Consider the following 57671-nt stretch of genomic DNA (forward strand, 5'->3'; position numbering starts at 1 on the left):
GTAGGATGAAGGAAAAGTCTTCGATATACAGAAAAACCTGTTGTCCTGCTAACTTAGCCAAACGATCTTGAGAGGGCGTGTCTTGTTTCAAGGCAAGGTTGATAGCACTTTCAATGGCGCTGATGGCTGATAAGCTAAGTGAACCCATGAGGCTTTCCTGATAATGGTTGAGATCAGCGGTTAAAGCTGATGAATTTGGATAACGGAAGTTTCTCGCTTCTGACCTTCTTTTTCAAGGCGATCTAGATACATTTGCCAGAGTTCATCATGGTTTTTACCTAGGTTGTAAAGGTATTCCCATGTATAAAGTCCAGTGTCGTGCCCATCATCAAAGGAGATTTTTAGAGCATAATTGCCGGCACCTTCGATGTTGTTCACTCTCACATCTTTTTTGCCGAATTGTAGAATGGGCATTTGCAAACCGTGTCCACGTACTTCTGCGGATGGTGAATGCACACGAAGGTATTCGGCGCTGAGGCGAAAACTTTGACCGTCAGAAAAGGTCAACGCCAACTCACGAGACTGTTTGTGATAATGAATGTGTGTTGGCGTTGGTGTGGCCATCATAGCGTCCTATAGGATGTATTGGCTTAGGTCTTCGTTTTCAGCAATTTCACCGAGTTGCTCATCTACATAAGCCGCGGTGATATCAACTGTTTGATCATCTGGCATGTCGCTGGCGGAGTAAGATACTTCTTCTAACAAGCGCTCTAGCACTGTATGCAAACGACGTGCACCGATGTTTTCTGTTTTCTCATTCACTTGGAACGCGATTTCTGCGATACGGTGAATGCCTTCTTCGGTGAAGTTTAGGTTGATGTTTTCAGTCTTTGCCAAGGCAACATATTGCTTAGTCAAAGAAGCGTTTGGCTCAACCAAGATGCGTTTGAAGTCTTCAACGGTTAACGCGTCTAACTCAACACGAATAGGTAAGCGGCCTTGCAATTCAGGAATCAAATCCGATGGTTTAGACAGGTGGAAAGCACCAGAAGCAATAAACAAAATGTGGTCTGTTTTCACCATGCCGTATTTAGTGCTAACCGTGCAGCCTTCAACCAAAGGCAATAGGTCGCGCTGAACACCTTCACGGGAAACTTCACCGCTTGAACGCTCAGAGCTTTTCGCTACTTTGTCGATTTCGTCTAAGAAAACAATGCCGTTTTGCTCAACTGCTTCAACTGCGCGGGCTTTCAATTCTTCTTCATTAACTAGCTTAGCGGCTTCTTCGTCACGAACTTGGCGCAAAGCGTCTTTGACTTTCATCTTACGCTTTTTCTTTTTGTCCGAACCAAAGCTAGAGAACATGTTTTGCAACTGGCTTGTCATTTCTTCCATGCCAGGCGGTGTCATGATTTCTACGCCAATTGGTGCATCTGATACATCGATATCGATTTCTTTGTCGTCTAATTGGCCTTCGCGTAATTTTTTACGGAAAGTTTGACGAGTGCTGTTGTTCTCTAATTCTGGATCACCGCCGCGAGCTGGTGGCAGTAGCACATCGAGAATACGATCTTCCGCCGCGTCTTCTGCTTTGTGGCGTAGTTTCGCTGTTTCTTGCTCACGAAGCATTTTTATCGCCATTTCCACTAGATCGCGAATGATGGATTCAACATCACGGCCAACGTAACCCACTTCGGTAAATTTTGTCGCTTCGATCTTGATGAAAGGTGCGTTTGACAGCTTCGCCAAACGGCGAGCGATTTCTGTTTTACCTACGCCAGTTGGCCCAATCATTAGAATGTTTTTTGGGGTTACTTCTGCACGCATGTCTTCAGGTAATTGCATGCGTCGCCAGCGGTTACGTAAAGCAACGGCTACGGCGCGTTTGGCTTTTTGTTGGCCAATAATATGGTTGTCTAGGGCGTTAACCGTCTCTCTTGGGGTCATACTGCTCATGATTCAGTCTCTTCTATATTCTTGAGTGATGTAATCTGCAAGGTTATCAGCAATGTTAAGCTGATTTATCTTCAAGCTGCGGATCGATCGTAATTTCTTCAACTGTTAGGTTGTGGTTTGTGAAAACACAAATATCAGCTGCAATGGCTAGGCTTTTTTCGACAATGTCTTTGGCGGTTAAGTCAGTGTTGTCAATCAAAGCTCGTGCTGCGGCTTCTGCGTAATTACCACCAGAACCAATAGCTAACGCGCCGTGCTGAGGTTCTACAACATCGCCTGTGCCTGTTATAATTAAGGTGCTTTCTTTGTTTGCAACAATCAACATGGCTTCGAGTTTGCGTAATGCTCTGTCTGAACGCCAGTCTTTCGCAAGATCAACCGCTGCACGAACAAGATGGCCTTGGTGCTTTTCAAGCTGGCCTTCAAATCGTTCGAAAAGAGTGAAAGCATCGGCTGTGCCGCCTGCGAATCCGGCAATGACTTCACCGCGGTATAAACGACGAACTTTACGTGCGTTGCCTTTCATCACAGTGTTGCCTAAAGATACTTGTCCATCGCCGCCTACGACGACTTGGTTGCCTTTACGTACAGTAAGAATTGTTGTCATGGTCTACTCCAGTTTCGATACTAACAAAGTGGGGGCGAGCCAAAGAATTTCAAGGAAAGGCTTGCACACAGTTATGGTTTTCATTTTCTGTGTGCAATCTAGAGACAGATATTACTCTCTGTTGATGCGATAAGAGTAAGGGGAGATTTCCATCGACGCGAGTTTGTCTTCTGCTCGGTTCATTTTTGAGCGAGACAAATACGGCCCAAGGACGACTCGATACCAAGGTTGCTGATTCTCACCTATGGTTTTACGAATGTCGGTTTCAACCAATCCCGCTAAGATTAATCGTGCGCGCATTCGATCTGCATCCTCTGGATTACGGAAGGAAGCGGCTTGTAGCATGTAATAGAAATCTTGCTCGCCACGAGGTGTAGATTGGTACGCGTCTACGTGACTGGTATCGACTTCGCTGTTTTGCAGTATTTGATAAAACTCAAAGGTGTCTTTTTTAGGTGCTGCTGCCGTTTCTTCTTTCTTCACTGGTGCTTTTGTTACCGGTGCTGGCTTTGGCGCAACTTTTACTTTCTCAACAGCTTTAGGCTGAGGTTTGACTTGGTTGAGTTGCGTCAATCCGTAGATGAAAAGAGCAAGAATCGCTGGAACCAGAAGCCATAACCACCAAGGTGTGTTGCGCTTTGGTGGCGGTGTAGAACGGCGTGTTGCGCCTTTTTTAGGGCGACTGCCTTTTGCTGCAATTTGAATGGGGTTAAACATAGTTTAGGCTTTTGATTTTTTCATAAGTTGGGACACTGAGTGTAATGCGCACATTATGCTTGCTCGATCAGTAAGTTTCCAGTGGATCTACGTCGATTGCGAAACGAATTTTATGCTGACGAGTGGATTGTTCTAGCCAGTTACTCATTAATTGTACAGCATGGTGCAAAGGGGCTCGATGGGACGCTTTAAGAGAGATAAGCGCTCTATGTTGTCCTGCTTTGCGGACAATGATGGCAGCATACGGGCCAACAAGATACACATCTTTCGATAAGTAAGGCTCTAGGTCGTTTCTCATGGCGGCGAGAAGCTGCATCGCCTCTTGCTCGTTAGCGGATTCGGCTCGAATGATGACTTGATGATAGAAGGGCGGTAAAGACAAAGATTTGCGTTCGGCTAATCCATCAATGGCGAAATGCTCGTAGCCAAGGTTGCACAAACATTCTATCGCTGCATGATCTGGGTGGTAGGTTTGCAGTAAAACATGCCCAGGTTTTTTCGCTCGTCCTGCTCGACCTGCAACTTGAGTAATAAGCTGTGCCGTTCGCTCCATGCCACGAAAGTCTGAAGAGAAAAGACCGGCATCTGCGTCCATGATGATCACTAAAGTAACATTTGGAAAATGATGACCTTTGGCGAGCATTTGTGTGCCAATCAAAATGGCTTGGTCATGTTCGTGGATTTTTTGCGTCAATTTTGCCATTGCTGATTTGCGCTGAGTACTGTCTCTGTCTATGCGCAAAATAGGCGTGTCTTTAAACAAGGTATGCAGCTGAGTTTCTATCTGTTCTGTGCCTTCACCGACAGTAAAAGCTCTTCTGACTGACACTCAGGACAAGTGTGCAGTAATGCTTTTTGCGTATCACAATGATGGCAATGAAGTTTGTTGGCTCGTTTGTGAACCGTTAGGTTTACATCGCAATGATCGCAGGCGGCGATCCAACCACATTGGTGACACATAAGGGTCGGGGCATAACCTCGGCGGTTCAGGAAGATAAGAACTTGCTCTTTGCGCTCTAAGCAGAGCTTCATGCTGGCAAGGGCTTGTTCACTAAAACCATGAATAAGGCTTTTGCCTCGCAGATCCACTCTTTCCATTTCGGGAATGTGAGCGTTTCCGGCACGCTGACGTAATTTGATCCAAGAGAACTTTTTCTGCAGACCATTGGTTAAGCTTTCGTAAGATGGTGTAGCCGATGCCAACAAAACTGGAATGTCCAGAGACTGAGCCCGCTTGATCGCCAGATCACGAGCATGATAACGAAAGCCTTCGTGTTGTTTGTAGGAAGAATCGTGTTCTTCGTCTATCACGATTAGGCCAAGGTTTGGAGCCGGAATAAAAGCGGCGGATCGTGTGCCGATAATGATTTTCGCATGACCATTGGCGGCTAATAGCCAAGCATCTAAGCGCTCTCTATCACTCATGTTGGAGTGCATTAAAACGATGTCAGTATTGAAGCGAACTTCAAAGCGTTTGAGCGTCTGAGGTGTGAGGCCGATCTCCGGAACCATTACGAGAATTTGTTTGTCTTCTTCTATCAGGCGTTCCATAAGGCGCAGAAATACCTCGGTTTTACCGCTTCCTGTTACGCCATCCAATAATGAAACATGGAAGTGATGGCGAGAGTCTAATAATTCTTCTGTTGCGAGTGCTTGTTCTGGATTGAGTGTTGGTGGCACTTGCGTCTGGTGTGAATGCTTTTCACCGCTTTTATTAAAGGAGCGAGGTTCTCGGCGTAATAAGCCTTTTTCTTCCAGACTTTTTCCTGCCGCAGGCGCAAGGTCAAGAACAGAAACCGCATGCTGACTGAGACCATTTGGATGTTGTTGTACAGCGTGCAGAAAGTCTTGCTGGCGAGGTGCTCGGCTTAATTGTTCTAGCGGAAAGTTTTGTCCTTCCGGTGTGGTTAGCCACCAATTTTCTGTACGAAATTCGGCGTTTTCACCTTTGCGCAAAAGCACTGGTAAAGCATGAAAAATGACATCACCAATCGGGTGATGATAGTAACGGGCGGCCCACTCACACAACGCCATTAATTCTGTGGTGATAACAGGGCTTTCATCATGTAAAGAGGTAAGAGGTTTGATCTGTTCTGGGTCCCAATCACTGGTTTCACTCAGGGCGACAATAACGCCAAGACGGCTGCTTTTCCCGAACGGCACCTTGATGCGCATCCCGGGTTTTAGCTCATGTCGAAGAGCGATGGCTTTTGGTACCTTATAATCAAATAAAGTGCGCATTGGGACAGGTAAAGCCACTTTAATGAAAGGATAAGGAGTTAGGAGCGCCTCTTGCATGCGTTAGGTTAAGCCTTGTTTAGTCAGGTGTTTCAGTGAAGAATCAAGTGTACGCTAGAGTGGTGGTTGGGTGCGAGAGGCAATTTTATTAATAAAGCGCAATAAAAAGGTTGCTGATTATGTCATTGCCCCCTAAAATACGCCGCTTGGTACCACTGTACAATGTCTGTACAACGAATCGTGCGGTGCTTGACGAGGCGAAAGCCCAGTAACATTTCGATCAAGTGGCGGCACACCAACTATAAGGTAAATACTATGAAACAAGATATCCATCCGAATTACTCTGCACTTACTGCAACTTGTACTTGCGGTAACACGTTGAACCTAAACTCAACTGCAGGCAAAGACATGCATATCGACGTATGCAGCAAATGTCATCCATTCTACACAGGCCAACAAAAAATGTTGGACACTGGTGGTCGTGTTGATCGCTTTAACAAGCGTTTCGGAGCACGTCGTACTACTAAGTAATTGGTGGCATGAAAGTGATCTTATTAAAAAAGCGTCAAGTTTTCTTGGCGCTTTTTTTGTTTTTGTCCTTTGCTGTATTGGCAGAAGAAAGCTGTACCGCAGTCGGACCGCTTGAAAAAGCAAAAATCAAAAGAATTGTAGATGGCGATACACTGCATTTAGAAGATGGCCGAAAAGTCCGCTTTGTTGGTCTTAATACGCCAGAGCTTGATCACAAAAATGGTCGTCATGATCCGTACGCTGAAGAAGCGACGGATTTCCTTCGTTCTCTTCTTGATCAATTCGTGTATATTCAAACGTCAAAAAGTGGTCGAGACCGTTACGGTCGTTACCTGTATTATCTTTTTGATGAAAATGGCGAGTCATTGACGAGCCAACTCTTGGTGGAAGGATTGGGTTATCGTATTGCCGTTCCGCCAGATTTAGAATATCAATCGTGCTTTCAGCAAGCAGAAGAGCTTGCGCGACAGTCTGGAAAGAGACTGTGGAAGCACTCCTTGCAGTGGCAGCCAAAAGCTGGCTTTGCAATCTCTCGTGTTATCATCACTTCTGTTACTCGAAACCGCGGCGGCTGGTGGTTAGAAACCGGTCAAGACTTGGTGATTAACCTACTGCCTAATGCTATGGACTATTGGCTTGCCCAGAAAGTGTTTTATCTTGAAGGGAAAGAAGTAGAAGTTCGAGGCTGGCAACATCAACGTAAGAACCGCAATACTGAATTTAAATCTTGGGTACTTTCCGTTAGGCACCCTAACGATTTGCAGTTGATTGAACAGCGCTAGCAATTAAATTCGCCTAATCGAGGCCTTTGTCGCTTTAAACTATTAATCAGATAGATTATGCTCGACATTCACAAATATAATGTACCACCTTTTAATCTTATGACTTCTGTAGTATCGGATTATCAGCAAGGTACTATGTGGCCAACACAATACTAATAACACCAAACAGACGGAAACATCATAATGGCAGAAGATATTATGCAAGCAGCACTGGATTACCATGAAAATCCAGTTCCAGGTAAATTGAGCGTTACTATTACTAAACCAACGGCTACCGCTCGTGACCTTTCTTTAGCTTATAGCCCAGGTGTTGCTGAACCTTGTCGTGAAATCGCAAAAGACCCAGAAAATGCTTACCGATACACAGGTAAAGGCAATCTGGTTGCTGTTATTTCTGATGGTTCTGCGATTCTTGGTTTAGGCAACTTAGGCCCATTGGCCAGTAAGCCTGTTATGGAAGGTAAAGGCCTGTTGTTTAAGCGCTTTGCTGGCATTAACTCTGTTGATGTGGAAGTAGAATCTGAAAGCCCACAAGCCTTTATCGATACAGTCGCTCGTATTGCGAATACTTACGGTGGCATTAATTTAGAAGACATTAAAGCACCAGAATGTTTTGAAATTGAACGACAGTTGATTGAACGTTGTTCTATTCCTGTCTTCCATGATGATCAACATGGTACAGCGATTGTAACGGCTGCAGGCCTTCTTAATGCGCTTGAATTACAAGGCAAAGACATTACGACGGCGAAGATCGTTTGTTTAGGTGCAGGTGCAGCGGCAACGGCTTGTATGAAGCTGATTATCGCTTGTGGCGCTCAGCGTGAGAATATTTTTGTTCTTGACCGTAAAGGCGTGATTCATTCTGGTCGTGATGATTTAAATCAGTTTAAAGCCATGTTTGCGATCGATACAGACAAGCGTACTTTGGATGATGCCATTGATGGCGCTGATGTGTTCATCGGTGTATCTGGTCCAGATTTATTCTCTGCTGAGCAGCTTAGTAAAATGGCGGCGAACCCAATTGTATTTGCTTGTTCAAACCCAGACCCAGAAATTAATCCGGAATTGGCTCGTGCAACTCGCGATGACTTAATCATGGCGACAGGCCGTTCTGATTACCCTAACCAAGTAAACAACGTACTTGGCTTCCCTTTCATCTTCCGTGGTGCATTAGACGTTCGTGCGACTAAGATTAACGAAGAAATGAAAGTGGCTGCGGTTCATGCATTGAAAGATCTTGCGAAAGAAGCGGCACCTGCAGATGTTGTTGAAGCCTATGGCGGTGCAGCATTAAGCTTTGGTAAAGAATACATCTTGCCAAAACCAATGGATGCTCGCTTGCTGACAGCTGTGTCTGCAGCGGTTGCAAAAGCGGCAGTCGACTCTGGTGTAGCAATGCTTCCATACCCAGATTTTTACCCTCTGGAAAATCTTGATTACTTCGGTGCTTAAGTAAAATACGTCTGACTAGTCCTGATATAGGTTGACACTTATTCTGGTTCTAAAACGCTCGATGAACCTCATCGGGCGTTTTGTATTTTAAGGCCATATGTGGCCGACTCTTATTATAACTTTCTACCGACTCCGATACTATCAGCCTAGCTTCATGCAGATCCCTCGGCTTAACGATTAAGTACTCATTCTTAATGATGCCATTGACTCTCTCAGCTAGAGCATTCTGATAGCAATCGTAACCATCTGTCATCGAGCACTGAACTCCATGCTTTTCATGGAGCTGTTGATATTGTTTAGAGCAATATTGAAGCCCTCGATCTGAGTGATGCACGAGCAATTGAGCCTTTCTCGTTCGTTCTTTTAAAGCATTTTTGTAGGCTTTAATGACTGCATCCGTTCGTAAGGTATCGTCTACGTGATATCCCACTATTTTTCGCGACCAAGCATCTGTAATCAAACTGAGATACGCATCGCCATTTTGGGTAGGAACATAAGTAATGTCAGCCACCCATAGCTGTTCAGGTCCACTTGCCTTTATCTGACGCTCACCATCTTTAATCAGGTTTGGATGGCAATAAAAACGGTGATGACTCTGTGTGGTTTTATGGTATGAGCGCCTTACTTTAACCAATAAACGCGCCTCCCTAAGCACTCTAAATAAGCGGTCTCGACCAATATAACACTGGTGCTCCAAGCCGAGCTTATGTTGAAGCTTTCTTGTACCCATTCGAGGATGCTTTAAACGAATGAGCTGTACTTGATTTACCACATCATTGTTTAAGTCGTCTTCTTGTTTAGTTAGCAAGCAGCGTTTGTAATAAGCTTGTCTTGTGATACCAAGATAGCGACAACATTCAATAACGCTAAAACCATCTACTTTCTTTTCTTGGATCGTTTGGCAAGCGGCTTTTTTGACACGCTTACTCCGTAATCACGCTTTAAAACCATGATCATGTGCTCAAAGAACTCAGCCTTTCTCTTAGCCTCAACCAGCTCAGTTTCAAGCGCTTTAATTCGTTGCTCTGGGGTAAGCTCATTTGTCTCATTCATAAGATCTCCTTTTGGATGCAAAGGTGAAGCACCTTGCTCCCAATTTAGTCGACCATGCTTTCGAAGCCAAATCAAAACAGTTGACCGGCCCTGAATGCCATATTTACTTTGAGCTTGTTTATAGGTCAACTCGCCTTTTTCTACTTGATCAACAACGGCTAATTTAAAGGCGAAGGAATAGTCACGCTGTGTACGCTTAGGTGTTGTAGTCATTGCACTCTCCAATTGAAGTATTGAAAAGTGACAACCTTATTTAGGACGGGTCAGTCGTATAAAAAAAGCGATATCTGATTCAGATATCGCTTTTTTTGGACGGTGTTCCGTCCTGAAATACGAGAGAGCTTTTTAGAATAGGTTTTCTAAGGCGTTGTCTTCTTGCTGCTCTTCCTCAGATTCATTGCTCGCATTGTTGTTAAAGGCTGGCAGATTGATGTCTCGTTCAGGTGGCACATTGCCTTGTCTGAAGATTTCAAAAATGGCATCTGATTGACCTGGCAAAGCGCGTTCACCTGTTTTTGGATCAATGCGAACGGTGACCAAAGACGAAGGCTTGGTGACAAACGACGATTGCGTGCCGTTCAACGCATAACGCATATAGTCTATCCAGGGTGGTAGAGAAACTGATCCACCCCATTCGCCTCGCCCCAATGGTGAAGAGTTGTCAAAGCCGCTCCATACCGAAGTAACTATGTCGCCATTGAAGCCAGAAAACCAAGCATCACGGCCATCATTGGTGGTACCTGTTTTGCCTGCAATATCATCACGTTTTAGCACCAATGCACGACGTCCAGTACCGTACTTAATGACATCGCGCATCATGTCGTAAATGATGTAGTTCACTTCAGGGTCAAGAACTTGCGGTGCAATCGGCAAACTGCGAATGCCGTTAGGCGTATCGAATAATCCCATTTGAGGTTCGTCATCATTCGTTTTTTCGAGCGCAGTACAAGTGGTACAAACAGTAACAGGGTTGGCTTGGAATAAGGTCTGGTTGTTTCGATCAATGACTTTATCAATCAAGTAAGGCTGCACTTGATAACCGCCATTCGAGAACACCGCATAGCCAGTCGCAATTTGTAAAGGTGATAAGTTGGCGCTACCTAATGATAACGATAAGTTATGTGGCAGCTCATTAGGGTCAAATCCAAAGCGGCGTAAGAAGTTAAGAGTAGGGCGAATACCTAGCTCATCAAGCAAGCGAACCGAAACAATGTTCTGTGAACGATAAAGCGCCTGACGTAATCGCGTTGGTCCATAGAATCGACCGCCATCATTGGTTGGCCGCCATGCAGAAGCCAAGTTTGAATCATTAAATACCACAGGAGCATCGTTAATAATGCTGGCTGCTGTGTAGCCGCTGTTCAGTGCGCTTGCATAAACAAAGGGTTTAAAGTTCGATCCAGGTTGGCGTTTGGATTGAGTGATGCGATTGAATTTATTCTCATAGAAATTGAATCCACCGACTAATGCTTGGATCGCGCCATCTTTGCTGTTTAATGAAATCAGAGCGGTTTGAACATTTGGTTTCTGAGCCAACATCCAACCAAGCTTATTGTCTGGACGTAAGCGAATGATGTCTCCAGGGACAAGTACATCGCCGACAACTTCTGGTTGAGCGCCTTGAGAGTTTTCGTCAATGTAAGGTTTTGCCCATTTTAGAGCGTCCCAAGGAAGTGTTGTTCGCTCACCGTTAGATAAACGAACGTCAGCTGTTGTGTCTGTTGTTTCTAGAACCAATGCCGTCTGCCAGTCTTCAAATCGGCCTATGTCTTGAAGGGCTTGCTCTTGTTCTTCTAATGGCGCTTCAACAAGGTCCACGCGAGTTTCAATAGAGCCTCGGTAGCCGTGGCGCATGTCATAATTCAAAACGCCATTGAAAACAGCGGAATTGGCGGCTTTCTGACGTCCTGAATCTATTGTGGTGTAAACCGACATCCCCGTGCTGTATAGATCATCGCCAAAGGTGTTATAAAGTTCAGCTCGAACCATTTCAGCAATATAGCCAGCTTCGATATCCGGTGTGACACCATGATTCTTAGATGTGATTGGGGCTTCGACTGCGGTTTGATACTCGGTTTTATCTATCATGCCAAGGGAAAGCATGCGTTGCAGAATCCAGTTTCGACGAATTAAAGCACGCGATGGATTGACGACAGGATTGTAGCGAGAAGGGGCTTTCGGCAAGCCTGCAATCATGGCTAGTTGAGCTAAATCTAGCTCAGCAAGGCTTTTTCCATAATAGACTTGAGCAGCGGCTTCAAAGCCGTAAGCACGGTTACCAAGATAAATTTTGTTGACGTAAAGCTCGAGTATTTCGTGTTTCGTCAGCTCTTTTTCCATTTTCAAAGAGATGAAGATCTCAGTGAATTTACGAGTGAAGGTTTGCTCAAAAGATAAGAAGTAGTTTCTGGCAACCTGCATGGTGATGGTACTACCACCGCCTTGTTTTTCCCCTGTTGTGACCAGTTGGAAAACAGCTCGTCCCAAGCCCATGATGTCAACGCCTGGGTGGTTGTAAAAATTGGTGTCTTCAGCAGCTAAAATGGCATGTTCTAAGCCTTGTGGGATGTCGGCATATTTTATTGGTGTACGGCGTTGGTCACCAAATTCACCAATAAGTTGATTGTCTGCGGTATAAATACGTAAAGGGATTTTTAACTCTATGTCTTTCAGTTCCTCTACGGTGGGAATGCGGTCCTTCACACTGTGATAAATTCCATAGGTAATTGCTGCAGCGCTAATGGCACCGAAGAGACCTAGAAAAAACAATATTTTGAATGCCTTGCCCATATGAATCCAATGAATGCAGATAAAAATTTAGTATACCTAAAATTCGGGTAAAATTGGCGCTTAACTTTGCACGAATTCGTGTTATCTTGTTAAAAAATTGGCATGGAAGTCAATTAGTAAAACTTGTATCTCTGCTTACTATTTCAAGGATGAATGATGAAGCTAATTAAGCCCTATTCGGTCGCTTTGTATAGCGCTGAACAATGTACTCTCTATAACAGAAATGAGATAGATAAATGGATTGATTCTTCGCTGCAATCATCCGATTTCATTCCTGATTCTTCCCAACTTATCTTGCTTCAAAAGGCTCTTTCCCTTAGTGAGTGCAAGGTAACATCTCGTGTCGTGATTCTGATTCCAGATCATTGGTTATCTGTTTCTAATCATGTTTTAGATCCTTTGACGCCATCGTCGTTACTGCCTTTAGCAGCTTTATCGTACGCAGTGGAAAGCACGTTTTCGGCACCAGAAACAGTCTTGTTTAGTTTCCGAAAAGCCTTGTTAGAAGATAAGCGAATTCAGCTGACAGTGTTTGCTTGTTCTGAGGAATGGAGGAAGCAGCTCAGCTCTCCTTTTCAGTCGAAGAATGTGTCCTGCCTGATTGTGCCGATGAGTCTCTGGCAAAGCACAACGCCGAGTTTACGGTCATGGATGGCTTTGTCGAAATATGCGCTTTCTTCTTATCAACCTGACTATAAAAAACGTCAAAATATGAAACGGCTTTGGCTCTGTTTGTTGCTTTTCAGTATCTCGATTCACAGCATCGCTTATGGATACTTTTTATCACTAGAGCAGCGTATTCATCAGTCTTTAACAGACCGGCAAGCCCTATTAGAAAGGCAGTCAGCTTGGTCGTCACATCAAGAACCAAATGACTTTGTATTATCGACTTTACGCTTGATGCAAGCGCTGCCGACGTCAGTGCGTTTGGTCTCTTTTGATGGGCAAAACCAACAAGCCGATTTTCAATTAACCTTAACGCAGGAGGAATTTGAACCCTTGCTTATGCGCTGGCAACAGCGATTCCCTAATTGGCGTTGGCAAGTCTCTGAATTGCATCAAACATCTAGCGATCTGTTGGCTCCTTTCGAATCGAGCAAGGAGGTGTTGGATGTTTTTATCTCAGCTTTTGAAAGCGAATAGAGCTTCTTTGCTTGCCATTAGCGGTTCTAGAGTGTGCTTACTGATTTTTGTGCAGGCATTGGCTTGGTATCCCGTTTTGTCTGAAAAATACCTAGATGTGGATCGTCAGATAAAACGTAAAGCGCAGCTTAGTGCCTCTTGGCAAAAAATACAGGTGCAATCTCGAATGATGGAAGAAAAGGATTTTCTCCAAGTGGATTGGGCCACTTATTCCGTGGGAGATAAAGTTCAAGGTGCTGTCACGACTTGGCAAATAGAAGGCCGTGCCTTGATAAAAGAGTGGCAAGTCTTGCTTGAAAAAGTTCAGGAAAAAAGCGCGTTAAAGCTTGTCTCTGCTTCTTGGGAAAGTGAGCAAAACGGCGCTTGGCATGGGCGGTTGTTGTTTGATATCCAAGAACCGAAAAGAAACCGGGCTTATGAGAGTTGGCTACCGACAAATTTAAAAGCAGGGCGATTTGTCGAGGGAGATTGGACTCTGGTTTCGACCATGCGCGCTGGTGCGAGTGCTTCGGCATTATTGAAGCATAAGGACAATCAGCACTGGGTTCGTCAAGGGAGTTGGTTGCCAACGGCAGGGCTGACTGTCGATCTCGTCGCCTTTGATCGAGTGACTTTGATTGGTAAAGACGGTGACCAAGTTGCGCTGCAATTCATGGAAAGGAGGGAGAGCAATGATAACGCCAATAACGAATAAGTTTTTGATACCGGTTTGTGTTCTTGTGGGGTGCCTGTTGTCTCGTCCTTCTTCGGCAATGGATGTGTATTTTGAGTCCCGCCCTTTGAAAGAGGTGTTGCCGTGGCTTGCATCGCAGATGAATGAGAGTGTGGTCATTAGTCCTGATATAGAAGGTTTGCTGACGTTATCGATTAAAGATGCTAATTGGACGGATGTTATGGAAGCCGTTGCTCAGCAGCCAGGGATTCGTCTTGAATGGCAAGGTCGAGTAGCCGTGTTAATGCCTGAGGTTTCGGTGGATGTCACTGAGCACGAAAAGGGTAGAGTGCAATGCCAAAGGTTCTATTGGCTAATTAAGCATGCCAAGGCTGATTCGGTTGGTAGGCACTTACAAACTTTATATCCTTCTATTTCTATGGTGGTTGATGAGCGAACTAACTCAATTGTGGCGCATATTTGTGAGTGGCCAGAAGACTTACAAGAGACTCTCGCTTGGTTAGATGCGCCATTAAGGCAAATCGAAATCAGTGCTCAAATTGCACAAGTTAGCCGGACGGCGCAATCGCAATTCGGTGTGAATTGGCAAACTAAATTGTCTGACAATGTTCGATCATCTGTTGGTGGTGCGGTCGATTTAGGCGCATTAGTGCCCACCACAAGCTTAAATATTGCCAGCTCAGGGAGCGTTGGGTTATTGGATTTTACATTGGATTTGATGGAGAGCGAAGGCGTTGCAGAAGTGATCTCTAAGCCGAAAATAGTAACTTCAGAAGGCTTGGTAGCAAAAATAGAATCGGGCACAGAAGTGCCTTATCAAACCATCAGCGATGAAACGGTAACGGTGGAATTTCGTCAAGCATCATTAATGTTAGAAGTAACGCCTTTTGTGAAAGACGGCAATCGTATTTTATTGCAATTAACGATACATCAAGACTCGGTTGGTGATTTGGTTAATGGTGTTCCGAGCCTTGAAACAAATCGCTTGAAAACTCAGGTGGTAGTGAAAAATGAAGAAACGCTTATTTTAGGTGGGATTTTCAGAGAAGAAAGCTTTGAAACTGAAAGTCGAGTGCCTTTCTTTAGTGACATCCCTTTGCTGGGTGCATTGTTTAAAAGACGCTCAGAACAGCAAGAAAAGGTTGAATTACTTGTATTTATTACTCCAAAGCTGCTACAAATGTCAGGTAACTAGGCCGCAGTTTGATTCTGCTTAATTCCGATGTAACTGAATACAATGACAAAAGCCCCCAATATTATTTTAGTAGGCCCAATGGGCGCAGGAAAAACCACGATAGGTCGTTTGATTTCACAATCAATGGGCAAAGAGTTTTATGATCTTGATAAAGTCATAGAAGATAATGCTGGTGCTGATATTCCTTGGATTTTTGAAAAGGAAGGTGAAGACGGTTTTCGTAAGCGAGAAACACAGGCGCTTACGTCGATTGTTCAATCAGACACAAGTGACTCTGTTGTCGCGACAGGTGGTGGTATTGTAATGCGAGAGGAAAATCGTGACATTCTTCGCGATGATGCTTTAGTGGTATATCTATACGCTTCTGTTGCTCAGCAACTTTACAGAACGTCTAAAAGCACCCATCGTCCTCTTTTGCAAACCGGCGATCCAAGGGCAACCTTAAGAAAACTTTTTGAAGTGCGTGACCCTCTTTATAGAGAAGTGGCGACACTTGTAATAGAAACTGATTCGCGTCATCCAAAATCTGTCGCCAACAAGGTGCTGGATGCGATCAAGCGACATCTCGACATGGAGACCTCTGTATCTTAATGCGTACGTTAACCGTTGATCTTGGCGATCGTAGTTACCCTATTTATATTGGCCATGGTATTCGCCAGCAAAAAGCGCTGTTTGATGAGGCGATTCATGGCAAACAAGTCATGATAGTAACGAATGAGACCATTGCTCCTTTGTATCTGGAGTCTATGGTGTCTATGTTGTCCGCAGACTACAAAGTGGATACCTGTATCTTACCGGATGGCGAAGTTTACAAAACACTAGAAACATACGGTCAGATTATGACCGCGTTACTAGAGGCGAAGCACAATAGAACAACGACTGTGATCGCATTAGGCGGTGGTGTTGTGGGTGACATGGCTGGCTTTGCAGCGGCAACCTATCAACGCGGTGTGCCTTTCATTCAGGTGCCTACAACCTTATTGTCGCAGGTAGATTCTTCTGTGGGTGGTAAAACCGGTGTAAACCATCCTCTAGGCAAGAATATGATAGGGGCGTTTTATCAGCCACAGGCCGTTATTATTGATACGGAAACTCTAGAAAGCTTGCCTCAACGAGAGTTGTCAGCAGGCATGGCGGAAGTCATTAAATACGGTTTGATTTGCGATGCGCCTTTCTTTGATTGGTTAGAGCAAGAGATGACGCCATTAATGGCGCTAGACAATGATAAAATAAGCGAAGCGATTTATCGTTCTTGCTTGGCAAAAGCTAACGTTGTTGCTCAAGATGAAAGAGAAGGCGGGATTCGTGCGATTCTCAATCTTGGACATACTTTTGGCCACGCTATAGAAACCGAAATGGGATATGGAAATTGGTTACACGGTGAAGCGGTGGCAGCGGGTAGTATTCTTGCGTTGGATCTTTCATGGCGTATGGGCAAAGTAACGGATGACGATTTGAGTCGTTCCATTGCTTTGTTTGAAGCGGCTAATTTGCCAATTTTACCCCCTAAAAATATGACGCTAGAAAGCTTTATAGAGCGAATGGCCTTAGATAAAAAAGTGTTAGATGGCAGTTTACGTCTAGTACTTTTGAATGCTTTGGGTGACGCTATGGTGACATCGGATTTCCCGATGGACGATTTTAATGCATGTATTTTGGATGCACTTGAAGCAAGTAAGTAAGTAGGCGATTTTTACTTAATTATTCTTAGTGACTATTGTGGAAGGATGACTATGCCTAAGCCTGATTTTCAGTTTGACCTAGAGGATGCGCTCGATCAGCCCTCAAAATCGACACTGAGGGATCCTTTTGGCTCGAAGGATGCGTCCGTTTACTTTGCTTCTGAAGAAGGCAATCAACAGCTTGCTCTGCTAGAGCATTTAAGCCGATACAGTAGTTTGCTTTCTGTTGTGCAAGGCCCACAAGGTAGCGGCAAAAGTCGATTTTTAATGGAGTTTGCTCGCCATCAAGACGAATCCACAATCGTCAGTCACGTAAAAGCTTCTATGTTGATGACGGCTGGCCAACTATTGCAAGCCATATACGCTGGCTTTGCTGGTCATTTTTCTCAGCCACCTAATGAAACAACCTTTGGCCCTTTGCTTAAGTTTTCCCATGACTTGGAAGAAAAAGGCCAAGCGGCATTAGTTCTGGTCGATAATGCACAAGAGTTAAACACCGATGCTGTGACCATGTTGTTGGACATGATGTCTTTGGCGACGGAGAATCAAACCGTTCCTCATATTGTGTTGTTTAGTGAGCATTCACTGGCGCGAAATTTAGACTCTTTCCAAAGCTCTCGATATGAGCAGTTGAGCCATTCATTCACCTTGGCTCCCTATTCATTAGAGCAAACCCGCGCCTATTTATTGCATCGAGTGCGTGCGGTAGGCGGCGGAATCAACCTACCTTTTAATGAAAAACAAATTACCCAAATTTATCTTGAGTCTGGTGGTTATCCTGGGCGGATTAATTCGATTGCCCAAACCATGATGGGAAAAGGCAAGTCAGGTAAAGCAAAGATGCGCTTTAACTTGGCGATGGGATTTCCTCTTGCGCACATGGCGCTGCTTTCGCTCGTTATGTTGGGGATTTTGATGGCGGTTCTTTTCTCTGATCAGCCAGAGGAAAATACGGTAGCGGATAGAACCAGCAATGTGATTCCTTTGAGTCCTAGACAAGGGCAGTCTTCCGAAGAAACCATTGCTCGTATTGATGCCATGCAGCGTAAAATTGGCCAAGAAGGTGAACTCGTTTTGCCTGCGTTGACAACAGAAACCTCTTTGCCAGCGATTAGTATGTCTAGTCCATTAGGTAACACAGAAACATCGCCAGAAGCAGAACCTAGTTCACAAACACTTCAGCCAGTTGTGCCAACGGCGCCGATACGAACACAGGTGCCAGCCGCTGAGCCTGCTCCCGTTGCCCCTGAAGTTGTTCAGCCAAAAACAGAGCCAGTGACTGTGGCGCCAGATCCGTTCGATAAGACTAAGTGGTGGCAATCACAAAATCCGAATCGTTACACCTTGCAGCTTTTGGGTACGCACAATATCAATACAGTCAAAAGCTTCATTCGAGATCAAGGCAGCGTTGATGCGTTTGGTTACTTTAAATCGACGCACAATGGTCGAGATTGGTATGTTGTCGTATACGGCTTATATCAAAACCGCAGTGAAGCCATTGCGGCATCGGAGACCTTGCCTCGAGACATAAGAGACCTTAATCCATGGGCGAGAAGTGCTCGTGGTATCCAAGATGATATAAAGAAAGCGCAATAACCTCCGTTGCCGATTACTTTTAGATCAATCTACTGTGGATAATGCTTTATTAGACTGTGAGAGCCTCCTTTTGTGAGGCTTTCGTATAAAAAAAGATACAATTTAGTAAAATTAACTGTAATCCACTGAAAAACATGAATGAACAGTGGAATTTTCTGTTTCAAAAAACTCCAGCCATAGATAATTCTCTAACTCCCGATTATTCACCGCTAAATACCCTATAAAAACCGCCAAAATAACAGAAAGTGGGCTTGCGTAAATTTGAGTAGTCCCCATCTGCGAGGTAGTATGTCTTTCCATTTAGATGGTCTTTTGGATAAATGATAGTCATTCTCGAAGCGCATTTAACAATATGTACAGCTTCTTAATTCCGCCATCAAAATTTTGATTTTATCTTTACTTATTTTATTTAGGTTACAACTTTGGGAGTTGGTGTATGAATGCAGGCCTTTATCGTCCTGGCGAGTTCAAAGACAACTGTGGCTTTGGTCTAATTGCTCATATGGAAGGCAATACAAGCCACGAATTGTTGAAAACAGCGATTCAATCTTTGACATGTATGACGCACCGCGGTGGTATCGCGGCCGATGGAAAAACCGGAGACGGTTGTGGTCTTTTGATACAGAAGCCAGATGCTTTTTTACGCGCAGAGGCAGAATCACTGTTTAAACATACCTTATCGGATTTATACGGTATTGGTATGGTCTTCTTGGATCAAGACGAAGCGTTGGCAAGCGAACAGCGTGACGAATTAACAAAGCAGTTAGAAAGCCAAGGCGTAAACGTTGTAGGTTGGCGCGATGTGCCAACAGACTCTTCTTGCCTAGGTCGAATTGCTGAAGAATGCTTACCTCGCATCGAACAAATTTTCATCGACAGCAACCGAATGGATGCTCGTACTTTTGCGACTCGCTTATTCGTTGCTCGTCGTAAAACTGAAATGGCATTGGCTCATTACGAAAACTTCTACATTTGTTCTTTGTCTGACAAGGTGTTGTCTTATAAAGGCTTAATGATGCCAGTGGATTTGCCTTCTTTTTATAAAGACTTGGGCAATGAGAAACTAGAAACGGCTATTTGTGTATTCCACCAACGTTTCTCTACCAATACATTGCCAAGATGGCCATTAGCTCAGCCATTCCGCATGTTGGCACATAACGGTGAGATCAACACCATCGAAGGTAACCGTAACTGGGCTCTTGCTCGTGCTAACAAATTGCGTTCACCTTTGATCCCTGAATTACAAGATCTGCAACCGCTGGTTAACTTAACCGGTTCAGATTCTTCTTCTATGGATAACATGCTGGAAATCCTTGTAACGGGTGGTATGGATATTTTCCGTGCTGCGCGTTTGATCATTCCACCGGCATGGCAAAACGTAGAAAACATGGACCCAGAGTTGCGTGCATTTTATGAGTACAACTCAATGCACATGGAACCATGGGATGGCCCAGCAGGCTTGGTAATGACAGATGGTCGTCATGCGATTTGTATGTTGGACCGTAACGGCTTGCGTCCTTCTCGTTGGGTTGTAACAAAAAATGGTTTCATCACGCTGGCGTCTGAAATCGGTACTTACGATTACAAACCTGAAGATGTTGTGGCTAAAGGCCGTGTTGGTCCTGGTCAAATGTTGGTTGTTGATACTCAAACAGGTGAAGTTCTTCACACGGATGATATCGACAAGCGTTTGAAATCCATGCACCCATACAAAAAATGGTTGAAGCAAGAAGCGATTCGTATTGAAACAATCCTTGTTGAATCTAGCCAAGAGTTTGTTGCCTTCACACCAGAAGAAATGTCCACATACCAGAAGATGTTCCAAGTGTCTTTTGAAGAGCGTGAGCAAATCTTCCGTCCGCTTGCAGAAAGTGGTCATGAAGCCGTGGGTTCTATGGGTGATGATACGCCGATGGCGGTTATGTCTAGCCAAACTCGCCCGGTAAGTGATTACTTCCGCCAGAAGTTTGCGCAAGTGACAAACCCACCAATCGATCCACTGCGTGAATCTGTTGTCATGTCTTTAGAGACGTGTATTGGTTCAGAACGCAACTTGTTTGAAGAAACACCGAAACACGCGAATCGTATTATCTTATCTTCGCCTATTTTCTCAGCGCGTAAATTCACTCGTCTATTGGCGATGAATGACCATAGATTCCGCTTGGTTCGTTTGGATACAAACTACAATCCAGCCGAAATGTCTTTAGAAGAATCGATTAAAGCATTGCAAGTTAAGGCTGAAGACGAAGTACGCAATGGCGCCGTGATCTTGGTTCTTACTGACCGTGACTTGCAGAAAGGGCACTTGCCAATTCCTGCGCCTATGGCGGTTGGTGCTGTTCACCATCATTTAACTAGAGCTGGTTTGCGTTGTGACTCTAACATCATTGCGGACACAGGCTTTGCCCGTGACCCTCACCAATTTGCTGTTCTATTAGGCTTTGGTGCAACGGCGGTTTACCCTTATCTTTCTTATCGCCTAATTAACGATATGGTCGATAAAGGCGAAGTGATGGGCGACCCTATTTCTTGTCATGCGAAATATCGTAAAGGTATCAACAAAGGCTTGATGAAGATCTTGTCTAAAATGGGGATCTCTACAATGGCTTCGTACCGTGGCGCTCAATTGTTTGAAGCCATTGGTTTGGATACTGCTGTTATTGACCTTTGTTTCCGCGGTGTTTCTAGCCGTATCAAGGGCGCTAGATTTGAAGACTTCCAACGCGAGCAAGCATCTATTGCAAACAATGCTTGGAAATTGCGTAAACCGATTCAACACGGTGGTTACTTAAAATACGTGCATGACGCTGAATACCATGCGTTTAACCCAGATGTGGTTCGCAACCTTCAAACTGCAGTGGGTTCTGGTAAGTTCGAAGACTTCACAAAATATGCTGAGTTGGTAAACACTCGTCCGGCTTCTATGATTCGTGACTTGTTCACTTTGTCTGACAAAGCTAAGCCAATTTCGATTGATGAAGTGGAATCTGTTGAACACATTCTTCCTCGCTTTGACTCTGCAGGTATGTCTTTAGGGGCTTTGTCTCCTGAAGCCCATGAAGCACTTGCTCAAGCGATGAACGAATTAGGTTGTCGTTCAAACTCAGGTGAAGGTGGTGAAGACCCAGCTCGCCATGGCACAGAACGTCGTTCTAAGATCAAACAGATCGCTTCTGGTCGATTTGGTGTAACGCCTGAGTACTTGGTTAACGCAGAAGTGTTGCAGATCAAGGTTGCTCAGGGTGCGAAACCAGGTGAAGGTGGTCAGCTTCCAGGTGGTAAGGTAAACGGCCTGATTGCTCGTCTACGTTACGCAGTTCCTGGTGTGACTTTGATTTCACCACCACCGCATCATGATATTTATTCGATTGAAGATTTGGCTCAGCTCATCTTCGACTTGAAACAAGTAAACCCAGAAGCTTTGGTTTCTGTGAAGCTGGTTTCTGAACCTGGTGTAGGTACGATCGCGGCAGGTGTTGCGAAAGCCTATGCAGACTTAATTACTATTTCTGGTTATGACGGTGGTACAGCGGCGTCGCCTATTACTTCTATTCGTCACGCTGGTTCTCCTTGGGAACTTGGCTTGGCAGAAGCGCAACAAGCACTTCGTTCAAACGATTTGCGTGGCAAGATTCGCCTGCAAACGGACGGTGGTTTAAAAACTGGTCTGGACGTTGTGAAAGCAGCCATTCTAGGCGCTGAAAGTTTTGGTTTCGGTACGACACCAATGGTTGCGATGGGTTGTAAGTTCTTACGTATCTGTCACTTAAACAACTGTGCGACAGGTGTTGCAACTCAGGACCAAGGTCTACGTGACGATCACTTTATCGGCACAGTCGAGATGATCAAAAACTTCTTCCTATTCATGGCCGAAGATACTCGCCTATGGTTAGCGAAATTGGGTGTGTCTCGCCTACAAGACCTGATTGGCCGTACGGATTTGTTGAAGACACTACCGGGTGAAACAGACAAGCAGCGTAACTTGGACTTGTCTCCGATTTTGAATAATGACGCGATTCCTGCTGATAAGCCGCAATATTGTGACTTACCTTTCAACCCTCCTCACGATAAAGGTGAGCATGCTATCCGCATGTGGGACGCTGTGAAAAATGCAGTAGAAGAGAAAGAAGGCGGAGAGTTCGAATTCAATGTCACTAACTGTGACCGTTCTATCGGTGCTCGCCTATCAGGCGAAATCGCTAAACGCTACGGCAACCAAGGTATGTCTGATGTGCCTTTAACTTTGAAACTGAAAGGAACGGCAGGTCAAAGTTTTGGTGTTTGGAACGCGGGCGGTTTGAACATGTACCTAGAAGGTGACGCGAACGATTACGTCGGTAAAGGTATGACAGGTGGTAAGTTGGTTGTTCGTCCACCGAAAAATTCATCCTTCAAGTCTCAAGACTCCGCCATTATTGGTAACACCTGTTTGTATGGTGCGACTGGCGGTAAGTTGTTTGCAGCAGGTACGGCAGGTGAGCGTTTTGCGGTACGTAACTCCGGCACGCATACAGTTATCGAAGGCGCAGGCGATCACTGCTGTGAATATATGACTGGCGGAATGGTAACGGTACTGGGTAATACGGGTTATAACTTCGGTGCTGGTATGACGGGTGGCTTTGCTTACGTTCTCGATTTGGACCGCACCTTTGTTGATAAATACAACCATGAGTTGGTGGAAATTCACCGTATCGGTACAGAGTTAACAGAAGAATATCGTTCACACCTTCGCTCTGTACTGGAAGAGTACGTACGAGAAACTGACAGCGAATGGGGCCATGAACTCTTAGAAAACTTCTATGACTATATTGGCAAGTTCTGGCTAGTAAAACCAAAAGCAGCAAGCCTAGGCGCGCTATTGGCTAATACTCGTCAACGTCCGGAATAAAACACGCTGTTATGGCGCTTTGCTATGGTTAGCAAAGCGCCATAAACAAATCAGTTTGACCCATTTGAGAGAAGTGCCTTTTATTATAATTGGCCGAGGAGATAGCAGCTTATGTCTGAGCGCTTGAACAACGTATTTCAATTTGTTGAAGTGGATCGTAAAGATCCTAAGAAAAAACCTTTAATTACACGTAAAGGTCAATTTGTCGAAATATACCGACCTTTTGAAGAAACAGGTGCAAAGAGCCAAGCGCACCGTTGTTTGGAATGTGGTAACCCATATTGTGAGTGGAAATGTCCTGTTCACAACTACATTCCAAATTGGCTTAAACTTGTCAGTGAAGGCAGCATTTTAGAAGCGGCGGAATTGAGCCACCGTACTAACTCTTTACCAGAAGTATGTGGCCGAGTTTGCCCACAAGACAGACTTTGTGAAGGCGCTTGTACGCTGGGTGAAGGCGGCTTTGGTGCAGTAACAATTGGTTCTGTTGAGAAATACATTACGGATACAGCATTCGCTTTGGGCTGGCGTCCAGATATGTCTAATGTTGTGCCAGTGAACAAAACTGTTGCGATCGTCGGTGCGGGTCCTGCAGGCCTTGCATGTGCTGACGTTTTAGTCCGTAACGGCATTAAGCCTGTTGTGTTTGATAAATACCCTGAAATTGGCGGATTGCTCACATTTGGTATTCCAGAATTCAAACTGGAAAAGAGTGTGATGACGCGCCGCCGTGAGATTTTCGAAGAGATGGGCGTTGAGTTTGTCTTAGGCACTTCGGTTGGTGACGATGTTCCTTTTGAGCATATCTTAGAAGAATACGACGCCGTTTTCCTTGGAATGGGTACTTATAAGTACATGAAAGGTGGCTTCCCAGGTGAAGATTTACCAGGTGTACATGATGCATTGGATTACCTGATTTCCAATGTTAATCATTGCCTAGACTTTGAAGAAGACGAAGCTGACTACATTAACCTAAAAGGCAAGCAAGTAGTTGTTTTAGGTGGTGGTGATACAGCGATGGACTGTAACCGTACTGCGATTCGTCAAGGTGCGAAGAGCGTGTCTTGTGCTTATCGTCGTGACCAAGAAAACATGCCTGGTTCTCGTAAAGAAGTAACCAATGCTCGTGAAGAAGGTGTGCAGTTCCTTTTCAACCGCCAGCCAGTGGAAATTATTGGTGACGGTAAAGTAGAAGGCATTAAGGTTGTTGAAACACAAATGGGCGAGCCAGATGAAAATGGTCGCCGTAGCGCAGAAGTCATTGAAGGCAGTGAACAAATCATTCCTGCTGATGCGATTCTTGTTGCCTTTGGTTTCCAAGCGAGTCCTGCACCTTGGTTCGACAAGTTTGGCATTGAAACAGACTCTCGTGGACGCGTTGTTGCGCCAAGAAAAGGCAAATTCATGTTCCAAACAACGAACGAGAAGATTTTTGCTGGTGGCGATATGGTTCGTGGTTCTGACTTAGTGGTAACCGCCATTGATGAAGGCCGCAAAGCGGCTGAAGGCATCATGGACTTCTTAGACGTTTAAGTCTTAGCTCACTTTACTTTATAAAAAAACGCTGGTCAGAGACATCTGATCAGCGTTTTTTTGTGTCTAATCATGCTTATTCATCTTGGAAAGGATCTAAGTACTTACTTCTAGCGTATAAACAGTACTCACTCATGAAAGCAGGCTAAATATGTTCAACTTTTTGAAATCCGATCCGATCAAGAAACTCGATAAAGAATACGGTGCGTTATTGGAGAAAGCCATGCAAGCTCAACGTAGCGGTGACATAAAAGGCTATTCAGAGTTAACGGAACAAGCGGAAGCTGTGAAAGCTAAAATAGATGAGGCAAAGCTATCAAATAATTAGTCTGATAGCTTTGCCTTCAAAATACGGTTGAATGTCGTATTTTTAAGAAGAGTTTATGCGCTTGCAGGTCGGATGAGAGTCAAACTTTCTTCCGCGAAACCTGTACCTGCTTCTGTGTAGAAGTTGAAAACATTGTCGATACCTGAGGCCAACAAGGTTTCTCGTTCATCCTGATAGCGTGCAATCGCAGCGATATGGCCTTGATAGTTGGCTTTACGCAGTTGTATCGCAATGTTGGTGCTGTCCTCTGCAATTGGCAAAGCCAACATAATGAGTCGTATGCCGTTTGTGTCTAAGCGCTCCCAAAGGTCGGCATCTTCACCATCACCATAAAAGACGTTTTCTCCTGCTTCTTGCATTAGCTTGATTCGGCTTCTGTCAGCATCCATTCCCGCAAGGTTATTGCCGATGATGCTTTTGATTGATTCAAACGCGCCTCGCCCAACTCGACCTAAACCGACAATTAATACTTCCGCGTCTTTTGGTTGAGTAAAGACATCTTCAGGTAAGCATTGTGGGCTTTCAAATTGACGAATACTTTCTTTATTTTGTCGATATAGCTTGTGAGACTGGCGATAAATCACGCTGGTAATCACAAAGGAGAAAGAGACGCCAAGTGCTAAAATCACCAACCATTCTTTTTCTAACCAACCGTTGGCAACGCTCAGCGCCACGACAATAAGGCCAAACTCACTGTAGTTGGAAAGGATTAGAGCGGACAAAAAAGACGTCCTACCGCGAAGCTTGAACTTGGTTAATAGGAAGAAGAAAAGGGCGAACTTTGCTAAAATAACAAGCGTAATAATTAAGCTCATGCCAATCATTTCGAGCGTGGGCAGAGCGGTAAAGCCGATCGAAAGAAAGAAGCCAATTAGAAATAAGTCTTTGAAGTTCATTAATGACTTATTCATTTCTGATGATTTTGGATGAGACGCTAAAAGAATACCAAAAATCAGTGCGCCTAAATCGCCTTTGACGCCAACTAGATAAAATAGCTCGTAGCCACCTAGAGCGAGAAATATTCCAGTTAAAGGCAGCATTTCCCCATGCCCAACGCGATCGACCACTTTATTAATAAGTGGACGAACCAGTAGCAAACCGAATAAACCGAGAGCCCAAATAGAAGGGATTTTACCTGTTGCTGCGACGAGGAAAATCACCGCAACTATGTCCTGCATAACTAATATGCCAAGAGATAATTGCCCATGACGAGTTTTTAATTCACCACTTTCTTCCAGCAGTTTCATCACACAAACGGTACTGGAAAAACTCAAAGCAAAACCGATTAAGGCTGCGGAGGTAACATCCAAAATACCGAAGTAAGGCAAGCTCAGTGTGCCGAGAGTGAGTGCGATGCCGCCAAAAAGCAGAGTCCAAACACTCATATGAGTCAGGGTTGAAGCCCAGACTTCTCGTTTGAGTAGGTCTTTGACGTGTAATTTTAAGCCAATGCTGAAGAGCATTAAGGTAATGCCTATATTCGCAAGAGAATCTAGGGTGCTGCTTGCTTCGAACCCCAGATAATTCAGTAAGAAGCCAGCTAATAGAAAACCGATGAGCGGTGGCAGATTGATCATTTTGACTGCTAAGCCGCAGACAAACGCAAATAAAATCCAAGTAAATTCCATGCTGTCCTTCTAAATCAATGAGGTGGCCAAGGGGAAAGATTATCATACGAAATTTACTCAAGCCGTGCAGCTTGTTATCTTGTTATTTCAATATCTTATAGCGCTACTTAATTGCAGCTCAGATTGTATTTTTTCTCTGCTGCAATACACACAGCTATCATTTAGGCTGACACTCTCTCTTAACCAGATTGAAATAGACTTTATTTATCCAAGCCTTTTCAAATAGGGTAAAATTACCACTAATTTTTATCGTTAGAGTTTTTTATGTCCTCCCAAGTGTCTTCATCTGCTTCTTTAGGGAAGCAACTATTTTGCATGACTTGGCCAATGCTTTTTGGCATTTTGTCTCTGATGAGTTTTCAGTTAGTCGATAGTGCTTTTATTGGTCAGTTAGGCGTTCTTCCACTTGCTGCTCAAGGCTTTACTTTGCCCATTCAAATGGTGGTGATTGGGTTGCAAGTAGGTTTGGGGATTGCCACAACGGCAATCATTGCGCGAGCGCTTGGTGCTGGGAATATTCGCTATAGTAGGCAGTTGGGCGGATTAGTTCTCATGATTGGCGGTGTTGGTATCGCATTATTTTGTGTGCTGATTTGGCTTTTGCGTGAGCCTATTTTACTTTTGTTAAGTGCGCCTGAGGCTGTGTTTCCAGTGGTTGAGTCTTATTGGCCTCATTGGTTATTGAGCGCTTGGGTTGGGGCCTTCATTTACTTCTATTACAGCTTGTGTCGAGCTAATGGAAACACCTTGTTGCCCGGCATTATGATGGTGCTGACCAGTGTGTTGAATTTACTGCTCGATCCAATTTTTATTTTTACGCTTGGCCTTGGTTTGAATGGCGCAGCAATGGCGACTACGGTCGCATTTAGTGTTGGCGTTTTGGTTGTGGCTCCTCTTGTAAAACGAAGAGACTGGGTGACCTTTGACTGGGAAGATTTGAACGTAAAGGAGAGCCTGCTATCGATCGGTCATATTATGGGACCTGCGATGATAAGCCAATTGTTGCCGCCGGTTTCCTCTATGCTTGCGACCAAACTGATTGCTGGTTTTGGTACGGCAGCGGTAGCTGCTTGGGCGTTAGGGTCAAGGTTTGAATTTTTTTCGATAGTTGTGGTGTTAGCGCTTACTATGTCTATGCCTCCTATGGTTGGGCGACTTCTTGGCGCGAAGGAAATAAAAGACATTCGTCAGCTCGTATCGCTTGCTTGCCGTTTCATACTGGTCTTTCAGTTTCTTGTTGCGATTGGAACACTTTTGGCGTCTGGCTTTTTATCTCACTTAATGGCGAGTGATAAAGCCGTATCAGATATCCTAAATTGGCATTTAATGCTGGTGCCGATTAGTTTAGGCGCGCTAGGTGTTTGCATGCTGATGGTGTCTGTATCAAATGCCTTGGGGCGTTCGTACTCTGCGCTGACTATTTCTGCACTGCGTTTATTTGCTTTCTTTATCCCTTGTTTGTGGATAGGAGCAGAATTGGCAGGCTTAAAAGGGCTTTTTATTGGCGTGTTAGTCGGGAACTTGCTAGCAGGAATATGTGCTTGGTGGATGTATCAACGCATTATAGAGAAGCTTGAAAAGAACGATTAAGGGAAAATGTATATTGGATTTACTTATATAAAACGGGCTTTTGATTGATTTCTCAGTTCTTTGATCTCTGATTTTCTTTCCCCCACTCTTATTAAGCGGTCTGCAAAGGTCGCTTCTTTTGTAACAGTATATAAACCCCCTTCCTAGTGCTCGTAGCAAAAATACGAGGTGAGTCTATGTATCGAATTATTTTCTATTCTGAGCCTTTCTATATTTGTCATACAAAACAAGAGTTTGCTTTTATTGGCAGTGATTAGAGAGACAGAATCTGATTATGGAGGAAGAAAAAGCGCGTCTATTACACTTTTTTACACTAGGCTGTTCGAGTTAGATGTCTGCATATTAATTGTATTGATATAGCACTTTGAGGAACGGAATAATTTTCATTTCATTGAAAAAAAGGCTGTACTCAATATTTAAATTGAGTGTATATTGTAAGACAAATAACTATAAACAACCTAAATTTGGGCTTTTCCGTATCTTCATTTTCATGAAATGGTAAGGCTGAAAAAGGTGCTAATATGATAAAAATAATAAATAAAATGAATAAACACGTCATCACTCCTATCTCTTTCCGAGATTGTTTTTCAATGAAACAGTCTTGTGCAACAGGTCGTATCTCGTCTGCTTTGCACGTATTTTCCTTATTTTCACTTTCTCATTTTTTGGTGCTTTTTGCTTTGCGCAAAGAGGCTGGAATGGTCAGTGCCTTATCTCTTAATACTTTTAAGTTACCTCTAAGTTTACCTGTGCAGCCTTGTTCTGTGCGGAGCTTTGGTAGCTCTTAGTTTCACCTGCCGCTGATGGCTTAATGTATTCAGTGACAATAGAAAACACTCCAATATTTAACAAAAACAAAAAAAGGTTGTTTAAAAAAGTATGTCTTCAAATCCTAATGTAACTCTTAATAAAGTCTACAAGCGCTATGGTGACGTTGAGGTTGTTAAAGGTATCGACCTTGCCATAGAGAAAAAAGAATTTATCGTTTTGGTTGGCCCATCTGGTTGTGGTAAATCGACAACATTGAGAATGATCGCTGGCCTAGAAGGTATTTCTGATGGTGAAGTAGGTGTCGCGGGTCGTGTTGTGAATAACGTTGCTCCGAAAGATCGTGACGTAGCCATGGTTTTCCAAAACTATGCCTTGTATCCACACTTAAACGTGTACGACAACATTTCATTTGGCTTGAAACTAAGAAAAGCGAACAAAGAAGAAGTAGAAGCTTCCGTGAAAGAGGCGTCTTCTATTCTTGGTCTGGATCAATATTTAGAGCGCCGCCCAGCTGACTTGTCTGGTGGTCAACGCCAACGTGTTGCTATGGGGCGAGCTATTGTTCGTAAACCAGAAGTGTTCTTGTTTGACGAGCCACTATCTAACCTTGATGCAAAACTGCGTACTCAAATGCGTGCTGAAATTAAGCGTTTGCACAAGCGTTTAGGTGTGACAACAGTTTATGTAACCCATGACCAAGTAGAAGCGATGACGCTTGCTGATCGTATCGTGATTATGCGTGACGGTAAGATTGAGCAAATTGGTTCGCCAATGGAAGTATTTACTAAACCTGTAAATACCTTTGTTGCTAGCTTTATGGGTAGTCCACCGATGAACCTAATTAAAGGTGTAATGGTACAAGAGGAAGCAGGCTTCTTTATTAAGCTAAAAGATACCAAAGTACCTGTACCAGCACGAGAAGGTTGCACCTTTACAGAAGGTCAGAAAGTTTATTTAGGTATTCGTCCAGAAGATATGTACCTAAGCAGTAATGGATTAAACAATTTTGAACGTATTAGTTGTCATGTTGATCTTGTTGAGCCACTAGGCGCTGAAGCTTTGCTTCATATCAAGCTTGATGGACAAGATGCTGTTGTTAAAACGGATAGTCGTAATACATCTATTGATGAAATGAGCGAAAGCTCAGAGATATTTCTGAATTTAGATTACTTACACATTTTCGATGGCGTAACAGAAAACTCAATATACTAATAATAGGTTCAATATGAATAAATTAGATACTAACAAGCAGGGAGCGTCCTCTTCGATGAGCCCTCTCGCTGCTTTATTAGGAAAAATAAAAGCAGATTGGCAAGTATACGTGTTGCTGGCGCCAATGGTTATTTGGTTTATCGTGTTTTTATACGTCCCAATGGGGGGGTTACAAATAGCGTTTAAAGACTTCAGTTTGTTCCGTGGAATATCGGGCAGTAGCTGGGTAGGCTTTGAACACTTTTACACCCTGTTTGAAGACGAAAACTTTTTGCGAGCAATCCAAAATACGTTCGTGATTAGTTTTTATGGGCTAATCTTCGGTTTTCCTATTCCGATTATGCTCGCTTTGATGTTTAACGAAATTCACCATTTCGTATTCAAACGAGTAGCTCAGACTATCGCTTATTTGCCTCACTTTATCTCTGTGGTTATCGTGGCAGGTTTGGTCATTAGCTTCCTATCTCCAACAACAGGTATTGTTAACCTGACATTGGATGCTTTAGGTTTTGATAAGATCTATTTCTTAACAAACCCTGAATATTTCCGAGCGATTTTCATCGGAAGTAATATATGGAAAGAAGCTGGTTTTGACTCCATTGTTTATCTTGCAGCCATTGCAAGTGTTAACCCATCTTTATATGAATCAGCAAAAGTAGATGGCGCGACACGTTTTCAAATGATGTACAAGATTACCTTGCCAACTATTCTACCAACCATCTTGATCATGCTTATTATTAAAATAGGTAACATGGTTGAGGTAGGTTTCGAATATATTATTCTTTTGTACCAACCATCCACTTTTGAAACGGCAGATGTCATTAGTACCTATATCTATCGAGTAGGTTTACAGGGCAGCCAATATGATGTTGCAACTGCTGCTGGCTTATTTAACGCTGTTGTTGCTTTCGTAATGGTATATGCAGCGAACTGGTTAAGCCGTAAATACTCATCGTCTTCTTTGTGGTAGGGGTAAAATAAATGTCAGATTTTAATTTATATTCACGAGGCGATAAGATTTTTGGCTATGCCAATATGTTCCTTATTGCATTATTTGTACTTAGTACGCTTTACCCATTTATTTACATTGCTGCTGCTTCGATTAGTTCTGGCTTTGCTGTGTCGTCTGGTCAAGTGGTTTTTTTCCCGAAAGATATTACCTTTGCTGCCTACGATAAAGTATTGAGCGATGTGGTTTTTTGGAAGTCTTATGCGAACACTTTCTTCTATACCATCTTCGGTACATTGGTGAGTTTAGCGATTATTATTCCTGGATCTTATGCGTTATCCCGACCTCAATTAGTAGGCAGAAGATATTTTAACTTCTTCATCGCTTTTACTATGTGGTTCAACGCCGGAATGATTCCTTTCTTCTTGAACTTAAGAGATTTAGATTTATTAGATTCAAGATTCGGTATATTAATTGCGTTTGCTTGTACGGCATTTAATATCATTCTTTTAAGAAACTTCTTTGAAGCGATTCCTAAATCTTTTGAAGAAGCAGCAAGAATGGATGGTGCAGGTGATTTTAGTTTGCTGTGGAAAGTATTTATTCCACTTTCAAAACCAGCCATTGTGACCGTTGCACTATTTTGTATTGTTGCTCGTTGGAATGGATATTTTTGGGCCATGATTTTGCTTCGTGAGGAAGACAAAATTCCTCTACAGGTATATTTAAAACGTATCATTATCGAAGCTAACATGGACGATGAATTCGCTAGTACTTTGTTATCAAGTAGTTATTCTTTTGAAACAATTGTTGCTGCGATTATTGTGGTTTCCATCATTCCAGTTCTTCTGGTTTATCCATACCTTCAGAAGCATTTCAACAAAGGTATCATGATGGGTGGGGTTAAAGAGTAAGGTTTGTTTTTTCAAAATATAAATATAATAAATGGAGAAAAAAATGATAAATAAAATACTACCGTCTACTGCAATCGCGCTAGCTTTAGCTGCGACGTCAGGAGCATCTGTTGCTGCAGGTGATGATGACAAATATAAAGTGACAGATAAGCCGCTAGAACTGACTATTCACATGCACTTCCGTAACAAGTATGCATGGGACGAAAACTGGCCTGTCGCGAAAGAATACGAGAAGTATACGGGTGTTCGTCTGAAAGGCGTGGCGTCTAAGATTGGTACGAATAGCCAAGAGTTGTTCAACCTAATGTTGGTTTCCGGCAACTTGCCTGACATCGTTGGCGGTAACAGTCTGAAAGACAGCTTTATCCAATACGGTATGGAAGGCGCATTTTTACCTTTAAATGACCTGATCGATAACTACGCGCCAAATATCAAAGCGTATTTTGAAAAGAACCCTGATATTAAGAAAGCCATTACCGCGCCAGATGGAAACATTTACCACATGGCTTATTTCCCTGATGGTCAGGCGGCTCGAGCGTACTATATTCGTCAAGATTGGTTGGATAAATTAGGTCTTGAGCAACCAGAAACCGTTGATGAGTTGTATGAAGTGTTAAAAGCGTTCCGTGACCGAGATCCAAATGGCAACGGCAAGCAAGATGAAGTGCCTGCTTTCTTCCGTCATTGGGAAGAAATGATTCGCATGGTTACGCTTTGGGATGCTCGTACAACAGGTACAGACAGCTACCACCAGTTCTACATTGAAGATCACGACAAAGTGAAACACGGTTACGTCGATGAGACTTACCGCACAGGTATTCGTAACCTAGCGAAATGGTACAAAGAAGGTCTGATCGATAAAGAAGTATTTACTCGTGGTTCTAAAGCTAGGGAATACCTATTAGGTAACAACCTTGGCGGTATGACTCATGACTGGTTTGCGAGCACAGCAGGCTACAACGACAGCTTGAAAGAAACCATTCCAGGCTTTGATTGGATTCCAATGGCGCCACCTGCGTCACCGTCTGGTGTGAGAATGGAAGAAAACGGCCGTACAACGGTTAAACCGGATGGCTGGGCGTTGACTTATTCAAACAAAGATCCGATTGCTAGTATCAAATACATGGACTTCATCTTCACTGAAAAAGGCCGCAACATTGCCAACTTTGGTGTAGAAGGCGTTCACTGGAATATGGTTGATGGCAAGCCAACTTATACACAAGAAGTATTAACAGATTCTCAACCTGTTAACTCTCAAATGTGGAGTGTTGGTGCGCAGATTCCAATCGGCTTCCGCCAGGATTACAACTACGAATGGCAATGGACGAATGAAATCGCTGCCAAAGGCATTGAGCTTTATACCGACAATAATTACATCATTGAGCAATTCAACGGTGTTTCTATGACGGTTGCAGAGCGTCTAGTGTATGACAAGTACTGGCCAGGCATCCTAACTTACATGTTAGAAGCGCAACAGCGTTGGATTCTAGGCAGTGCCGATGTTGATGAAGAGTGGGATGACTACATCGCACGTATTAAGAAACTAGGCTACGACAAAGTACTGAAAGCTTATCAATCTGCTTATGATCGTCAATATAAGTAATAACAGGTAAGAAATTAAAAAGCGTCTCCATCGTGAGGCGCTTTTTTTATGTCTGAATTTTTATATCCAAATTAAGTTTTCATATCTTTTGCTAAATAATGAACTAATTAAATATCCATTGAAAATCTTTCTGATAATGAATATCATTTGTGAACTGTTTTTTATTATTTTGGAGAGAGTTGTGGAAGATTCAGTACAGCAAAAAATAATTGATTTTTTGCAAGTAGGTGGCCCAGTTGTATGGATACTAATGGTTTTTTCTGTTGTTGCCTTAACCATTGTACTCTTGAAATTATGGCAGTTCTCATCGCTACGCGCAGAAAGCTTGAAAACCTCGCAACTTGCGTTGGATGATTGGCGTAATGGCGCTCGTGAAGAATCCCTACAAAAATTAGATGAAAAACGTCCAATTGATGCACTTGTTGGCTACTCAATGCGTTCTGTATTAGAAGCAAAAAGCAACGTTGAATTGATTCGTGAAGAAGTTGAACGTCGTGCGATGAATCAACTTAGCCAGTTTCGCTCTTTCCTTCGCCCATTAGAAATTATCGCCACCTTGAGTCCATTATTGGGTTTGCTTGGTACCGTATTGGGTATGATTACCGCGTTCCAACAAATGGAAGGCGCAGGCAGTCAAGTGGATCCTTCGGTATTGTCTGGTGGTATTTGGCAGGCTCTTTTAACCACAGCGGTTGGTTTGGCTGTTGCGATTCCTGTCGTGACATTGCAAAGCTGGCTTGAGCGAAAAGTAGAACGTATTGCTCATAATATGAATGACGCAGTGACTCAGGTTTTTACGAGCAAAGAAGCCAAAGAACTTGTTGAAAAAGCAGCAAAAGAGATGCTGCATGCCGCTTAATCTATCTCAACCCAAACGCAAGAATGCGATCAGCCTGACACCACTTATTGATGTGGTGTTCATTCTATTGTTGTTCTTTATGTTGACCTCAAGCTTTGTTCCTTGGCGCATCGTAGACACACCTTTATCTGTTCCTTCTGCGGATGAAAAACCAGCAGAAGAGAAAGAAAACATCATCCTGACGTTAAAGCAGAATGATGGTCAAGTGTGGGTTGAAGATCGCGCAGTGAACCTTGCGGATCAAACATATTTCCAAACGCTCATCGCAGATTACAATGAAGGAACTTTTGTTATCAAAGCGGAAGAAGGTGTCACACTCCAAACCCTGATGAACTTGGCAGACCGTTTAAAATTGAATGGTGCTGAAAATGTCTCGATTGCTAACGCCTTTTCTATGCCGGAGGCACAATGAAGATAGGTCAAAAGTACGCAGCGAGAGCGGCGAGCAACGATGACAACATGGTGCCTTTAATCAACGTCGTGTTCTTGATGTTGGTCTTTTTCATGGTCGCAGGGCAAATCAAAAAAGCAGATCCTATTGCAGTTATACCTCCTAACTCAGTGAATGACACCCGAGCAGCGACGGATCCGAATGTTGAAATTGTCGTTGGTGCAGACAGCGTTCTGTATGTTGATGATGAGTTGAAAACCGTTGAAAACGTACAAGCCTATTTAGAGGAAGCCTTTGAAGCTTCTGCTGATAAAGATGGTTTCTGGGTTCAAGTTAAAGCGGATGGCGATATTCCACTGGAAGAGCTTCGTCCAATCTTTAACCAAGTTCGTTTAGCTAGCCTGACAAAAGTCAGCTTGGCGACACAGCATGCGCGAGGTCATGAATGATTTCGACACGTCATTGGATTATCGCTGGCGGCCTAGCAGTTTCTGTTCATGCGGGCGCATTTTATGCTGCCTTTTATTCTGTTCCAGAAGGCAGCGAGAATGTTGGTTACCAAGGCATCGAGTTCGGCCTTGGAATGGTTGGTGACTTAGGTGTTGCTTCGGATACGAGTGTTGCTCAAGAAGAAGTGCAAGAAGTCGAAGAGACGGAAATTATTGAACCAGACCCGATTGTGGAGCCAGAGCCAGTTGTTGAACCGGAACCTGAACCAGTCGTCGAGCCTGAGCCTATTATTGAACCAGAGCCTGAGCCAGAACCAATTGTAGAACCTGAACCTGTGGTTGAACCAGAGCCTGAGCCGGTTGAAGTGAAGCAAGAGTCGCCTATTGAAATTGAAAAAGTAGAGCCTATTGTTGAGCCAGAGCCAGAGCCAGAGCCAGAGCCAGAGCCAGAGCCTAAAAAAGTCGAGAAGCCAGTAGCAAAAGCAGCGCCACAACCTGTAGCTCCGCCTTCTGCTGCGAATCAAAAAGTTACAACAGGTACTGGAAATACGGTAACAACTGGAGGCAACCCAGGCGCGAAAGCCAGCTACTTCTCTAAACTGAAATCTATCTTGGCAAATAACAAGCGTTACCCAAGAGCCTCTAGACGTCGTAATGAAGAAGGTGTTGTTACCTTATCTTTTGTGGCACACGCAGATGGTTCGGTTTCTGATGTGAAAATATTAGAAAGCTCAGGTTATAAGCGTTTGGACAAAGCGGTTTTGGATATGATCAAAAAGTCTACGCCTTTACCTAAGTTTGAAGAAGGCATGACGGAAAGTGAGTTACGTATTAACTTGCCTGTATCCTTTAAGTTAAGCGACCTCTAATACACAAATCTGTAGATTCTACGTCTCTAAAAATGCCAAGCTTGAGTGATACAAGCTTGGCATTTTTGTTTTTAATATTAGCGTGCTGTAGTGGTGTTTTGCGGTAATAACAACCACACCTTACCAAAGTGTTTAAGCTGCCCTGCATGGAAATGCGCTTCTTCTCCAATGCCTTGATACCAATCAATATGTCCCGCGCCTTTAATCGCACCGCCTTTGTCTTGAGCTAACAAGAGACGAAATTCATGACCGATTAGGTTTCCATAGGAATCCAGTTTGGGAACTTGGGCTAATAAGATAGAGCCTAGAGGAATGACACTTGGATCAACCGCGGCAGAATACAATGGCGTGAGTGGTACATTTGCCGCGCCAACAGGGTTTCGAGGTCCTTCACTGAAAAATAAATAGCTTGGGTTAGACGAAAGAATGTCTCTCATGCGGTCTGGGTTGTCTGCTAGCCACTGGCGGATACTTTGAGCGGAGATGTCGGCTCGATCTATCTCGCCTTGCTCGATTAATTCCTTTCCAATACTACGATAAGGGTGGCCATTTACACCGCCCCAAGAAAGAAGCTTTTGTTCACCATTTTCGTACTCAACCACACCTGAGCCTTGCACATGCAAAAAGAAATTATCGACAAGATCTGATGTGTAGGCAATTTCTAAACCTTGCCCTGCTAATGCACTTTCAAAGTCGATTTCTTCCCGTGAAGGGAAGTTGCCATTTTCGTCTCTTTGGGTTGGTTTTCGATATAAGGGATAACGAAATTCTTCATCGGGCAAATGGCGAACGGGCAAAATAGGCACGTAATAACCAGTGATTTGAACGTTGCCTCGGTCATCTTGTCCGGCTAATTGATGTGCTACTAGCTTTGGTTGCCTTGTTGGATTATCCAGCCAATCTTGGAGTTCATTGGCAACAGTCCTTAGTTCTTCGGTTGAGGTTTGTGTGTTATCAAGCTCATATTGTTTGTCAGAAATTCGGTTTAGATAAGTGATTTGCTGTTGTAGGCCGTATCGGAATTCAGCGTCTGGGTAAGGCAACCCTGGCGGAAGACTTTCTTGTAAATACAAGGTGTCTCGCTTTAGTCCTGTGATGTCGCGTCCATTGTTTTCGAAGTCATTGGATTTATCAATTTCAGAAACACTGCAACTGATTAAAAAGGTACTGAAAGAGACGATGCAAAATGGACGAAATAGATTCTGGTAGAGTGTGTTTTTTGAATGGGAAGAGGATTCTTTAGAGCGAAATATTTGTAGTACAGAGGTGACATTCATAAAGGCTCGTTATTATAAAAAATGAAAATAAGTCGACGATGCGAATCGAAAAAATCTATAAAATCAAACAGCATAACTAATCTGACAGCAAAGAAAGCATCAGGTTCATCTTGGGTATTTCTCAAAGGGAAAGCAATATACAGAGGGCGTGTTTTACACTTTAATACATGAGGTATTCATAAGCCTGACGTAAGTCGATAAAACGGTCTTGATCACCACCTCGATCTGGGTGATGTTGCTGAGTCAGCTTTCGGTACTGTTGTTTAATGTCTGCTTTCGTTGGATTTTCTGCGTCGATCTCTAGGGTTTTCAAAGCCGAATCTCTATCATTTCCTGTCAAACTAATGCCTTTGAAAAAACTATTGAGTAGACGGGATACTTCATCCGCATCTGTTTTTTCGTATTCATCCCAATCGAGATAATAAGCCGCTAGTTTGGCATCGACACTGTCACTGAGATGAGTACTACCAGAAAGCTTTACTTGGGAGGCGCTAAACAAAGTGATGCGTGTGGCGGTAATATCAAGAACAAGGTTTTCTTCTTGCCATAAACTGGTTTGCAGTTGGTATAAGGCGTTCATAATGAGAAAGTGCTGTCGGAACAACTGCAGGTTGCTATCATCAGCAAGTTGGCTAAAAGCAGGTAAGAGATCCTTTAGTGCTTTTAGAATGTCAAACTCGCTAATTCCGTTCGGGCTTTTTTCAAAATAGCCAAAATCGGTCCGACTAAAGGGTTTTTCATATCTCACTCTTATGCTGGTATGTTTAATACAGTGTATGTGATGAAACAGAAAAGGGTCAAAGTTACCCGTCATCTTTTATTGATTCGAAATAGGTTAAGGCAAAACTTATGTTGTGGGTTATTGGCATTATCATCGCGCTTTTGTTACTGGTTGGACCGAGTGCATGGGTAAAGTTTACCTTGAAGCGCTATGCAACAGATCGTGCGGATCTACCTGGAACCGGTGGCGAACTGGCGCAGCATTTTGTAAAACGCTTTGAGTTAGACGACGTCAAAGTTGAGACAACACAGGAAGGCCGTGATCATTTTGACTTTGGCCAGCATGTGGTTCGTCTTAGTCCGAGTGTCTTTAGTGGTCGATCATTAACGGCCGTTGCTGTGGCGACTCATGAAATAGGTCACGCAATTGCTCATGAGAAAAAACAGAAAATCTCGCACTTAAGTTCAAGATATTTGCCCTTTGCGCATTTTGCTCGACGTATTACGGCTGGCTTGCTCATCGGCTGGCCATTGATTTCTGCCATATTGCATTTGCCTTATGCGGTTGCTTTGCATGCGCTTGTCGTTGGTTTAACAGGTCTTTTAGCAGTAGTGGTTCAGTTGGCAATCTTGCCAGAAGAGTGGGACGCCAGCTTTAATAAGGCCTTGCCAATCTTGGCTGAAGGAAATTACATTCCCCAAGAAGACTTACCCAAAGTGAAGAAAATTTTAACTGCCTGTGCGATGACTTACGTTGCAGCGGCTTTGGTGAGAGTGCTATTTGTTTGGCGCTGGTTTAAGCGTTAAGAGTGATTGAAAGGTATTAACATTCCTGCCCACTCTTTCCTTGATAGACCGTTTCTCTGATAAGATTGAATCTCAGAAGACTGATTCGCACCTTCCTTAATCTAAGTAATCTTTTCCCTCTTTGACTTGTCACAAAAAAGGCATGAAGTTCGCATAAAATCGCCTTACTATGAAAGCTGACTTTTTGGTTAGCATCTATCATCAAAAACTATTTTGCTTTATGGAGTAATGTCATGACATTGTTTTTTCCTAGGAAGGCGTCTGTTTTAGCTTCTTCACTTCTTTTTGCATCGCTTGCCCAAGCAGCCACTATTGACTTACGAGTCATGGAGACCACTGATATTCATATGAATTTAGTGGATTACGATTACTACGGTGATAAGCAAAGTGATGGAGTTGGCTTGTCCCGTGTGGCAACTTTGATCAAAGCGGCTCGTGCTGAAGTGACAAACTCTGTGTTGGTTGATAATGGTGATTTATTGCAAGGTACGCCTCTGGGCGATTATGTAGCAAAAGGGCGGGTACTGCGCTTTGGTGAAACACATCCAGCTTTTAAAGCGATGAACTTACTTGATTATGATGTGGGTAATATAGGTAACCATGAATTTAACTATAGCTTAGACTTTTTGATGAAGAGTTTGAGCGGAGCGAACTTCCCTTATGTGAATGCCAATGTCTATGTTGATGATGGTGATAACGACCCTTCTAATGATCAACCCTACTTTCAGCCTTACATCATTAAAGACAAAACCTTCGTTGATTCTGATGGTAAAACGCAAACGGTGAAAATTGGTTACATTGGTTTTGTGCCGCCGCAAATCATGACTTGGGATAAAGACAATTTAACCAGCCGAGTAATCGCAAAAGACATTGTTGAAACCGCGAATAAATACGTTCCAGAAATGAAAACCAAAGGCGCAGATGTGGTTATCGCGATTCCTCACAGTGGCATGATGAATTCGCCTTATATGAAAGGTGAAGAAAATGCGTCTTATCATTTAGCCAAAGTAGATGGCATTGACGCTATTCTGTTCGGCCACTCTCATCGTATTTTTCCAGGTGACAAAGCATTAGACGCATTTGATGGTGTAGACGGTGAAAAAGGCACAGTGTTTGGTAAACCCGCCACTATGCCTGGCTTTTGGGGGTCTCACCTTGGTGTGATTGATCTGACGTTAGAGCCTTCTGGTGACGGTTGGAAAGTGGCAGATGGTAAAGCTGCTGTGCGTGCTATATCACGCAGAGAAGGGCGTAAGACCATTGCCTTGGTAGAAGCCGATGCAAGTATTAATGATGCCGTTGAAACCGAGCACCAAGGTACTTTAGCGTACATGCGTCGTAAAGTGGGTGAGTCCACCGCAGACATCAATAGTTTCTTTGCTCTTGTTCAAGACGACCCATCGATTCAGATCGTGAATAATGCACAAATTTGGTATGTGAAGAACATTGTGCGTGGTACATCTTATGAAGGCTTACCGATTCTATCGGCTGCAGCTCCCTTTAAAGCGGGCGGTCGAGGCGGCCCAGATTATTATACCGATGTGCCAAAGGGTGATATCGCGCTGAAAAACGTGAGCGATTTGTACATTTATCCAAACGATTTGAAGGTCGTAAAATTAACAGGTGAACAGGTTGTTGAGTGGTTAGAGCTTGCAGCTGGTCAGTTTAATCAAATCGATGCTGCTTCAAGTGCGCCTCAGAGTCTGGTGAATGCGGCTTTCCCGACTTATAACTTTGATGTCATTGATGGTATTTCATATCGTATTGATGTAACTCAGCCAGCACGTTACGACGGCGATGGTAAATTGGTCAATCCTAGCTCTCATCGTATTAAGAGTGTCATGTTCAACGGCAAAGCTTTGAATATGACAGATGACTTTTTAGTGGCGACGAATAATTATCGTGCCACTGGTGGCGGCCATTTCCCTAACTTATCAGGCGACACCATTGTGATTGACGCGCCAGATAAAAACCGAGATGTTGTTGCGAATTATTTGTTAAGCCAGAAAATCATCAATCCAGCGGCAGATAACAACTGGTCGTTTACGGACTTTGGCAAAGCAAAAGTACAATTTGTGACGTCTCCGAAAGCAAGAGACATGGCAAGCGACAAAATGTCGTATCAGTCTTTAGATGAAAATGGCTTTGCTGTGTTTGAGATGAAATAAGCCAAACGCTTATTTCATATAGAATTGAGAAGAGCACTGCTAGGTGTCTCTTCTTGGTTCTGTATTGATTTTTGGCAATTTTCTTTTTCCTTTCTACTTTTCTTATTGAATCTACATATTTGCTCTCTATTTTAAAGAGTATGATCAACTTCATATTGTCTAAAATAAGAGAGCAAACTGTTTCTGTGCGTATTCCAATTGTCACCAAGCTGTTTATTTCCCTGTTTGTTACCAGTGTTTTATTGGTAACCGGAATGGCGTTTCTGGTGAGTTATAGTTTCAAATCAGGGTTTCAAACTTACCTCAACAAACAGGAAGAGAAGCAAGTTGTTGAGTTAGCGGAAGGTGTTTCTCAATATTATTCCAGCGAACAAGGTTGGAAAATACTCAGAGAGCGACCTGAAGTATGGGCGGATCTTTTTGTCGAAATGAATAGTCCTTTGCCTCCCAGACAAGAAAGAGGAATGCCAGATCGAGAAGGTTTTCCGTCACCAAATAACGGCTTTCCACGACCAGAAAGAGAAGACTTTGAACCGCCAAATGGCAATTTCATGATGCCCGCGCCAAATGGCTTTGCGCCTCCTGGTGACGGTATGCCAGTGCCGGGCGAAGAGCATTTTGCGGCTTCTGGTAGAGACAATGCCATGGACGAAAATCTAAGCCCTTTGAGTCATCGCATTCATTTGGAAGATGCTCAACGCCACTGGGTAACAGGTGTTCCATTAAAGGCGCAAGGTGAGGATTCAACTGAGCGTTTGGATGTGCCAATCATTGTGAACTCGAAAACCGTTGGCTGGTTGGTCTTAGAGCAGAAAAGCTTGCTGTCAGGAGAACTTGTTACTCAGTTTTATGAGCAACAACAAAGTAACTTGTTTTGGATTATTGGTTTAGCGGGCTTTGCGTCTTTATTGGTTGCTTCGCTCTTGGTTCGTCATTTTCTTGCGCCGTTGCAGAACTTAAAGCAAGGCGCGAACGCATTGCTAGAAGGCAATTATGATTTTTCTTTTGGTCAACGAAGCAATGATGAATTTGGTGAATTATCGGACAGCTTTCAGTCTCTTATTGGCAGTTTGAAAGAACAAAAAGAAAGCCGCGAACAATGGCTGGTGGATATCTCTCATGAACTGCGAACACCCATTGCGGTACTTCGTAGCGAGCTTGAAGCCATTCAAGACGGCATTCGTCAGGCGGACACACAAAGAATCGACTCCATGCATCATCAAGTGATGGGCCTAAGACGTTTAGTAGACGACCTTTATGTGTTATCGAAAACCGACTCTGGCGTGTATCAGATAGAAGTTAGCACGATTAACATCGGGCCTTTGGTTCAACGGGTAGTCAGCCAGTTTGAACCAAGAGTAGACGAAAAAAATTGCAGATAGCATTAGATAAACCCGATCAAATTGCGTTTATAAAAGGCGATGAGAAAACCTTAGAACAGCTTTTTGTTAACCTGTTGGAAAACAGTTTGCGCTACACAGATGCTCCTGGGCGTATTTTGGTTTCTATTATTGAAGAGCCTAAGCAGGTTTTAATTCGTGTTGAAGACTCTTCGCCAGGTGTTGGAGAAGAGCATTTGCCTAACCTGTTTAAGCGTTTGTATCGAGTCGATAAATCCCGTAGCCGACAACATGGCGGCTCGGGTTTAGGCTTATCCATTTGTCGTAACATCGTCATGATGCATGGCGGTCATATTTCAGCAAAAGCTTCTGCATTAGGCGGATTAGCGATTGAAATCAGAGTAGAAAAAGTGAGTGAAGCATGAGTGAGAAAAAGAAATTTATCCTAGTCGTCGAAGATGAGCCGACGTTATCAGCCATTCTTTGCGAATATTTTGAACACGCTGGTTTTGAGGCGAAAAGCCTAGATGATGGCGCAGTGGTAGTGGATTTTTTGAAGCAGAATGCTCCAGATTTAATCATTTTAGACTTGATGCTGCCAAACCGAGGAGGCTTAGACATTTACCGTGATATTCGAACTTTTAGCCAAGTGCCTGTGATTATGGCAACGGCAAAAGTAGAGGAAATTGATCGATTGATTGGTCTTGAGCTTGGTGCTGACGATTACATCTGTAAGCCTTACAGTACTCGTGAAGTGGTTGTCAGAGCAAAAAACATCTTGCGCCGTAATGATGCGCCAGTTCAGGAAGAGCAAGGTGACCTAGTGATTAATGAGCTTTCCATGTCGGCTATTTTTCACCAAAAGGCTTTGTCGTTGACGCCTGCTGAATTCAGAATTTTATCTTTCCTATTTAAAAACAAAGGCAAGATTTTTAGCCGAGATCAGTTGATGGATAATATTTATACTGATCATCGTGTGGTGGCAGATCGAGCGATTGATAGTCACATCAAAAACCTACGCAAAAAGTTGGCTGATGTTGACCCATCGTCTGATTGCATTCGCTCTGTATACGGCGTCGGCTATAAGTTTGACGCCTAATTAGCGCTTTCTCCATACTGAATACAAACTTTCAAAATATACTTTCTTCGTTCCATTATTGAATTGTGTTTAGCAAAACACCGAAGGAAGTATGTATGAAATCGATATTCTCTAATTTATTCATTCCCGCGATGGCGGTTGCCACTTTGGCGTTTTTTTCTGTTAGTAGTATGGCCGCAAATCAGCCGCCTCCAGGCGAGCCACCTTCTTTTCAAGAGCTAGATAAAAACGGTGATAACCTCCTGACGAAAGACGAGTTGAGAGGCCCACTGTTAGACGATTTTGATCGTTTCGATGCAGACGGTAGTGGCTCGTTATCAGAAGACGAGATGCCAGAACCACCACAACATCGTTAAGTCAGGCCAAGGAGAAGGTTTATGGCTGCCCGTTCGATTCTCGTGTTGGTTTGTTGCTTAAGTTTGTCTGGTTGTGCTGTTGGGCCTAGAGGACACGGCGCGCCTTTTGGGCTATTCTCTCTGGGCGCTGGTATTGCCATAGGTTCAGTTTTGACGACCTTGCCCCATCGCCATGTCGTGGTAGATGACCGCACTTATTATTCCGATGGTGTTTTTTATCGAGACACACCTCGTGGTTACGTGGTTGTTACGCCAACACCGGGTATTTGGGTCGATGATATTCCTGAAGAGCACAGAGTCGTTCGGCGCAAGGATAAAGACTATTTCACCAGTAAAGGGGTTTGGTATCGGTTTGATGTGAAACGCAAACAATATAAGGTGGTCGAAAGCCCTTTTGGCGATGACGGTTATTAATACTTCTCTGAAAGCAAAAAGCCTCAAGATGAATAAGCATCTTGAGGCTTTTTTATGAAGTCCGCTAATTACCTTCTTAACGTTGCTTAGTTTCGTATTCTGGGTGAATCCAAACAGGTGCATCCAAACTGGGTAACGGGGCTTTTCCTAAAATCATGTCTGCCGCTTTTTCTGCAACCATGATGGTTGGCGCGTTCAAGTTACCGTTGGTGATGGTTGGGAAGATAGACGAATCCACCACGCGTAGGTTTTCGATACCACGCACCTGACAGGCTTCATCTAAGACAGCCATTGGGTCACTGTCATCGCCCATTTTACAGGTACAAGATGGGTGATAAGCGCTTTCTACGTTTTCTTTTACCCATTGATCAATGTCTTCGTCGCTTTGAATATGCATGCCTGGCTGAATTTCATCGCCACGGTATGCATCTAAAGCGGATTGTTGAAGCACTTCACGAGTAAGGCGAATCGTATCGCGCCAGTCTTGTTTGTCTTGTTCGGTGGAAATGTAGTTGAATAAGATACGAGGCTTGGCGGTTGGGTCTGCAGACTCAATCCAAAGTTTACCGCGACTTTCAGGTTTGTTTGGCCCAACGTGGACTTGGAAACCATGGCCTTCAAAGGCAGCTTGACCATCGTAGCGCATGGCCGCAGGTAAGAAGTGATATTGAATGTTAGGCCATTTCAAACCGGCTCGTGAGCGAATGAAGCCGCAAGATTCAAAATGGTTGGTCGCACCCAATCCACTTTTGAATAAGATCCAGCGGGTACCGATAAGACCTTTGCTGATCAAATCCAATTTACCGTTTAGTGTGACGGGCGTTTTGCACTTGTATTGGAAATAGACTTCCAAGTGGTCTTGTAAGTTCTCACCCACACCAGGCAATTCATGCACCAGTGGTACGCCTGCTTTTTCCAGTACATCTTTTGGACCAATACCAGACAGTTGCAGCAACTGTGGAGAACCAACAGAACCCGCTGAAAGAATCACTTCTTTACTGGCGTTTGCTTGGCTAGTTTGACCATTTTTACTGAATTCAATACCAACGGCTTTTTTACCATCAAAAATAACTTTGTGGCTTAAAACACCTGTTTTTAATGTGAGGTTTGAGCGAGACATTGCACGACGCAAATAGGCATTCGACGTAGACGCACGAACGCCATTTTTTACCGTCATGTGCATTGGGCCAAAGCCTTCTTGGCGATGGCCATTGTAGTCTGCTGTTTCGCCGTAGCCAGCTTGGTTGCCCGCATCAATGAAGGCTTGATAAAGCGGGTTGTAGGTCATGTTGTTGCCGTTATTGGTCGACAATGGGCCGTCGCCACCGCGATACAAATCTGCGCCGCCTTTCCAAGATTCTGCCTTTTTGAAATAAGGCAGACAGGTTTGGTAATTCCAACCTTTTGCGCCGCTTTCTTCCCATTGGTCAAAGTCGCACGCGTGACCGCGAACATACACCATGCCGTTGATAGAGGACGAGCCGCCTAGCACTTTACCGCGCGGGCAATGCATTTCGCGATTGTCTAAGCCTGGCTCTTTTTCTGTATGAAACTGCCAAGCGTATTTTTCTGTGTTCATTGGGTAAGACAAGGCCGTTGGCATTTGGATAAAGATACTTTTATCTGAGCCGCCCATTTCGAGTAGAAGGGCCTTGTTTTCGCCACTTTCAGTGAGTCGATCCGCTAACACACAACCTGCGGAGCCGGCACCCACGATAATGTAATCGTATAGTTCGTTTGCCATAATACTTTCCGCTTAATAAGGGTTTTGAATGTCGTTCAAATCGACAAACACGCTCTTGGTTTGTGTGTAGTTGTATAAAGTGTCGATGCCGTTTTCGCGGCCAACGCCAGACTCTTTGTAGCCGCCAACAGGCATTTCGGCAGGAGAAGCGCCCCAAGCATTGATCCAGCAAATCCCAGCTTGTAATTGATTAATTACACGATGAGCGCGAGCGAAATCTTTCGTGAAAACACCAGCGGCAAGGCCAAGCTTAGTATCGTTAGCACGTTGAATGGCTTCGTCTTCATCGGTGAAGCTTAATATCGACATAACAGGGCCGAAAATTTCGTCTTGAACTTGTGGCATGTCATCCGTGCAATCTGTGAAAACCGTTGGTGCAACAAACGCGCCTTTGTCTAAACCGTTTTCTGTGACTTGATAACCACCGCAAAGCAAGGTTGCGCCGGCGTCTTTTGCCGCTTCGATGTAACCTAAGACTTTACTCATGTGGCCTTTAGAAATTAACGCACCGACTTGTGTGTTCATGTCCATTGGGTCGCCAATAATCATGGCTTCTGTGCGTGTTTTAAGTTCTTTGGTGAAGGCTTCCATCATGTCGGCGTGAACAAATACGCGTGTGCCGTTCGTGCAAACTTCTCCTTGAGTGTAGAAGTTTGCCAGCATAGCAGCAGAAACGGCTTGATCGACAGGCATATCAGGGAAGATGATCATAGGCGATTTACCACCCAGTTCCATAGTCACGTCTTTTAAAGATTGAGCAGAAGCGGCCATGACTTTTTTGCCCGTTCCAACTTCACCAGTGAAAGACACTTTGTCGATTTCTGGGTGTACTGTGATCATTTGACCCGTTCGACCATCGCCTTGAATGACGTTAAAAACACCATCTGGCAAACCAGCTTGAGTATAAATTTCAGCGAGTTTAAGGGCGGTTAATGGCGTTTCTTCAGAGGGTTTGAAAATCATCGCATTACCTGCAGCAAGTGCAGGCCCAGATTTCCACATAGCGATTTGAATAGGGTAATTCCATGCGCCGATGCCAGCACAGATGCCGAGCGGTTCACGGCGAGTATAGAAAAAGTTGCCGTTGCCAAGGTCTTGGTAGTCGCCTTGGATTTTGTCTGCTAGGCCCGCGTAATATTCAATCACATCCGCGCCTGTTTGAATGTCGACACAAATGGCTTCTTGCAGAGGTTTACCTGTGTCTAGCACTTCTAGGCGAGCAAGTTCTTCGTTGTTTTCTCGCAATAACTCTGCTGCTTTTTTCAGGATGCGACCACGTTCAACGCCTGTCATAGCAGCCCAGACTTTTTGACCTTGCTTTGCCGATTCAATAGCGGCATCTAGCTCTGCTTGGCTAGCATGTTCAACGGTGGCAATGACTTCGCCAGTAGCTGGATTAATGGTTTCAAAGTGTTCGCCGCTGGTGGATGCATGATAGCGACCATGAATGTATTGCTGCTGATGTGCCATGCTAGTAAACCTCTTTTTATTAAACGCCTATTCAATAAAAATATTCTACACGCTTTATGAATGAAAGGCAGCTAAAGGAAAGGAATCCTTTGGAATAGGGCACTGAAATGGCAATTTTGCTTTTTTAGGTGTCGTTAATAGGCTTGTTTTTACGTTTGATTCGGTTAAAAAGTAAACAAAAAGACACATTTATAGGTGTAATTTAGCATCCGAAATGACGTAAAAACACATTCTTTTGTTGTGCCTCAACTACAATTAATGAATAACAAAAACAAAAAGAGGAGTGTCGTATGAGCTTACAAATGATAGTGCTAATTATTTTAAGCGTGATGCTAGTGGCGAAAATAGTCTATTTGGCGTTTTTTGTCCGTCCAGAGCATGATCATCAAAAAGATCACCATGCACATGGACATCATCATAATTCGAAACGGTAGTTTAGTTATGCCCGCGATAACGTTTGTGTTTCGCTTCTTTGACCGTATTTAAGTCTACTAAGACCAAGCCGTCTACACAGTAGCCAAAGTCAGCATCGACGCCAAAGTCTAAGAAGCGTACACCGCCGGGTTCACATAACTCACTGTATTGTTTAAACAGAGTCGGAACACTGGCGCCAAAGTGACCAAGTTGTTCTTTCAAAACTTTGAAGTCTTCTTCGTAATTATTCCCACAGAAAAGCCCTGAAATAATGTCCTTATGCTCTGCGCTAACTTGGTATGGCGTAAATGAGCGCGCCAAATGCTCTTTATCTGAAAAATATAAGCTGTAAAAAGAAACAATAAAATCCTTCGCTGCTTGAGGGTAATTGTTACTCAAGCTGACAGGGCCGAACATGTAACGAATTTCAGGGTGTTTATTTAGATAAGCGCCAATGCCGTACCATAAATAATCTAAACTGCGTTTGCCCCAATATTTCGGCTGAATGAAACTACGACCAAGTTCTATGCCTTGTTCGAAGTAAGGTTCCATGTCGCAGGAATACTGGAATAACTCGGCACTGTAAATCTTATTTGGCTTTTCTTCTTTCATGTAACGAGCCACTTCACCAATGCGATAAGCGCCAACGATTTCGAGCTCTTCTTCATCCCAAAGGATTAAGTGGCGGTAATGTTGGTCGAACTTATCCAAATCTGAGCGTTCGCCTGTGCCTTCACCGACTTTGCGGAAGGCAATTTCACGTAAACGGCCAATTTCTTTCATGGTCACAGACATTGGATCGTAATCAAAAAGATAGATTTGTTTGTTGTCTTTGGTGCTGCCAAGGTGTTCGGATTGTTTCAGTTCGTGTTTGATTAACTGTCGATTTTGAGGATGTTCGACGGTTTTCTCGGTTTTTAGTAATGGTTTTTTGCCTTTTGCTATGCGATATAAATGGCGTTTAACCAGTTTGTTTTTCTCTTTATCGCTAAGTGGCAGCTGTGCTAATTCTTGAATCGGAATGGCTTGACCGACTTGCATAGGAATTCTACGGTTTTTTTGACGGAACATTTCATTAGCAAGTTGGATGGTGGAAAGAGGGCGATAGACAATTGAGCTGGTGTAAAACAACATAGAGTTACGGCCACCAATGTGAACAGGCAATAACGGGCTGTTGGTTTTTTGTGCCAGTTTGAGGTAGTTCTGATTCCACTTTTGGTCTTTTACACCACTTGGAGAAATACGCGACACTTCGCCAGCAGGGAAGATAATCACGGCTTCTTCATTGTGCAGACAACTCATAATGGCTTTGAGTTGCTGACGACCTGTTTTGCCGCCGATGTTGTCGACAGGCAAAACAAGGTTTCTTAATCCATCAAATCCCATGAGCAAATCATTTGCGACGATTTTTACATCAGGGCGAATTTCGCCAACCAATCTTAACAGAGCCAATCCGTCCAAGGCGCCAAGAGGGTGATTGGCAATGATCATTGTGCGTCCGCTTGCAGGAATGTTGCGGCGATCTACTTGGCTTACGTGATAACTAAAGTTGAAATGATCTAACACACGATCAATAAATTCGAAGCCGACACAGCCGTCGTTTTTTTCCAGGAATTGGTTTACTTCACTTTCGTGGAATAAGCGTTTTAAGACGCTTAACGTAGGGCGTGTAATAAGGGGGCTTTTGTCGAAAAATTGAGGTGATTTGTTAGCAATCATTTGCTCGACTTGTATCACAGTGTTGCTCCGCTCTAAAAAGAATTTTTATGTCTTATAGGAGAGTAGAGTGAAAATGTGACAGCTAGGTGACAATTGTATGTCGAAAATGTGACCAGTTTGTATGTGAAATACAGTCGAGAGGAGAAGGAATCGTTTATTTAGAAAAAGTCTTATTCGTCTTTGTACGTGTAGAAAAAATTCCAAAGACAATAAAGGGTAAAACCAGCAGCAACCACTGCCCAGAATGGCTCGTTAGAAACCCATTCAAGAACCGACCAAGCAGCACAAAATACAGTGGCTGTGACTCGTCGCCATTTAGGGCGAAAAAAAGCGCGATCTGATTCTGTTAGCATAGGTTGATTTTCGTTCTATAAAAAGTCGGTTTATAAATTTGATGCGCCAACCTATTGTTTGTTTAGAGTTTTCTCTAAAACAGCGTTTATAGAGTTGGCGTACAAATGGAAAAAGCCAATAAGTTCAGGGAATCCCAAATGCTTATTGTGCCTTTGTTTTACTGTTACCTAGAGAGATATGACGTGAGCCTGTTAGTTGAGATTGACCGCTAACACCTGAGTCGATTTTATCTATCTGTCCACCGCGAGCAAGGAACTCCTGCATCTGCTTTTCAATGGATTCCGAAGTTTCCGAAGCAGCTGGCTGTTTCTTTTTAGTTGCCATAATAAATAGTCCTTGTTATTTGAGTGAACAAGGACTATATCAGAAATTCAGTCAACTTGCCTGTTATTGGTTAGTGTTTAGCCACATAAGCTACTGTTTTACTGTGAAAATCACGGCTATTCGCTGTTAGGCTCCGGAATAAGGGTGATATCGGCGAATAATTGGATTCAGCAGTCGAGCCAACCAACCAGTGAATTCAATCGGAGCATCGAGCACGGTTAAACAAATACATTCAGCGTCCTTGGTGACAATAGGCTTATGCTTATGGCTCGCATCACGACTAATAAAGTCGCCTTTGCGGTACACGCCACTTTCATCTGAGAACGCGCCTTCTAAAACCAAGGTGATTTCTTCACCCGTGTGAGCGTGATGAGGCATATGCGAGCCAGCTTTCACTCTGGTTAAGGCAATTTGAGCGCCGCCTTTTTCATTGTGTAACGTCGCAATTTTGAATGAAGGCGACAGTCGCATCCAGTTTAATTCTTCATAACTGTTGCTGATAAATTGGCGTAAGCTGTTTGGGATTTTGTAGTTATCCCAAAACTTTTCTTCTGTGGTTTTTGGCTCAGTTGTAGCTTGAAGCACTTCTTCGTCCTGCTTGCTTTCGGCTTGCGTTAGCTTCTTAAGTAGGCTTTCTTTCAGTGAATTAAGATGGTGATGATCTGTTACTGCTTGATCAAAAAGATGAGAGCCAACCATTTCTAGCTTTCTTACCTGTTGTTGGCATTCGCGACAATGCTCTAAATGAGCAGACACGCATAATGAATGTGCCAAAGGTAATGAGCCAGCAGCATAGTCAGTTAGCATTTCAATCGATGGATGATAAAGAGTCATCGATACTACCTCTTAATGTAAATAGTGAGTTTGTGTAAGGCGAGGCGAACTCTGGATTTGATCGTTCCTAATGGAAGCGATAATTCCTCCGCAGCTTCTTTGTGCGTTTTGCCTTCTAAATAAACTTTGGCCAAAACCTGTTTTTGATCGGCTGGCAATTTATCTAGACCTTCTCTAATACGTTCTTGATCTCTGTGTTGTTGAGCATCTTTGAACGGGTCTGCATTTTCATCTACCACGTTTTGCCATAAATACTCAGGGTCAATATCAGACTGATGGCGGCTATTTTTACGCAAGTAATCAATACGAGCATTTCTTGCTAGCGTGAAAACCCATGTATTTAATGAAGCAGACTCTTTTTTATAAGTGTGTGCTTTGTTCCAAATACGAATCATGACCTCTTGGGCGATATCGTCCGCCATGAGGTTGGCACCTGGCTGTTTTGCAAGGCAAAAAGCTCTTACTTTTGGCGCATAGTGATCAAACAAGCGCACCAGTGCGGCTTGGTCTCTGTGCTCCGCAATGGCCAAAATGTCCATTAGGTGCTGATCGTCGTGTTTTAGTTCTGTGGCGCGTTCCATTAATAGCTCCGAAAAGAGGGAAGGCTGTATGACGCTGTTTCAATGTGTATAAAAGGAATACGAGTCACATTGAAGTGTGGATCACTTTATTTGCATTGAAAAGTAAAAAGCACGGATAAGCGCTTTTAGACGGTTTTTAATTTATTAATGATCCAGAAGTGGGTTCGCTACGTTTACTTATTAACGTAAGAATTTATCTGCTCGATGCGATGGCGAGCAAAGGAGGTTAAAGGTGCTAACGCAGGAAACGAAACAGGCTAGTGAGCCACAAACAGGCGAGCTGTTAATAGAGAGCTTTAAGGCTTTTTATAAAGATGTAAAACATCCACAGCTAGACAAAATAGATGACATTTACGCAAATGACGTGTTGTTCAAAGACCCTGTTCATGAATTGCGTGGCGTTGAAGTACTCCATTCTTGTTTATCTGAAATGAGCCTTAATGTTCGAAATGGACGTTTTGAGTATCTAGATCAAATCATTTCTGACGGAACGGCTTATATTAAATGGAATATGCATTTTATCCATCCAAAGTTGGGGCCTAAAACCATTACCGTGCGAGGCATGAGTCAGGTTCAATTCAATGATCGTATTTATTTTCATGAAGATGTATATGACCTTGGGCAGCTTATTTACGAGCATGTGCCGGTTTTAGGTACAGTTGTGAAAGGTTTAAAAAAACGTTTAGCGGGTTAATCTAAGGAAGTCGCCATGAAGGATACAGCTCAGAAAACGATTTGGATAACAGGCGCCAGCTCAGGAATCGGTTTTTCCTTAACACAATGCTATTTAAAAGCGGGTTGGCAAGTGTTAGCCAGTGCGCGTCGACAGGGTGATCTGACTCTACTGCTAGAACATGAAGACAACTTAAAGTTCATTCCTTTTGATGTGTCTGATGACCGACAAATTGAGTCGGTTCGTAATCTATTAGCGACTTATACGGATCATTTAGACTGCGTTGTGTTGAATGCCGGAACCTGTGAATATCTGGACATCAACGAGGAAGATCCTGATTGGAAAATGATGGATCGCGTTATGTCGGTGAACTTCTTTGGATTGGTCAACAGCGTCGATGTTTGTTTACCTCTATTGAAAAAAGCACCAAAGCCGCACTTGGTTGGCGTGAGTTCTCAGGCAGTACAAGCCGCTTTTCCACAAGCTGAAGCTTATGGCGCAAGCAAAGCCGCGGCGCGGTATTTTTTGTCGTCCCTCAGAATGGATTTGAAACAATTTAACATTGATGTGACTTGTTTACTTCCTGGCTTCGTCGATACACCTCTCACCCAGAAAAACACCTTTTCTATGCCTTTTCTGATGTCCGCAGATGAAGCGGCAAAGCGAATGTACAAAGCTTTGCAGTCTCGCCCGTATGAATTTGCTTTCCCAAAACGGCTTTCCATGATGCTTTGGATGGGACGTCATTTCCCCAAATTATGGCTTTCGATGCTAGCGCCTAAACCTAACGACACAAAGACATTCAAAAAATAACACTCCAGAAAGCAGTGGAGCTGACAGAATACAATATCGTGCCTAGTACAAAAGGTGCTGATTTTTAAGGAGACAAGTAAGTGAAAGTAGCCATTATAGGGTCAGGGATTTCAGGATTAACCAGCGCGTATCTTTTGCAGCGCGAACATGATGTGACTGTGTTTGAGTCTGCGCAACGAATTGGCGGCCACACCGCAACTGTAGAAGTACAAGAGGAAGGTCGCACCAGAGGAATTGATACGGGTTTTATTGTTTTTAATGATTGGACTTACCCTAACTTCATTCGTTTGATGGATGAAATTGGCGTTTCGTCTCGAGCGACAGAAATGAGCTTCAGCGTCAGTTGCCAGCGTACCGGACTGGAATATGGCGGAAATAACCTAAATACCTTGTTTGCTCAGCGCCGAAACCTCTTTAACTTTCCTTTCCTTGGCATGCTGAAAGACATACTTCGTTTTAACAAGGAAGCGATTCAGGATTTAGAAAGCGGCGATCTTCGAGAAGGTGTGACGCTAGGTGAATATCTTAAAGCGAAAGGTTATGGAGAGCGTTTTGCTAGCCATTATTTGATTCCAATGGGCAGCGCCATTTGGTCGTCTACTTTGGATGAAATGATGGAGTTTCCTTTGGTGTTCTTCGTTCGTTTCTTCAAAAACCATGGTTTATTGAGCGTGAATGATCGTCCTCAATGGCGAGTTATTGAAGGTGGTTCCTCTGCGTATTTAGAGCCTCTGGTTAAGAGCTTTCATGACAAAATCCGTCTAGGTGTCCAAATAAAGCAAGTGACACGCTTGGCCGATAATGTGGTGATTCAACTAGAAGATGGCTCTGAAGAAGTATTTGATCAAGTGGTGTTTGCTTGCCACAGCGATGAAGCGTTGGCCTTGTTAGCAGATCCAAGCCAAGAGGAAAAAGACATCTTGTCGGCGATTCCCTACCGTAACAACGATGTGGTGCTGCACACAGATACGAGTGTTTTGCCAAAGGCGAAATTGGCTTGGTCTAGCTGGAATTATCATCTTGGAACAGATCAAGGTAAGCCTGCTACACTCAGTTATAACATGAATATCTTGCAGCACTTTTCAAGCGATACAACTTATGTTGTTACCTTGAATCAAACCGATATGATCGCGCCAGATAAGATTCTTGGCAGTTTCAAATACGCGCATCCTACTTTTACTCTGGAAGGCATCGAGGCACAGGATCGTTGGTCTGACATCAATGGCGTCAATAAAACATGGTTTTGTGGCGCTTATTGGCGTAACGGCTTCCACGAAGATGGTTGTTGGAGTGGCGTTCGTGTGGCGAATGGATTGGGTGTGACATGGTGAGTCAGCCCACAGAAATCATGCATGAGCAGAAAGAGATAAAACACAGTGCGATTTACCAAGGCTCTGTGCGTCATCGTCGTTTTTCGCCTCGATCACACGCCTTTAAATATCGTGTTTTTATGATGTACTTTGATTTAGACGAGCTGGATTCTGCTTTGGCATTAAGCCCTTGGTGGTCAGTGAAATCTTGGTCGCTCGCTCGTTTCAAACGCAACGATTATTTTGGCGGTGAGGCTGTGTCGATCAAGAATTCAGTCTTAAACGAAGTAAACCAGAGACTAGATTTAAACCTTTCTGGCCCTGTGCGAATGTTAACCAACTGCCGCTATTTTGGTTTCATTATTAATCCCATCACCATTTATTACTGCTTCGATGAAACTGAGCAATTACAAGCGATGTTATTGGAAGTGACGAATACGCCTTGGGGCGAAAAAATTGCCTACGTTTTGAAATGTGATCCAAACCAGTCTACTCAACGTATTCAATTTAATAAGGAAATGCATGTGTCGCCGTTCCACCCGATGGATCATTTTTATGATTGGCGCAGCAATTATCCGGCGAAGAAAATTGCCGTACACATGCAGAATAAAGAATTACTTGGTGAACAATGTGTGTTTGATGCCACATTATCTTTGGCGCGTACGCCAATGACGTCTTCTTCTATGGCTAAAGTGATCTTTAGTTATCCTGTGATGACGATGAAGGTGGCATTTGGCATCTATTGGCAAGCACTTAAATTATGGGCGAAAAAAGTGCCTTTTCACTCACACCCTAGTCATTAATTGTTGGCCAGAAACCAGTTAACTCATTGAGGAGATGAAAAAGTATGAACTCCGTAAGTATGGATAATCAGAAAGTGAGAAAAAACCACACAACGACATGGTTCGATAGACTTGCTCGGAAAATGGTTTTTTCCATGTTAGAGCGACTAGAGGTTGGTCATTTAATCCTAGAAGAAAACGGCAGTACTTATTTCTTTGGTGAGGACAAAGACAGTGCGCAACACATCGCACACATTCATGTTCACGACATTAATACTTATCGAGATGTCTTTTTAAATAGCAGTATTGGTGCGGGCGAAGCCTACATGAAAGGCGGGTGGACCTCTCCTGATGTGGTTGCGGTTATTCGTTTGATGGTGGCGAATTTAAATCTGATTAACAAAATGGATGCGAAACGTCCTATTTGGAGTCGTATCGGTGCCAAAATCGTACATCGAATGAATGCCAATACTAAGAAAGGTTCAAAAGATAACATTTCTGCTCACTATGATTTGGGCAACGATTTTTTCTCCCTCTTTCTTGACCCAACCATGATGTATTCCTCTGCGATTTATCCTCAAAAAGACGCGCCTTTAGAAGAAGCCGCGGTACATAAATTAGATCGTATTTGCCAGAAATTACAGCTTACAGAAGCAGATCACCTGTTAGAAATTGGAACGGGTTGGGGTGGTATGGCCATTCATGCCGCGAAACATTATGGCTGTAAAGTCACCACAACAACCATTTCCAAAGAGCAATATGAGTTCGCTAAAGAGCGAGTAGAAGCCGAAGGCTTGCAAGATAAAATCAACTTGCTGCTTGAAGATTATCGCGATTTGGAAGGTCAGTATGACAAGCTGGTTTCGATCGAAATGATCGAAGCAGTTGGACACGAATACTACGACAGTTACTTTTCAAAATGCAGTGAGTTATTGAAACCTCATGGCGTGATGGTGATTCAAGCGATCACCATTGCCGACCAGCGTTATGATTACGCGCGTCGTTCAGTTGACTTCATTCAACGCTATATATTCCCTGGTGGTTGCCTTCCGTCTAACCAAGTTATTGCCCACAAAATTGCCTCTAAAACAGACATGCAAATCGTGGGGCTAGAAGATATCACAGAGCATTACGCGAAAACTCTGGCGGACTGGCGCACACGTTTCCATGAAGCGCGTCATCATGTGATGGACATGGGTTTTGACGATGTCTTCTGTCGCATGTGGGATTTCTATCTCGCTTACTGTGAAGGTGGCTTTAAAGAGCGAGCAATCAGTACTGGGCAGTTTGTATTTGCCAAACCAGAGCATCGTTTGACGATCGAATAATGCCTTTGTGCAGATGAAAAGACAGGTAGCGAATCCTATGAAACGTTTTCTAAATGCTGCTTTGTTTCAGATTATCTGGTTTGTGTGTTTGCTCGGCGGTAGCCTTTGGGCTTTGCCTGCAACGCTTTTGTACTTGTTCTTGCATGACCGTTATTTCATGAATACTCGTCGAGAATGGCGTTTATTGGGCGTGTTTGTCGGGTTAGGTTTTATTGTGGATGGCGCCTTGTTTCGACTTGGCGTTTTTTTTAACAACGATTTAGTTAGTTCCGTTGCTGTGCCGCCTATCTGGTTATTATGCCTCTGGGTTTGTACCGCCAGTTTATTCGCTCATAGCTTGGCGTTTTTGAGATCTCGATATTTATTGAGTTCGGTTCTCGGTTTAATCGGACCAACCATGAGTTATTTTGCTGGCGCTAAATTAGCAGGCATTACACTGGCAGATCCATTATGGCTTTCTTTGTGTGTTGTGGCTGGGATTTGGTCGATCGTTTTGCCACTGGGGTTTTGGCTCAGCGAAAAATGGCGTTTGTTTAACGACTCATAATAGGTTTGCTGAAAAGGAGTGTCTGCTGTGATATCGACAGAGTTAAAAAGAAACCTTGCTCTTCCCGTTGCTCTTATTTGCGCCGTGTTTGGCCTTAACAACATGGCTCAAGCAGCTGATCCTCATATTGTTGGCAGTGCTTTCAGTTTAAAAACAGGGGATTTATTGTATCGAGAGTCCTACTTTGAAATCGAAGACACACTTCATAAAGTGGAATATTCAGAACCAGACGGCAGTGTTTTCGGCCGCAAAACCATC

Annotated in this window: 54 protein-coding genes (2 of these 54 only partly in view); 35 read left to right on the forward strand and 19 right to left on the reverse strand. The window is 43.6% G+C overall.

From position 1 onward, the window contains the following. From AC0L46_RS09725 to priA (AC0L46_RS09755), 7 genes are all read right to left on the reverse strand, one after another. Nucleotides 1–148, reverse strand: partial view of a ubiquinone biosynthesis accessory factor UbiJ gene (locus tag AC0L46_RS09725; RefSeq protein WP_473503206.1) — the beginning only. The gene continues 584 nt to the left of window position 1, outside the view; the window shows 148 of its 732 coding nt (coding positions 1–148); the start codon lies at nucleotides 146–148; the stop codon falls past the left edge of the window. A gap of 32 nt (nucleotides 149–180) precedes the next feature. Further along, on the reverse strand, nucleotides 181–564 hold the full coding sequence (locus tag AC0L46_RS09730) for a gamma-butyrobetaine hydroxylase family protein (RefSeq protein ID WP_317005913.1): 384 nt from the start codon (nucleotides 562–564) through the stop codon (nucleotides 181–183). Nucleotides 565–573: 9 nt separating this feature from the next. Further along, a complete protein-coding gene (gene hslU / locus AC0L46_RS09735) occupies nucleotides 574–1896 on the reverse strand; it encodes an HslU--HslV peptidase ATPase subunit (RefSeq protein WP_414681636.1) in 1323 nt (440 codons plus the stop codon). Nucleotides 1897–1951: 55 nt separating this feature from the next. After that, the gene (gene hslV, locus AC0L46_RS09740) at nucleotides 1952–2503 is read right to left on the reverse strand and encodes an ATP-dependent protease subunit HslV (RefSeq protein ID WP_317005346.1); all 552 of its coding nucleotides are present in this window, start codon (nucleotides 2501–2503) and stop codon (nucleotides 1952–1954) included. 111 nt (nucleotides 2504–2614) lie between these two features. After that, nucleotides 2615–3220, reverse strand: a complete 606-nt coding sequence (locus tag AC0L46_RS09745; protein ID WP_473503208.1) for an SPOR domain-containing protein — start codon at nucleotides 3218–3220, stop codon at nucleotides 2615–2617. Between the two features lie 67 nt (nucleotides 3221–3287). Beyond that, the gene (gene priA / locus AC0L46_RS09750) at nucleotides 3288–4049 is read right to left on the reverse strand and encodes a replication restart helicase PriA (protein ID WP_473503210.1); all 762 of its coding nucleotides are present in this window, start codon (nucleotides 4047–4049) and stop codon (nucleotides 3288–3290) included. Continuing rightward, nucleotides 4001–5518 carry a replication restart helicase PriA gene (gene priA, locus AC0L46_RS09755; RefSeq protein ID WP_473503212.1) on the reverse strand — a complete coding sequence of 506 codons (1518 nt, stop codon included), beginning with the start codon at nucleotides 5516–5518 and terminating at the stop codon, nucleotides 4001–4003. Before priA (AC0L46_RS09755) ends, priA (AC0L46_RS09750) begins: the two co-directional genes overlap by 49 nt. Before the next feature lie 255 nt (nucleotides 5519–5773). On the opposite strand from priA (AC0L46_RS09755), the gene rpmE reads away from it, so the two are divergent. The 3 genes from rpmE (at nucleotide 5774) to AC0L46_RS09770 (ending at nucleotide 8223) form a co-directional block, all read left to right on the forward strand. Then, nucleotides 5774–5989, forward strand: a complete 216-nt coding sequence (gene rpmE / locus AC0L46_RS09760) for a 50S ribosomal protein L31 (protein WP_414681639.1) — start codon at nucleotides 5774–5776, stop codon at nucleotides 5987–5989. Nucleotides 5990–5997: 8 nt separating this feature from the next. Further along, entirely contained in the window at nucleotides 5998–6771 is a 774-nt protein-coding gene (locus tag AC0L46_RS09765) for a thermonuclease family protein (protein WP_473503214.1), read from the forward strand. A 183-nt stretch (nucleotides 6772–6954) separates the two neighbouring features. Next, nucleotides 6955–8223 (forward strand): malic enzyme-like NAD(P)-binding protein, encoded by a 1269-nt coding sequence (locus tag AC0L46_RS09770; protein ID WP_473503216.1) that lies wholly within the window; start codon nucleotides 6955–6957, stop codon nucleotides 8221–8223. 49 nt (nucleotides 8224–8272) lie between these two features. Here the strand turns inward: AC0L46_RS09770 and AC0L46_RS09775 are convergent. Together AC0L46_RS09775 and AC0L46_RS09780 are read right to left on the reverse strand one after the other, a co-directional pair. Further along, nucleotides 8273–9489 (reverse strand): IS3 family transposase gene (locus tag AC0L46_RS09775; RefSeq protein WP_473503218.1). Its coding sequence is split into 2 segments (ribosomal slippage): nucleotides 8273–9144 and nucleotides 9144–9489, totalling 1218 coding nucleotides; the frame shifts between segments, so codons are not numbered across the junction. A 132-nt stretch (nucleotides 9490–9621) separates the two neighbouring features. Next, complete coding sequence (locus tag AC0L46_RS09780; RefSeq protein ID WP_473503220.1) at nucleotides 9622–12066, reverse strand: penicillin-binding protein 1A; 2445 nt, start codon at nucleotides 12064–12066, stop codon at nucleotides 9622–9624. 153 nt (nucleotides 12067–12219) lie between these two features. Here AC0L46_RS09780 and AC0L46_RS09785 point away from each other — a divergent pair, with 153 nt between their 5' ends. From AC0L46_RS09785 to AC0L46_RS09825, 9 genes are all read left to right on the forward strand, one after another. Further along, nucleotides 12220–13209, forward strand: coding sequence for a hypothetical protein (locus AC0L46_RS09785; RefSeq protein WP_473503222.1), 990 nt, complete (start codon nucleotides 12220–12222; stop codon nucleotides 13207–13209). Next, nucleotides 13178–13903 carry a hypothetical protein gene (locus AC0L46_RS09790; RefSeq protein WP_473503224.1) on the forward strand — a complete coding sequence of 242 codons (726 nt, stop codon included), beginning with the start codon at nucleotides 13178–13180 and terminating at the stop codon, nucleotides 13901–13903. Before AC0L46_RS09785 ends, AC0L46_RS09790 begins: the two co-directional genes overlap by 32 nt. Further along, nucleotides 13881–15077 (forward strand): type IV pilus secretin PilQ, encoded by a 1197-nt coding sequence (locus tag AC0L46_RS09795; RefSeq protein WP_473503226.1) that lies wholly within the window; start codon nucleotides 13881–13883, stop codon nucleotides 15075–15077. Before AC0L46_RS09790 ends, AC0L46_RS09795 begins: the two co-directional genes overlap by 23 nt. 42 nt (nucleotides 15078–15119) lie before the next feature. After that, the gene (locus AC0L46_RS09800) at nucleotides 15120–15668 is read left to right on the forward strand and encodes a shikimate kinase (RefSeq protein ID WP_414681646.1); all 549 of its coding nucleotides are present in this window, start codon (nucleotides 15120–15122) and stop codon (nucleotides 15666–15668) included. After that, entirely contained in the window at nucleotides 15668–16759 is a 1092-nt protein-coding gene (gene aroB / locus AC0L46_RS09805) for a 3-dehydroquinate synthase (RefSeq protein WP_473503228.1), read from the forward strand. Before AC0L46_RS09800 ends, aroB begins: the two co-directional genes overlap by 1 nt. A gap of 51 nt (nucleotides 16760–16810) precedes the next feature. After that, nucleotides 16811–18355 carry an AAA family ATPase gene (locus AC0L46_RS09810; RefSeq protein ID WP_473503230.1) on the forward strand — a complete coding sequence of 515 codons (1545 nt, stop codon included), beginning with the start codon at nucleotides 16811–16813 and terminating at the stop codon, nucleotides 18353–18355. Between the two features lie 436 nt (nucleotides 18356–18791). Continuing rightward, a complete protein-coding gene (gene gltB, locus AC0L46_RS09815) occupies nucleotides 18792–23243 on the forward strand; it encodes a glutamate synthase large subunit (RefSeq protein ID WP_414681649.1) in 4452 nt (1483 codons plus the stop codon). A gap of 111 nt (nucleotides 23244–23354) precedes the next feature. Continuing rightward, on the forward strand, nucleotides 23355–24776 hold the full coding sequence (locus tag AC0L46_RS09820) for an FAD-dependent oxidoreductase (RefSeq protein WP_414681650.1): 1422 nt from the start codon (nucleotides 23355–23357) through the stop codon (nucleotides 24774–24776). Nucleotides 24777–24927: 151 nt separating this feature from the next. Beyond that, complete coding sequence (locus tag AC0L46_RS09825; protein ID WP_317005327.1) at nucleotides 24928–25104, forward strand: DUF6435 family protein; 177 nt, start codon at nucleotides 24928–24930, stop codon at nucleotides 25102–25104. A gap of 53 nt (nucleotides 25105–25157) precedes the next feature. On the opposite strand, the gene AC0L46_RS09830 is transcribed toward AC0L46_RS09825, so the two are convergent. Further along, nucleotides 25158–26732, reverse strand: a complete 1575-nt coding sequence (locus AC0L46_RS09830) for a cation:proton antiporter domain-containing protein (RefSeq protein WP_473503233.1) — start codon at nucleotides 26730–26732, stop codon at nucleotides 25158–25160. A gap of 264 nt (nucleotides 26733–26996) precedes the next feature. Here AC0L46_RS09830 and AC0L46_RS09835 point away from each other — a divergent pair, with 264 nt between their 5' ends. The 9 genes from AC0L46_RS09835 (at nucleotide 26997) to AC0L46_RS09875 (ending at nucleotide 36339) form a co-directional block, all read left to right on the forward strand. Then, nucleotides 26997–28322, forward strand: a complete 1326-nt coding sequence (locus AC0L46_RS09835; protein WP_473503235.1) for an MATE family efflux transporter — start codon at nucleotides 26997–26999, stop codon at nucleotides 28320–28322. Nucleotides 28323–29201: 879 nt separating this feature from the next. Further along, nucleotides 29202–30305 carry an ABC transporter ATP-binding protein gene (locus AC0L46_RS09840; RefSeq protein WP_414681653.1) on the forward strand — a complete coding sequence of 368 codons (1104 nt, stop codon included), beginning with the start codon at nucleotides 29202–29204 and terminating at the stop codon, nucleotides 30303–30305. A gap of 13 nt (nucleotides 30306–30318) precedes the next feature. Next, a complete protein-coding gene (locus AC0L46_RS09845) occupies nucleotides 30319–31275 on the forward strand; it encodes an ABC transporter permease (RefSeq protein ID WP_473503237.1) in 957 nt (318 codons plus the stop codon). Nucleotides 31276–31286: 11 nt separating this feature from the next. Further along, on the forward strand, nucleotides 31287–32168 hold the full coding sequence (locus tag AC0L46_RS09850) for a carbohydrate ABC transporter permease (protein ID WP_414681655.1): 882 nt from the start codon (nucleotides 31287–31289) through the stop codon (nucleotides 32166–32168). A gap of 43 nt (nucleotides 32169–32211) precedes the next feature. Further along, complete coding sequence (locus AC0L46_RS09855) at nucleotides 32212–33771, forward strand: type 2 periplasmic-binding domain-containing protein (RefSeq protein WP_473503239.1); 1560 nt, start codon at nucleotides 32212–32214, stop codon at nucleotides 33769–33771. Between the two features lie 181 nt (nucleotides 33772–33952). Further along, entirely contained in the window at nucleotides 33953–34630 is a 678-nt protein-coding gene (locus AC0L46_RS09860; RefSeq protein ID WP_473503241.1) for a MotA/TolQ/ExbB proton channel family protein, read from the forward strand. After that, nucleotides 34620–35042: an ExbD/TolR family protein gene (locus AC0L46_RS09865; protein ID WP_414681658.1), complete on the forward strand. Its 423-nt coding sequence runs from the start codon at nucleotides 34620–34622 to the stop codon at nucleotides 35040–35042. Before AC0L46_RS09860 ends, AC0L46_RS09865 begins: the two co-directional genes overlap by 11 nt. After that, nucleotides 35039–35470 carry an ExbD/TolR family protein gene (locus AC0L46_RS09870; protein ID WP_473503243.1) on the forward strand — a complete coding sequence of 144 codons (432 nt, stop codon included), beginning with the start codon at nucleotides 35039–35041 and terminating at the stop codon, nucleotides 35468–35470. The genes AC0L46_RS09865 and AC0L46_RS09870 overlap by 4 nt, the downstream gene beginning before the upstream one ends. Beyond that, nucleotides 35467–36339 (forward strand): energy transducer TonB, encoded by an 873-nt coding sequence (locus AC0L46_RS09875; RefSeq protein WP_473503245.1) that lies wholly within the window; start codon nucleotides 35467–35469, stop codon nucleotides 36337–36339. Before AC0L46_RS09870 ends, AC0L46_RS09875 begins: the two co-directional genes overlap by 4 nt. Before the next feature lie 77 nt (nucleotides 36340–36416). On the opposite strand, the gene mltA is transcribed toward AC0L46_RS09875, so the two are convergent. Then, the gene (gene mltA, locus AC0L46_RS09880) at nucleotides 36417–37616 is read right to left on the reverse strand and encodes a murein transglycosylase A (RefSeq protein ID WP_473503247.1); all 1200 of its coding nucleotides are present in this window, start codon (nucleotides 37614–37616) and stop codon (nucleotides 36417–36419) included. Nucleotides 37617–37776: 160 nt separating this feature from the next. After that, nucleotides 37777–38430: a DNA-J related domain-containing protein gene (locus AC0L46_RS09885; protein WP_473503249.1), complete on the reverse strand. Its 654-nt coding sequence runs from the start codon at nucleotides 38428–38430 to the stop codon at nucleotides 37777–37779. 35 nt (nucleotides 38431–38465) lie between these two features. On the opposite strand from AC0L46_RS09885, the gene AC0L46_RS09890 reads away from it, so the two are divergent. The 7 genes from AC0L46_RS09890 (at nucleotide 38466) to AC0L46_RS09920 (ending at nucleotide 44520) form a co-directional block, all read left to right on the forward strand. Next, on the forward strand, nucleotides 38466–39143 hold the full coding sequence (locus tag AC0L46_RS09890) for a zinc metallopeptidase (protein WP_473503251.1): 678 nt from the start codon (nucleotides 38466–38468) through the stop codon (nucleotides 39141–39143). 233 nt (nucleotides 39144–39376) lie between these two features. Further along, nucleotides 39377–41311: a bifunctional 2',3'-cyclic-nucleotide 2'-phosphodiesterase/3'-nucleotidase gene (locus AC0L46_RS09895; protein ID WP_473503253.1), complete on the forward strand. Its 1935-nt coding sequence runs from the start codon at nucleotides 39377–39379 to the stop codon at nucleotides 41309–41311. A 140-nt stretch (nucleotides 41312–41451) separates the two neighbouring features. Beyond that, nucleotides 41452–42693 carry a histidine kinase dimerization/phospho-acceptor domain-containing protein gene (locus AC0L46_RS09900; RefSeq protein ID WP_473503255.1) on the forward strand — a complete coding sequence of 414 codons (1242 nt, stop codon included), beginning with the start codon at nucleotides 41452–41454 and terminating at the stop codon, nucleotides 42691–42693. Further along, on the forward strand, nucleotides 42684–43076 hold the full coding sequence (locus tag AC0L46_RS09905) for an ATP-binding protein (RefSeq protein ID WP_473503257.1): 393 nt from the start codon (nucleotides 42684–42686) through the stop codon (nucleotides 43074–43076). Before AC0L46_RS09900 ends, AC0L46_RS09905 begins: the two co-directional genes overlap by 10 nt. Continuing rightward, nucleotides 43073–43750, forward strand: a complete 678-nt coding sequence (locus AC0L46_RS09910) for a response regulator (protein WP_473503259.1) — start codon at nucleotides 43073–43075, stop codon at nucleotides 43748–43750. The genes AC0L46_RS09905 and AC0L46_RS09910 overlap by 4 nt, the downstream gene beginning before the upstream one ends. Nucleotides 43751–43845: 95 nt before the next feature. Further along, complete coding sequence (locus AC0L46_RS09915) at nucleotides 43846–44106, forward strand: EF-hand domain-containing protein (protein ID WP_414681666.1); 261 nt, start codon at nucleotides 43846–43848, stop codon at nucleotides 44104–44106. Nucleotides 44107–44127: 21 nt separating this feature from the next. Continuing rightward, nucleotides 44128–44520, forward strand: a complete 393-nt coding sequence (locus AC0L46_RS09920) for a DUF6515 family protein (RefSeq protein WP_473503262.1) — start codon at nucleotides 44128–44130, stop codon at nucleotides 44518–44520. Between the two features lie 76 nt (nucleotides 44521–44596). Here the strand turns inward: AC0L46_RS09920 and betA are convergent, their stop codons facing one another. The 7 genes from betA to AC0L46_RS09955 form a co-directional block, all read right to left on the reverse strand. Continuing rightward, nucleotides 44597–46264, reverse strand: a complete 1668-nt coding sequence (gene betA / locus AC0L46_RS09925) for a choline dehydrogenase (protein WP_473503264.1) — start codon at nucleotides 46262–46264, stop codon at nucleotides 44597–44599. Nucleotides 46265–46276: 12 nt separating this feature from the next. Then, nucleotides 46277–47734 carry a betaine-aldehyde dehydrogenase gene (gene betB / locus AC0L46_RS09930; RefSeq protein WP_473503266.1) on the reverse strand — a complete coding sequence of 486 codons (1458 nt, stop codon included), beginning with the start codon at nucleotides 47732–47734 and terminating at the stop codon, nucleotides 46277–46279. Nucleotides 47735–48169: 435 nt separating this feature from the next. Then, nucleotides 48170–49885: a bifunctional ornithine lipid synthase OlsF gene (olsF, locus tag AC0L46_RS09935; RefSeq protein WP_414681670.1), complete on the reverse strand. Its 1716-nt coding sequence runs from the start codon at nucleotides 49883–49885 to the stop codon at nucleotides 48170–48172. Between the two features lie 152 nt (nucleotides 49886–50037). Continuing rightward, a complete protein-coding gene (locus tag AC0L46_RS09940; protein ID WP_473503268.1) occupies nucleotides 50038–50220 on the reverse strand; it encodes a hypothetical protein in 183 nt (60 codons plus the stop codon). A 142-nt stretch (nucleotides 50221–50362) separates the two neighbouring features. Beyond that, entirely contained in the window at nucleotides 50363–50545 is a 183-nt protein-coding gene (locus AC0L46_RS09945) for a hypothetical protein (RefSeq protein WP_024025667.1), read from the reverse strand. Between the two features lie 126 nt (nucleotides 50546–50671). Next, nucleotides 50672–51379, reverse strand: coding sequence for a ChrR family anti-sigma-E factor (locus AC0L46_RS09950; protein WP_473503270.1), 708 nt, complete (start codon nucleotides 51377–51379; stop codon nucleotides 50672–50674). Nucleotides 51380–51384: 5 nt separating this feature from the next. Beyond that, nucleotides 51385–51960: a sigma-70 family RNA polymerase sigma factor gene (locus AC0L46_RS09955; protein ID WP_414681673.1), complete on the reverse strand. Its 576-nt coding sequence runs from the start codon at nucleotides 51958–51960 to the stop codon at nucleotides 51385–51387. A 232-nt stretch (nucleotides 51961–52192) separates the two neighbouring features. On the opposite strand from AC0L46_RS09955, the gene AC0L46_RS09960 reads away from it, so the two are divergent. From AC0L46_RS09960 to AC0L46_RS09990, 7 genes are all read left to right on the forward strand, one after another. After that, a complete protein-coding gene (locus tag AC0L46_RS09960; protein ID WP_473503272.1) occupies nucleotides 52193–52654 on the forward strand; it encodes a nuclear transport factor 2 family protein in 462 nt (153 codons plus the stop codon). A 15-nt stretch (nucleotides 52655–52669) separates the two neighbouring features. Then, nucleotides 52670–53446, forward strand: coding sequence for an SDR family NAD(P)-dependent oxidoreductase (locus tag AC0L46_RS09965; RefSeq protein ID WP_473503274.1), 777 nt, complete (start codon nucleotides 52670–52672; stop codon nucleotides 53444–53446). A gap of 80 nt (nucleotides 53447–53526) precedes the next feature. Then, nucleotides 53527–54777, forward strand: coding sequence for an NAD(P)/FAD-dependent oxidoreductase (locus tag AC0L46_RS09970; RefSeq protein ID WP_473503276.1), 1251 nt, complete (start codon nucleotides 53527–53529; stop codon nucleotides 54775–54777). Beyond that, complete coding sequence (locus tag AC0L46_RS09975) at nucleotides 54771–55559, forward strand: DUF1365 domain-containing protein (protein ID WP_473503278.1); 789 nt, start codon at nucleotides 54771–54773, stop codon at nucleotides 55557–55559. The genes AC0L46_RS09970 and AC0L46_RS09975 overlap by 7 nt, the downstream gene beginning before the upstream one ends. A gap of 44 nt (nucleotides 55560–55603) precedes the next feature. Continuing rightward, a complete protein-coding gene (locus AC0L46_RS09980) occupies nucleotides 55604–56866 on the forward strand; it encodes a class I SAM-dependent methyltransferase (protein WP_473503280.1) in 1263 nt (420 codons plus the stop codon). A 37-nt stretch (nucleotides 56867–56903) separates the two neighbouring features. Further along, nucleotides 56904–57413, forward strand: coding sequence for a DUF2878 domain-containing protein (locus tag AC0L46_RS09985; RefSeq protein ID WP_473503282.1), 510 nt, complete (start codon nucleotides 56904–56906; stop codon nucleotides 57411–57413). A 27-nt stretch (nucleotides 57414–57440) separates the two neighbouring features. Continuing rightward, nucleotides 57441–57671 carry the 5' end (the start) of a hypothetical protein gene (locus AC0L46_RS09990; RefSeq protein WP_473503284.1) on the forward strand. Its footprint extends 495 nt past the window's final position, so the window shows 231 of its 726 coding nt (coding positions 1–231); the start codon lies at nucleotides 57441–57443; its stop codon lies off the right edge, out of view.

This window comes from Marinomonas sp. 15G6-16, assembly GCF_055809555.1.

What these genes read in the sequence shown, in the direction of transcription:
- AC0L46_RS09745 (WP_473503208.1), bottom strand. Translation starts at nt 3,220, where the DNA reads ATGTTTAACCCCATTCAAATTGCAGCAAAAGGCAGTCGCCCTAAAAAA.
- AC0L46_RS09985 (WP_473503282.1), top strand. Translation starts at nt 56,904, where the DNA reads ATGAAACGTTTTCTAAATGCTGCTTTGTTTCAGATTATCTGGTTTGTG.
- priA (WP_473503212.1), bottom strand. Translation starts at nt 5,518, where the DNA reads ATGCAAGAGGCGCTCCTAACTCCTTATCCTTTCATTAAAGTGGCTTTA.
- AC0L46_RS09845 (WP_473503237.1), top strand. Translation starts at nt 30,319, where the DNA reads ATGAATAAATTAGATACTAACAAGCAGGGAGCGTCCTCTTCGATGAGC.
- AC0L46_RS09810 (WP_473503230.1), top strand. Translation starts at nt 16,811, where the DNA reads ATGCCTAAGCCTGATTTTCAGTTTGACCTAGAGGATGCGCTCGATCAG.
- AC0L46_RS09965 (WP_473503274.1), top strand. Translation starts at nt 52,670, where the DNA reads ATGAAGGATACAGCTCAGAAAACGATTTGGATAACAGGCGCCAGCTCA.
- AC0L46_RS09850 (WP_414681655.1), top strand. Translation starts at nt 31,287, where the DNA reads ATGTCAGATTTTAATTTATATTCACGAGGCGATAAGATTTTTGGCTAT.
- AC0L46_RS09855 (WP_473503239.1), top strand. Translation starts at nt 32,212, where the DNA reads ATGATAAATAAAATACTACCGTCTACTGCAATCGCGCTAGCTTTAGCT.
- AC0L46_RS09920 (WP_473503262.1), top strand. Translation starts at nt 44,128, where the DNA reads ATGGCTGCCCGTTCGATTCTCGTGTTGGTTTGTTGCTTAAGTTTGTCT.
- gltB (WP_414681649.1), top strand. Translation starts at nt 18,792, where the DNA reads ATGAATGCAGGCCTTTATCGTCCTGGCGAGTTCAAAGACAACTGTGGC.
- AC0L46_RS09885 (WP_473503249.1), bottom strand. Translation starts at nt 38,430, where the DNA reads ATGACGGGTAACTTTGACCCTTTTCTGTTTCATCACATACACTGTATT.
- AC0L46_RS09870 (WP_473503243.1), top strand. Translation starts at nt 35,039, where the DNA reads ATGAAGATAGGTCAAAAGTACGCAGCGAGAGCGGCGAGCAACGATGAC.
- AC0L46_RS09780 (WP_473503220.1), bottom strand. Translation starts at nt 12,066, where the DNA reads ATGGGCAAGGCATTCAAAATATTGTTTTTTCTAGGTCTCTTCGGTGCC.
- mltA (WP_473503247.1), bottom strand. Translation starts at nt 37,616, where the DNA reads ATGAATGTCACCTCTGTACTACAAATATTTCGCTCTAAAGAATCCTCT.
- AC0L46_RS09975 (WP_473503278.1), top strand. Translation starts at nt 54,771, where the DNA reads ATGGTGAGTCAGCCCACAGAAATCATGCATGAGCAGAAAGAGATAAAA.
- AC0L46_RS09785 (WP_473503222.1), top strand. Translation starts at nt 12,220, where the DNA reads ATGATGAAGCTAATTAAGCCCTATTCGGTCGCTTTGTATAGCGCTGAA.
- AC0L46_RS09835 (WP_473503235.1), top strand. Translation starts at nt 26,997, where the DNA reads ATGTCCTCCCAAGTGTCTTCATCTGCTTCTTTAGGGAAGCAACTATTT.
- hslU (WP_414681636.1), bottom strand. Translation starts at nt 1,896, where the DNA reads ATGAGCAGTATGACCCCAAGAGAGACGGTTAACGCCCTAGACAACCAT.
- AC0L46_RS09765 (WP_473503214.1), top strand. Translation starts at nt 5,998, where the DNA reads ATGAAAGTGATCTTATTAAAAAAGCGTCAAGTTTTCTTGGCGCTTTTT.
- AC0L46_RS09790 (WP_473503224.1), top strand. Translation starts at nt 13,178, where the DNA reads ATGTTTTTATCTCAGCTTTTGAAAGCGAATAGAGCTTCTTTGCTTGCC.
- AC0L46_RS09820 (WP_414681650.1), top strand. Translation starts at nt 23,355, where the DNA reads ATGTCTGAGCGCTTGAACAACGTATTTCAATTTGTTGAAGTGGATCGT.
- AC0L46_RS09910 (WP_473503259.1), top strand. Translation starts at nt 43,073, where the DNA reads ATGAGTGAGAAAAAGAAATTTATCCTAGTCGTCGAAGATGAGCCGACG.
- AC0L46_RS09865 (WP_414681658.1), top strand. Translation starts at nt 34,620, where the DNA reads ATGCCGCTTAATCTATCTCAACCCAAACGCAAGAATGCGATCAGCCTG.
- betA (WP_473503264.1), bottom strand. Translation starts at nt 46,264, where the DNA reads ATGGCAAACGAACTATACGATTACATTATCGTGGGTGCCGGCTCCGCA.
- AC0L46_RS09980 (WP_473503280.1), top strand. Translation starts at nt 55,604, where the DNA reads ATGAACTCCGTAAGTATGGATAATCAGAAAGTGAGAAAAAACCACACA.
- AC0L46_RS09940 (WP_473503268.1), bottom strand. Translation starts at nt 50,220, where the DNA reads ATGCTAACAGAATCAGATCGCGCTTTTTTTCGCCCTAAATGGCGACGA.
- AC0L46_RS09900 (WP_473503255.1), top strand. Translation starts at nt 41,452, where the DNA reads ATGATCAACTTCATATTGTCTAAAATAAGAGAGCAAACTGTTTCTGTG.
- hslV (WP_317005346.1), bottom strand. Translation starts at nt 2,503, where the DNA reads ATGACAACAATTCTTACTGTACGTAAAGGCAACCAAGTCGTCGTAGGC.
- AC0L46_RS09950 (WP_473503270.1), bottom strand. Translation starts at nt 51,379, where the DNA reads ATGACTCTTTATCATCCATCGATTGAAATGCTAACTGACTATGCTGCT.
- AC0L46_RS09795 (WP_473503226.1), top strand. Translation starts at nt 13,881, where the DNA reads ATGATAACGCCAATAACGAATAAGTTTTTGATACCGGTTTGTGTTCTT.
- AC0L46_RS09945 (WP_024025667.1), bottom strand. Translation starts at nt 50,545, where the DNA reads ATGGCAACTAAAAAGAAACAGCCAGCTGCTTCGGAAACTTCGGAATCC.
- betB (WP_473503266.1), bottom strand. Translation starts at nt 47,734, where the DNA reads ATGGCACATCAGCAGCAATACATTCATGGTCGCTATCATGCATCCACC.
- AC0L46_RS09875 (WP_473503245.1), top strand. Translation starts at nt 35,467, where the DNA reads ATGATTTCGACACGTCATTGGATTATCGCTGGCGGCCTAGCAGTTTCT.
- AC0L46_RS09825 (WP_317005327.1), top strand. Translation starts at nt 24,928, where the DNA reads ATGTTCAACTTTTTGAAATCCGATCCGATCAAGAAACTCGATAAAGAA.
- AC0L46_RS09840 (WP_414681653.1), top strand. Translation starts at nt 29,202, where the DNA reads ATGTCTTCAAATCCTAATGTAACTCTTAATAAAGTCTACAAGCGCTAT.
- aroB (WP_473503228.1), top strand. Translation starts at nt 15,668, where the DNA reads ATGCGTACGTTAACCGTTGATCTTGGCGATCGTAGTTACCCTATTTAT.
- rpmE (WP_414681639.1), top strand. Translation starts at nt 5,774, where the DNA reads ATGAAACAAGATATCCATCCGAATTACTCTGCACTTACTGCAACTTGT.
- AC0L46_RS09955 (WP_414681673.1), bottom strand. Translation starts at nt 51,960, where the DNA reads ATGGAACGCGCCACAGAACTAAAACACGACGATCAGCACCTAATGGAC.
- AC0L46_RS09915 (WP_414681666.1), top strand. Translation starts at nt 43,846, where the DNA reads ATGAAATCGATATTCTCTAATTTATTCATTCCCGCGATGGCGGTTGCC.
- AC0L46_RS09830 (WP_473503233.1), bottom strand. Translation starts at nt 26,732, where the DNA reads ATGGAATTTACTTGGATTTTATTTGCGTTTGTCTGCGGCTTAGCAGTC.
- AC0L46_RS09890 (WP_473503251.1), top strand. Translation starts at nt 38,466, where the DNA reads ATGTTGTGGGTTATTGGCATTATCATCGCGCTTTTGTTACTGGTTGGA.
- AC0L46_RS09730 (WP_317005913.1), bottom strand. Translation starts at nt 564, where the DNA reads ATGGCCACACCAACGCCAACACACATTCATTATCACAAACAGTCTCGT.
- AC0L46_RS09800 (WP_414681646.1), top strand. Translation starts at nt 15,120, where the DNA reads ATGACAAAAGCCCCCAATATTATTTTAGTAGGCCCAATGGGCGCAGGA.
- AC0L46_RS09895 (WP_473503253.1), top strand. Translation starts at nt 39,377, where the DNA reads ATGACATTGTTTTTTCCTAGGAAGGCGTCTGTTTTAGCTTCTTCACTT.
- AC0L46_RS09770 (WP_473503216.1), top strand. Translation starts at nt 6,955, where the DNA reads ATGGCAGAAGATATTATGCAAGCAGCACTGGATTACCATGAAAATCCA.